Here is a 57,671-nt window from a genome sequence, read left to right on the forward strand (position 1 = left end):
AAACAAAGCCCCAACAATTATTTTGGGAAATATCAATTACGTCAAAAAAGTTGTTTACCCCCTTGAAACGTTATCCGTTATCAGCCTGCTTTCCGCTATTTTTCATAGCGTAATTAGCCTGTTTGTCCTGATGCTCGCTTTCTTTACTTTTAACGGCTATCTGCACTGGACAAGCGTCTTTCTACCCGCTGTGTTTATACCTTTGATAATTTTTTGTCTTGGCTTATCCTGGATCCTTTCTTCACTAGGTGTTTATATTCGTGATGTAGGGCAAACCACCATGATCATTACTACCATCATGATGTTTCTCTCTCCGGTATTTTTTCCTATCACGGCTATTCCTGAAAAGTTCCGTATCTGGATTATGCTTAATCCGCTCACTTTTATCATTGAGCAAGCACGTGAAGTTCTAATTTGGGGGCATATACCAAACTGGAAAGGATTATTAATCTATACCGGCTGTGCCTCTGTTATTGCCTGGCTCGGCTTTGCTTTCTTCCAGAAAACCAGAAAGGGATTCGCTGATGTCCTCTAATGAATTTGCTGTCCGCATTGAAGGACTGAGTAAGTGCTATCACATCTACGATCGTCCCAGGGATCGCCTGAAACAATTCGTCCTCCCGCACGCGCGCCGCTTCGCAGGGAAAAGTACCCAAAATTATTTTAAAGAGTTTTGGGCCTTGAGGAATGTTTCTTTTACCATTAACCGTGGTGAAACCGTAGGTATTATTGGCCGCAACGGCGCAGGAAAATCGACGCTGTTACAGATGATCTGTGGGACGCTTTCCCCTACGGCGGGGAGCGTAGAAATCAACGGCCGCGTCGCCGCTCTGCTGGAACTGGGCGCAGGATTTAATCCGGAATTTACCGGACGCGAAAATGTCTACCTCAACGCCAGCGTATTAGGCATGAGTAGAAGCGAAACTGACGCTAAGCTTGACGAAATTTTAAGCTTTGCCGATATAGGCAACTTTATCGATCAGCCTGTAAAAACTTACTCCAGCGGCATGTACGTGCGACTTGCTTTTGCCGTGCAGGCCTGTGTGGATCCAGAAATATTGATTGTCGATGAAGCATTGGCGGTAGGCGATATCGGATTCCAATACAAATGCTTCAAACGCATGGAAGCCTTAAAGAAAAAGGGCACAACTATCCTGATGGTGACGCATTCGACTGGCAGTATCCTGGAATATGCCGATCGCTGCATCGTGATGAAAAACGGCGAATTGGTCGCTGACACCACGGATGTTCTGGCTGCCGTGCTTGCCTATGAAAAAGGCATGATCCTTTCGCAAGCCGAAGCGGTAGAAAATGTTAAGCCTCAAAACGAAACTCTTGCTGCCACGGCTTTCAGTGTCCCAGATCTACAGCGGATTCAGCAGACAGGTATTCATCGTGAAGTCGATGAAAAACGCTTCGGTAGCGCTCGCGCTATTATAGAAAAAATGGCCGTCATCAAGTCTGACGGTACGCCTCTGGAAGAGAAGCCAATGGTGAAAGCCGGTGAGGCGCTCACTTTTAACTTCACCCTGTTGGTTGCGGAGGAAATTAAAGAAGCCGTGCTGGGTATTTCTTTGTCCAGAGCGCAGGGGGGAGACGTTTGGGGCGATAATAATATTGCCGCCGGGCAACCTTTTCATCTTAAACCGGGTAAATATTATATTGATTACAAGGTAACTCTGCCTCTCAATGCGGGTGATTATTTAATCCATTGTGGGCTGGCTTCTTTGGATAATGGACAGCGTGAAGAGCTGGATCAGCGTCGCCCGATGCACAAAATAAAATATTGGGCGCCGCGTGAGCAGGGTGGTGTGCTTTACGCCCCGGTCAAGGTTTCCTTTAAAGAGAGTGCCGACAAATGATTGTCGCCTATTTCCCTTCTTTTCCATTCAGGGGGCAGTCTGCCCCTTATTTATGGATATTTTATAAGCTATTGACGACCTATGGCGATCGACTGCATTTTCTGACTGACGATCTTTATCGTAGAGATATCGATATCTGGCGTCAGTATGAACGCTGGGAATTGCTGGACGATTCGCAAACTCGTCAGGGCTATCGGCTGCCTACTCCGGCAGAACTGGCCGCTATGAGCTTCACCCCTTTTAACAGCGACTTTTTTGTCCGAAAGTTGGCCGAGCATAACGGTAATCCGACGCGTGCGTTTTATGATTACCTCACTACAGAAGATGCTACGCTTGAAAAAGATTTCCATGATACGATTTTGTCAATCGGAAAGGTCGAAGTTGTACTAAACTGGTGTAATTGTCCTTCTTTATCCCTGGCTTGTAAAAAGTTGAATATACCAGTAATGAATATGGAGTTAGGGCCGTTAAGACACCCGGAATACATCTCTACGGGCTACCTTGATTTTAGCGGCGTCAATGGCAACACTGAAGCAGCGACTCGCTATGCGGCCGTGGCGAAAGAATGCCGGTTAGACCTGACGCTTGAAGATTTAAGAGATTTTTTTGCCTCTTCGCCGTTGCCCCCGCTGACAAAAGAATACAAATCAGGCATAGTGCTACAGGTCGAAAATGACTCTAATCTTATTGCTTATGCTAATGGTTTCAATAATCAGGTATTGCTCGATTACGCACGCTTAAACTACGACAGCGATTTTATCGTGCGTAGCCATCCGGGCAGCGCTTTCAGATTAAATGACGAACTTTTTAATGTAGACAAATCAGCTACCAGCATTGATTTTATTGCTCGTTGTAAAAAAATAGTGACTATCAATTCCAGTGTAGGTCTTGAAGCGTTGTTAATGGGCGTGCCGGTTGCTGCTTTTGGCGATTCATCTTTTCGATTTATTTTAGAGGCAGAAGATGAAAAGGAACGTATTAACCGCCTTGGGTTTTACCTGTTTGCTTATCTGGTACCCTATTCCCTTATCTTTGATTTAGACTATATACGTTTCAGGCTCGCTAAGCCCGATGAAAAGGCGATTATAAAAAAACATCTTCAATTTTATGAAAGTGCAGGAAATACAAAATGAATGATAACGATAAGGGATCACTGGCATCCGATATCGAAAACGGCGTTAAGGACCGTAAGATAAAGGAATTAACCTCCAGCATCGCTGCGTTGCAGAATACTATAGCCATGCTGGAAGCTAATCGTGTTGAAACCCAGGCTGGCCATATTGCTTCAGCTAATGACCATTCAACGCTGGAAGCGGAAAATCAGACGCTGAAAGAGCAGGTAGCCGCTCTAATAACCCAGTTGGATGAGGTGCAGGCTAGCCACCGCAAAGCGCTGGCACGCAACGAAATTGATCTGTCGAAAACGGTTGACGTCATTGTCCCTGTCTATGCTGGCCTGGAAGAAACCCAGGAGTGTATTGAATCCACGTTGGCTTCAATTCCGGACTGGGCGCAGCTGGTCGTTATTAACGATTGCTCACCGGAGCCGGAGCTGACGGAGTGGTTACGCGCGCGTAGCAGCAATGATGAGTTTATCCTGCTGGAAAACGAAACCAATCTGGGCTTTGTGGCTACAGTCAACCGCGGAATGCAGCTTCACCTGCGTAATGACGTGCTGTTACTCAACAGCGACGTTGAAGTAGCGAACGACTGGCTTGAAAGGATTAAAGATGCCGCTTATAGCAAAGAGCGCGTAGGCAGCATTACGCCGTTTTCAAATAATGCCACTATTTGCAGCTTCCCTAACTTCTGTGAAGATAACGAACTGTTGCTCGGGCTGGACGTTAAGGCATTGGACGACCATTTCTCCAGTTATGGCACCCAGGACAACCTGGTTGAGATCCCAACAGGGATCGGTTTCTGCATGTATATTCGTCGTGACTGTTTAAATCAGGTAGGCTATTTCGATGTCGAAACCTTTGGTCGCGGCTATGGTGAAGAAAATGACTGGTGTCAGCGAGCGGATAAGCTGGGGTGGAAGAATTATCATCAGCTGAACGTATTTGCCTACCATAAAGGCGGCGTCAGTTTTGCTGGCGAGCAAAGCCCACGTAAGATCAAAGCTATGGAGCTTTTGTCCGAACTGCACCCGAATTATACTGCTGACGTTATGTCCTTTATCGCTGCCGATCCGGCTAAAAAAGCTCGTCAACAGATGATGGCGCGTATTATCGCTACCACGCCGGTCCCTAAAGTGCTGCTGGTCAGCCATAAAATGGGCGGCGGCGTAGTTACCCATCTAAATGAGCTTATTGCGCATTACAAGAATAAAGTGCATTTTTTACTGCTGTCGCCAGGTGAAAAAGAGAATACCTATGCACTGGCGCTAACGGCAGAAGGTGCGGCCAACAAAGACCGGATTATTTTCGATCTGGATCAGGGCACAGATAAATTAATAGATTTGCTGACCTTCGTAGGTGTAGGTAATATTCACTATCACCATATTATGGGATTCAGCAAAGAGATCCTGGCGCTGCATGAAAAGCTGAAATGCAGTTATGATATAACGGTACATGACTACTTTTTAATTAACGGCAACCCCACGTTAACCGACCGAAACGGACGCTTCTGCGGCGATGATTTAACCACTATGGATCAGCTCTGCATTGAGCACTATCCAGTGCCAATGTATATGCCGCTAGAAGACTACCGCAAGCATGTCGCCGTCTGGCTACAGGGCGCACAGCGCGTGATTTTTCCATCAATTGATACGCAGGCGCGCTATGCCAACGTATACGATGCGAAAAATTACAATGCGGTCAGCGCGTGGCATATCGACCATCATGTTAAACAGCTTGATGTGCCGGTTAAAGCGCCGCAGCCTTCGCGCAATCTGAATGTCCTCATTATTGGTGCTATCAGCAAAGAGAAGGGCGCTGTTCTTCTGGAAGAAACCGCCGTCGCCCTGAATGGACATCCGGTGAAATTTACCCTGATGGGATATGCTTTCCGTCCGTTACACAGTGCAATTAATACGCTGGGCGGCTATTCAGATGCCGATATCGAAAAAATCATTGAGGAAGTGAAGCCTGACGTGGTCTGGTATCCTGCTCAATGGCCAGAAACCTATAGCTATACGCTTAGCATCGCCCTGGAGAATAGTTTGCCTGTGATCGTGCCTAACATTGGCGCATTCCCGGAGCGGGTTAACGAGCGTCAATATAGCAGAGTCATCCAGTGGGATATGGCGATCCCGGCGCTGAAGGAATTCTTCCTCTCGCTGGCGGCCGATCCGGCACTGCTGAATAATGGTGAAAATAAGCACAATATACTTGATGATAAAGGCATCAAGCTAAATAAAGGATTTTATCAGGCGGAATACCTCAATCCTGAATGGCAGCGCAAAGGGAAACTCGGCATTATCGATTACAAAACGTTGATCAATCATGTTGAGGTTACCAGGGTAATTAGCGATCAGCTCTCGCAAAAAGAGGTCTATCTGGCGAAACTGTGGAAGCTCATTCAGCTTCCTGGCGTTAAAGTTGTTGCGCGGCTAATCCCTTATCGTTTGCAGCGTTATGTGAAACGGCGATTATCAAATCGTGCTATTCACGAGATTGTTAAATAGTGCCTGGGCCCCCGCATCGCGGGGGCTTTTTATTTCAGAGTGTAAATAATGCTGTCGCGGTTACTATTAATGACTGTTTTTTATTCATTGACATGCTTTATATATGGTTATTACTTAAGCATTAATCTGAAAAGAGTAATAGCTGTGATAGCTTTGAATGTTAATTTTGCTATGTACAATAGAATGGATAATCTCTAAGGTAGAGAGACAGTTCAAGCACTAAAACGAGGGCGATGCAAGCCATTGTTTTTACATGACAGGAGTATGTAATGTCCAAGCAACAGATCGGCGTTGTAGGTATGGCGGTAATGGGTCGTAACCTGGCTCTTAACATCGAAAGCCGCGGCTATACCGTATCCATCTTTAACCGCTCTCGCGAAAAGACTGACGAAGTCATCGCCGAGAACGAAGGCAAAAAGCTGGCGCCTTACTACACCATCGAAGAGTTTGTTGAATCCCTTGAGAAACCTCGCCGTATTCTGCTGATGGTGCAGGCAGGCGAAGCGACTGACAAAACTATCGCTTCTCTCACACCACACCTCGATAAAGGCGATATCCTGATCGACGGCGGCAACACTTTCTATAAAGACACCATTCGCCGTAACCGCGAACTGTCTGAGCAGGGCTTCAACTTTATCGGTACCGGCGTTTCCGGTGGTGAAGAGGGCGCACTGAAAGGCCCATCCATCATGCCTGGCGGCCAGAAAGAAGCTTACGAGCTGGTTGCACCTATTCTGGATAAAATTGCCGCGCGCGCCGAAGGCGAAGCCTGTGTTGCCTACATCGGCCCGGACGGCGCTGGTCACTATGTCAAAATGGTGCACAACGGTATCGAATACGGCGACATGCAGCTGATTGCAGAAGCCTACTCGCTGCTGAAAAACGCCCTGAACCTGAGCAACGAAGATCTGGCTAAGACCTTCAGCGAATGGAACGAAGGCGAGCTGAGCAGCTACCTGATCGACATCACCAAAGACATCTTCACCAAGAAAGACGAAGAGGGTAACTACCTGGTTGATGTGATTCTGGATGAAGCGGCCAACAAAGGCACCGGTAAATGGACCAGCCAGAGCTCTCTGGATCTGGGCGAGCCGCTGTCGCTGATCACCGAATCCGTATTCGCACGCTACCTCTCCTCACTGAAAACTCAGCGCGTTGCCGCTTCCAAAGTTCTGAGCGGCCCGACCGTGCAGACCGTTTCCGGCGATAAAGCAGAGTTCGTTGAGAAAGTGCGCCGCGCGCTTTACCTGGGCAAAATCGTTTCCTACGCACAGGGCTTCTCTCAGCTGAAAGCGGCTTCCACCGAAAACAACTGGGATCTGAACTACGGCGAGATTGCTAAAATCTTCCGCGCTGGCTGCATCATCCGCGCACAGTTCCTGCAGAAAATTACCGATGCCTATGCGGATAACGCCGACATTGCTAACCTGCTGCTGGCACCGTACTTCAAGAACATCGCGGACGAATACCAGCAGGCGCTGCGTGACGTTGTGGCCTATGCCGTACAGAACGGTATCCCAACGCCAACCTTCTCCGCCGCTATCGCTTACTACGACAGCTACCGTTCAGCGGTGCTGCCAGCGAACCTGATCCAGGCGCAGCGTGACTACTTCGGCGCGCATACCTACAAGCGTACCGATAAAGAAGGTGTGTTCCACACCGAGTGGCTGGATTAAGTTTCTCCGCAGGCTGAAACAGCATAAAGTAAAACCCCACGCTCTGCGGTGGGGTTTTTTTTTGCCCGTTGCCGCTATGCTTTTAAAATATCAGCCGGGAGCGACGGCGCGATACGCTGATAATCCTGCGCGTTCAGCACCACTGATTTCTCCAGCAGTCCGGCGTTAAACGCAATCTCGCTGTTACGCTCGCACAGCGTAGGATCGACGACGACTTTCAGCTCATCATGAAAGCTGAAGGGCGGGATCGCACCAAACACGCAGCCGGTCAGCCGGTCAACTTCCGCCGGGCTGGCCAGCGAGGCGCGCAGGCCACCGACCGCTTTTGCCACCTTGCTTAAATCGGCCTGCTGGTCGGCAGGTAATACCGCCAGAACATATTGCTTAACGCTGTTGCCTTTGACATGGCACACCAGCGCCTTGGCACCCTGACCAACCGCAGTTCCGCGGATGGCCGCGACCTCTTCACATTTGCCGGTCGGCTCATGCGTCATGATCTTATAACGTGCCTGCTGGCCGTCCAGCAGAGTGATTAACTTGTCAAACGTGCTCATCTTGCTCCCTTAATAAAAAAGGCCGGTTTCCCGACCTTGCTATTTGTTGCTATACCCCGGCTTGGTTACTTATGCCGCTGGCGCAGGTTTTCGATTACCGCACTCAGATTAAGATCCTGATCCTGAAGCAGCACCAGCAGGTGATACACCAGGTCGGAAGCCTCGTTAGTCAGCTCATTGCGATCGTTAACGGTGGCCGCCAGCGCGGTTTCCACGCCTTCTTCACCGACCTTCTGTGCGATGCGCTTGGTGCCGCTGGCGTACAGGCTGGCAGTATAGGAACTGGCCGGATCGGCGTGCTTGCGTTCGGCCAGCAGCTGTTCCAGCTGATACAGGAAAGCCCAGTCGGCGGCGGCAGGCGAGAAGCAGCTGCTGGTGCCGCGATGGCAGGTTGGGCCAACCGGGTTGACCAGCAGCAGCAGCGTATCGTTATCGCAGTCAGGCGTGATGCTGACGACGTTAAGAAAATGCGCCGAGGTTTCGCCCTTGGTCCACAAACGCTGTTTGGTACGCGACCAGAAGGTCACTTTACCGGTCTCCAGCGTTTTCGTCAGCGCTTCCTGATTCATATAGCCGTGCATCAATACTTCGCCGGAGACGGCGTGCTGCACGATAGCCGGCATCATGCCGTCGGTTTTTGCCCAGTCAAGTTGGGCAAGCTGTTGTTCTGTTAACACGCGCGGATCTCCACACCCTGGTCGAGCAGAAAAGCCTTCAGCTCGCCGATATTAATAATTTGCTTATGGAAAACGCTGGCTGCCAGCGCACCATCGACGTTGGCGTCGCGGAAAGCCTCAAGGAAATGCTCCATGGTGCCCGCGCCGCCGGAAGCAATTAATGGCACCTTGCAGACCTCGCGGACTTTTTGCAGCTGGGTCAGATCGTAGCCGTTACGCACGCCGTCCTGATTCATCATATTCAGCACGATTTCGCCCGCGCCGCGCTGCTGTACTTCCTGTACCCAGTCCAGCGTTTCCCAGGTTGTGACCTGGGTACGCGCTTCGTCGCCGGTATACTGATTCACGTGGTATTTGCCGCTTTCGCTGTCGTACCAGGTATCGATACCGACCACGATGCACTGCACGCCAAAGCGATCGGCCAGCCGCGTGATCAGCTCAGGATCGGCCAGCGCCGGTGAGTTAATCGAGATTTTGTCGGCACCGAAAGAGAGGATCTGCGCCGCGTCTTCCGCTGATTTAATACCGCCCGCCACGCAAAAAGGAATATCGATCACTTCCGCTACGCGAGCTACCCAGCTTTTATCCACCACGCGACCGGCCGAAGAGGCGGTAATATCGTAAAATACCAGCTCGTCCGCGCCTTCCTGCGCGTAGCGCTGCGCCAGCGGCACAATATCGCCGATGATCTCATGATTGCGGAACTGCACGCCTTTGACGACCTGGCCGTCGCGCACGTCCAGGCAGGGAATTATCCGTTTTGCCAGCATGTTATCGCCTCCGATACGTTGAATTTACCTTCCAGCAGAGCACGGCCGACAATCACGCCCGCAGCGCCGCAGCCGCGCAGGGCACGAATATCCTCCAGCGAGCCAATGCCGCCGGAAGATTGAAAGGCGATTTGCGGATAGCGGGCCGAGACTTCACGATACAGCGCCACGTTAGAGCCGCCGAGCGTGCCGTCGCGGGAGATATCGGTGCAAAGCACATGTTTCAGGCCATAAGGCCGGAACTGTTCGATAACTTCTTCCAGCGTCACGCCAGCCGCTTCCTGCCAGCCGCTGATCGCCACTTCCTTGCGGTTAGCCGCGTCGATACGCACATCCAGCGCCAGCACGATCGCCTCCGCGCCGTACTGCTTAAACCAGCGCTGCACTTCTTCAGGGTTTTTTACCGCCGTAGAGCCAACCACCACGCGCGTGGCGCCCGCCTCCAGCAGCGCCTCCACATCTTCCCGCGTGCGGATGCCGCCGCCAACCTGCACCGGCACGCCGACGCCCGCCAGCAGGGTTTTCAGCAGCGGGATCTGCCGCGCCGCCGGATCTTTCGCGCCGGTCAGGTCGACCAGATGCAGCACCTGCGCGCCCTGGGCCTCGTATTCCTGCAGGCGCGGCAGGGGATCGCTGCCGTAGTCGCGCTGCTGACCGTAATCGCCCTGATGCAGCCGCACCACTTTTCCTTCAATTAAATCCAATGCGGGAATAATCACTTACATCTCCAGGAAGTTTTTCAGCAGCTGCGCGCCAGCCGCGCCGGAACGTTCCGGATGGAACTGGACGCCGAAGAAGTTATCTTTCTGTACTGCGGCGGTAAAAGGCTCGCCGTAGTTGCACTGCGCGATGGTGCAGGCATTCACCGGCATAGCGTAGCTGTGCACAAAATAGAAGTACGCGCCGTCGGGAATGCCGCGAAACAGATGGTTGCCCGCCTGAGCGGTAATCTGGTTCCAGCCCATATGCGGCAGCGGCAGCCCGCAGTCGTTCATCTGCTCAACCGCTTGATCGATAATCCCCAGCGTGGTGACGCCGTTGCTCTCCTCGCTGTGCGAGCCAAGCAGCTGCATCCCCAGGCAGATCCCCAGCACCGGCTGGGTACAGGCTTTAATCAGCTCGATCAGCTCGCGCTCGCGCAGCTGATCCATCGCCGCCTGCGCCGTACCGACGCCCGGCAGCAGCAGCTTGTCGGCCTGTAGCACGACGTCGGCCTCACGGCTGACCACTGGCTCATAGCCCAGGCGCTGGATCGCCCATTTAACGGAGGAAAGGTTGGCGCAGCCGGTATCCAGGATCACCACGTTCATTACAGCACTCCTTTCGAGCTGGGCAGGGTATTGCCTTCCACGCGGATCGCCTGGCGCAGCGTGCGGCCAAAGGCTTTAAACAGGCTCTCCACGCGGTGGTGATCGTTCTTGCCTTTGGTTTTCAGGTGCAGCGTGCTGGCCATGGTATAGGAAAGCGAGCGGAAGAAGTGTTCCACCATCTCGGTGCTGAGATCGCCCACGCGCTGATAGCTGAACTCGGCTTTATATTCCAGGTGCGGACGGCCGGAGATATCGAGCGCGCAGCGCGCCAGGCACTCGTCCATCGGCAGCACAAAGCCGAAGCGGCCGATGCCGCGCTTGTCGCCCAGCGCTTTCAGCAGCGCCTCGCCCAGCGCCAGGCCGGTGTCTTCCACCGTGTGGTGATCGTCGATATAGAGATCGCCTTTCACCTCAATATTCATGCGGAAGCCGCCGTGGGTGGCGATCTGATCCAGCATATGGTCAAAGAAGCCCACGCCGGTATTGAACTGGCTGTTGCCTTCGCGATCCAGCCAGACCTCTACTTTAATCTGTGTCTCTTTGGTGTTGCGGTTCACCAGCGCGTGACGATCGCGTTTGGTCAGCTGCTGCCCAATACCCTGCCAGTTAAGGCCTTCCTTAGAGTAGTGCAGCCCCTGAATGCCCATATTACTTGCCAGCTGCAGGTCGGTGGTGCGATCGCCGATAACATAGCTGTTAGCGGTATCCAGCACGCCTTCCGCCAGCCATGCCGTGACCAGTTTGGTTTTCGGTTTACGGCAGTCGCAGCCGTCTTCCGGCAGATGCGGACAGATCAGCACGTCATCAAAGCGGATGCCCTGCGAGCTTAAAACCTGCATCATCAGCTGGTGCGGGCCGTCAAAATCCGCCTGCGGGAAGCTGGCGGTACCCAGCCCGTCCTGATTGGTGATCATCACCAGTCGATAACCGGCATTTTGCAGCGCCAGCAGGGCAGGGATCACGTCCGGCTCAAAGGCCAGCTTCTCCATACGGTCAACCTGATAATCTTCCGGCGGTTCGGCGATAATCGTTCCGTCGCGATCGATAAAAAGAACTTTCTGGCTCATGCTTGCTCCATGGATGCGGACGCGCCGGATAACTTTTGCAGCGCGGAGATAACGCGGTCACACTCTTCAGCCGTGCCGACGGAGATGCGCAGGCAGCCCGCCAGTCCCGGCTGTTTGTTCTGGTCACGCAGAATAATGCCCTGATCCCACAAGGTTTTAAAGACCAGCGCGGAGTCAGTGAAGCGGGCCAGCACGTAGTTGGTCTCGCTGGGGAATACTTTTTCCACGCAGCGGCAGTCGCGCAGATCGCTAATCAGCTTGTCACGCGTCGCCAGCAGCTCGCCAACGTGCTCCTTCATCAGGGCGACACCCTGTTCGCTCAGCGCCTGGGCAGCGATATCGGCTACCGGCGTGGAAAGCGGGTAAGGCGCGATAACTTTTAATAGCAGCGCAATAACTTCGGCGTTGGCCAGCGTAAAGCCGCAGCGCAGTCCGGCCAGCGCAAACGCCTTGGAGAGCGTACGCAGGATCACCAGGTGCGGATATTCCTTCAGCCAGCCGGTCAGCGTCGCCGTCGGGCAGAACTCTATATAGGCTTCGTCTGCTATCACCAGCGCCTTGCCGCGCGTCATCTCCAGCAGCTGGCGGATGGCCTCCGGCTTCACCAGGTTGCCGGTAGGATTGTTCGGGCTGCACACGTAGACCAGCTTCACGCCGTCAAGTTTTTCAGCAATGGCGGACAGGTTAAGCTGCCAGCCCTCCTGCGCGGGCACGGTGCGGTATTCCACGCCCAGCGTTTCGGCGCTGACGCTGTACATGCCGTAGGTCGGCGGGCAGAACAGCACGGCGTCTTTGCCCGGCTCGCAAAATGCGCGCATCAGCAGCTCGATGCCTTCGTCCGCGCCACGGCTGACCAGCACCTGCTCCGGCGACAAACCCGCATAGGCCGCATAGCGCTCAATTACGGCTTTCGGCTGGCACTCGGGATAGCGGTTCAGCGTCTGCTGGCGGAGGTCGAACGGCACCGCCAGCGGATACTCATTGGCGTTGAGCCAGACATCGCCGCTGCCGCCAAGACGACGAGCGGACTGATAGGGCGTCAGCTGGCGCACGTTGGCGCGGGCGAGATCTTCAATCTTGCTCATTGCTTCTCCTTCAGCGCGGCAACGCGCAGCGTCACGGCGTTTTTGTGGGCGGTCAGCTGCTCGGCGGCGGCCAGGGTTTCAATGGTCGGCGCCAGATTTAAAAAGCCCTGCGGCGTCAGCTCCTGCACCGTCATCCGCTTCTGGAAATCGGCCAGACCCAGGCTCGAACAGGTCGCCGTAAAGCCATAGGTCGGCAGCACGTGATTGGTGCCGGAGGCGTAATCGCCGGCGGATTCCGGCGACCAGTCGCCCAGAAACACGGAACCGGCGCTGGTGATGTCTGCAACCAGATCGCGCGCCTGGCGCGTCTGGATAATCAGGTGTTCCGGCCCGTAGCGGTTGCTGATTTCAACGCACTGCGCCAAATCTTTCGCCACGATCAGGCGGCTGGCGGCCAGCGCCTGACGAGCCGTTTCGGCGCGCGGCAGGCTGGCCAGCTGCTTTTCTACCGCGTCGGCGACCGCTTCGGCCATCTGGCGATCGGGCGTCAGCAGGATCACCTGCGAATCGGGGCCGTGCTCCGCCTGAGAAAGCAGATCGGAGGCGACAAAATCCGGCGTGGCTGCACCATCCGCAATCACCAGCACCTCGGAAGGGCCGGCAGGCATGTCGATCGCCGCGCCGTCAAGACGCTGGCTGACCTGACGTTTCGCTTCGGTCACCCAGGCGTTGCCCGGCCCGAAAATTTTATCGACCTTCGGCACGGATGCGGTGCCCAGCGCCATGGCGGCGATAGCCTGCGCGCCGCCGACCTGAAACACCTCCTGCACGCCACACAGCTTAGCGGCATATAAAATCTCATCGGCGATCGGCGGCGGCGAGCAGAGCACCACGCGCTTGCAGCCGGCAATGCGGGCGGGAGTCGCCAGCATCAGCACGGTAGAGAAGAGCGGGGCGGAGCCGCCGGGAATATACAGGCCGACGGACGCCACGGGGCGGGTGATCTGCTGACAGCGCACGCCGGGCTGGGTTTCGATATCCACCTCCGGCAGCTGTTGCGCCTGGTGAAATTTATCGATATTGGCCACCGCCACCGCCATCGCCTGTTTGACCTCATCGCCAAGCCGCGCCGACGCCGCATCTATCTCTTCGTGGGTAACGCGCAGCGCGCCCACTTCAGTCTTGTCAAAAGCGGCGCTGTAGTAGCGCAACGCCTCATCGCCTTCCGCTTTTACCTTTTCCAGGATAGCGCGCACGCTGGCGGTAATGTTTTCAGAAGCGGAGATAGCCGGACGAGTCAGCAGCACCTGCTGTTCTTCGGCGCTGCACGCCTGCCAGTCAATCGGGGTCATCATCGCTTACTCCATCATCTTCTCAATAGGCAGCACAAGGATGGAGCTGGCGCCCAGCGCTTTCAGTTTCTCCATCGTTTCCCAGAACAGCGTTTCGCTGCTCACCATGTGCATGGCGACGCGGCTCTTGTCGCCCGCCAGCGGCAGAACGGTTGGACGCTCCGCGCCCGGCAGCAGAGCGATGATATCTTCCAGACGCTCGCTCGGCGCGTGCAGCATGATGTACTTGGATTCACGTGCCTGGATGACACCCTGAATGCGGGTCATCAGCTTGTCGATTAGCTCCTGCTTGGCGGCGGGCATTTCGCCGTCGCGCTGGATCAGACAGGCTTTAGAGCGGTAAATAACTTCGACTTCGCGCAGGCCGTTGGCTTCCAGCGTCGCGCCGGTGGAAACCAGGTCGCAAATGGCGTCGGCCAGGCCGGCGCGAGGTGCCACTTCGACGGAGCCGTTCAGCAGGCAGGATTTAAAAGCGACGCCCTGTTTGTCGAGATACTTTTTCAGCAGGTGAGGATAAGAGGTGGCGATACGGGCATTTTGCAAACACTGCGGGCCGGTATATTCATCATCAACCGACATCGCCAGCGACAGGCGGCAGCCGCCGAAATCAAGACGGCGCAGCAGGGCATAACGAGGATCCTCGCCCTGCGCGCGGCGGGTCAGCAGCTCTTCTTCCAGCACGTTTTCGCCGATAATGCCCAGGTCCACGACGCCATCCATCACCAGCCCCGGAATATCGTCATCACGCACGCGCAGGATGTCGATCGGCATGTTCTCGGCAAAGGCGATCAGACGCTGCTGCTGCAGGTTGATTTTGATGCCGCAGCGGGCCAGCAGCTCGCGTGATTCATCGCTTAAACGGCCTGATTTCTGCATAGCTATGCGTAAACGTTTGTTATCTAACATCGGTGCTTATCCTCTTTTCCTGTCTGCTCGATTTAACCGGCCAGCGTTGTTCATCCTTTCAGGCCCGGGCCTGCGCCCATAAAAAAAGCCCCCGGAAGGCGATCTTCCGGGGGCTTTTTTTGCGTTCTGCACCGCTGGAAGATCTGAATGTCTCCCAGCACACATCGCCTGAAAGACTAGTCAGGATGATGGTGATGATGGTGGTTGAACTGAACGCGTGTCATAGTCTTCTCAAATAGGGGTGAATGATTATTCATTTCGTGACCAATAACCTAACTCAGGACAAATGTCGGGCGCAACACTTTTTTATCATTGATGACAGATAAAAAGGCTTAACCGATTGTTGTTGACGAAAGGCTGGCGTAGTTTTAGGGCATGGTTGAGAAAGCAGGGAACAAAGATGAAAAAAGTGGCGATTGTAGGACTGGGCTGGCTGGGTATGCCGCTGGGGCTGGCGATGACGGCGCGAGGCTGGCAGGTCACCGGCAGCAAAACCACGGCTGATGGCGTGGAGGCGGCGCGCATGTGCGGGCTGGAAAGCGTGCTGCTGACGCTGACGCCGGAACTGGAGTGCGATCCCGACGATCTTGACGCGCTGCTGGACGTGGAGGCGTTGGTCATCACCTTACCTGCCAGCCGCACGGCGGAGGGCGGCGAAAATTATCTGCTGGCGGTTCAGCAAATCGTGGACAGCGCGCTGGCGGCAAACGTGCCGCGCATTGTTTTTACCAGTTCCACCTCTGTTTACGGCAGTGGAAACGGCGAGATGAATGAAGACAGCCCGCTTGAGCCGGTTACGGTAGCGGGTAAGACGCTGAAAGAGCTGGAAACCTGGCTACATAATCTGCCGGGCACCTCGGTAGATATTCTGCGGCTGTCCGGCCTGGTGGGGCCGCAGCGGCATCCGGGCCGCTTCCTGGCGGGTAAAACCGATTTAGGCGACGGTTCACACGGCGTTAATCTGGTGCACCTGGAAGATGTGGTTGCCGCTATTATCCTGCTGCTGGAAAACGGCGAAGGTGGAAGAACTTATAACCTGAGCGCGCCGCATCATCCTGCCCGCAAAGATTTTTATCCGGCGGTTGCCCGTCAGCTGGGGCTGACGCCGCCGACATTTCTTGCAGAAGCAAACGCCGCCACGGGCAAGATTATCAACGGCGAGCGTATCTGCAAGGAGCTGGGTTTCAGCTACCGCTATCCCGATCCATTGAAAATGCCGTTACGGTAAATCACGCATAATGATAACCAGTTTGGAATACCTGTTTCTGATGAAGGATATCAGAAGTAATGTTGACAGGCTGTTATATTGCGTCCTGGATTAAGGTTACCAGAGACATTTTCATTAAAGGGAATGTCTCGGTATGGAAACTCTGATAAAATTGTATCTAAAAGGGCGAAATCATGGATAAGCCCTAATCCACCCACACCGTTTTCTCCCCTGGATTGATTTAATTAAAAATAATGGTTACAAAAAGCTCATTCTTGTTGCAATATATTTAAACTTTTTTTGCGGGTTGAATCAGAAATGATTAAAAGCAGAATGAACAACATAGTTGTAGTCGGCGGCGGTTTTTTTGGTTTGTATCTGGCCGAGCAACTTGCGTTAAAAGGTAATGATGTCACAATTTTTGAGAAGTCTCCCCTGCTGATGTCACGGGCTTCCTATGTTAATCAGGCGCGCGTCCACAACGGTTACCACTATCCGCGAAGTATTCTTACAGCATTGCGCTCGCGTGTTTCCTTTCCTCGTTTTGTCAGCGAATTTCAGGATTGTATTGAAAGTGATTTTCAAAAATACTACCTCATTTCAGGCCACTTGGGTAAAGTCACGGCCGATCAGTTCAAACGTTTTTGCGGCCGGATAGGTGCCGATTGTGAAGAAGCACCTGCGAAAGTGAAGCAATTAGTCAACCCTGCAATGATTGACGCTGTATTCACGACTACAGAGTTTGCGTTCGATTCACATAAGCTACGTACGATCATGCTAGAGCGTTTACAGGTGGCTAATGTCAAAATCATGCTTAACACTGATGTTACACAGGTGATGCCGGCAGGTAATGGTCTGTCCGTTCAGGTAAACTCAGCGGGGTCCGTCGATGAAGTTTTCGCTGATCATGTATTCAATTGCACTTACTCACGTATCAATTATTTATTAGAATCATCGGGTATTGAGCTCATTCCTTTGAAACATGAGATGACGGAGATGTGCCTTGTGGAAGTACCTGATCATCTTAAAAAAATAGGCATAACGGTGATGTGCGGCCCCTTTTTCTCGGTAATGCCGTTTCCTTCAACAGCCTGGCACTCGTTTAGCCACGTGCGCTACACACCGCATTATCAGTGGTCAGATGCGCTTGGGGAAGATTACCAGGACTCACAGAAACGATATGACGAAGATGAACGTCACAGTGCCTGGCGTTATATGATTGCTGATGCGCAACGCTACATTCCGTCATTGAGTGAATGCCAATATCAAAAGTCCATATGGGAAGTGAAAACTATTTTACCGCGCAGTGATTCTGATGATTCAAGACCCATATTGTTTAAGCCGAATCATGGATTACGGGGATTACATTGTATCATGGGTGGCAAAATAGATAACATATACGACGCTCTTCAGGAAGTAGAGCGCGTCATTGAACTGAGTTGATATTATGAAAAGCGAATCTTTCGTTTCCGTTGTTGTCGTGGTTCAGTCGCGGCTCCAGGAAATAAATGAACAACTGTTCAGGTTGCATATGCTCCTCGATAAAAACTATACAGATTACGAAATGGTTATTATCGCGTCAGGGGTATCTTCAACGAACGCACAGGATGAAGACAATCTTTTGCGAGTTATTCCGAGTATGAGAATTATTCATCTTTCAGCTGCTGTAGATGTAGATGTGGCGCTGGCGGCTGGCCTTGAAAATGCTATTGGTGATTTTGTTGTTCTCTGGAACCCCTGTTCCGATCCGGTTGAAGTCATTCCTCAACTTGTTACGCAATGTCGACAAGGGCATGATGTGGTCATTGGCGTTACCAATAGCACAAAATCCTTTTCTTATCGCCTGTTACGCAAACTAATTAATGGGGCTCTGCGTGCTATTGAATATGAACTTCCGACTAACTCTACTGGGCTACGCTGCCTGAGTCGTAGGGCTGTTAATGCTGTAACGCGCATTGGACGTTTCCATCATCAATTTTATTTACGTATACAAAAAACGGGATATCCGGCGGGCGCTTTTCCATATACACCCATAATGGAAGCGGAAGGACTGGGAATGCTAAAGTCAGTAAGACGTCTGTTACGCTTGATGGTATTCAATTCACCCAGGCCTTTACGTTGGATGTCCGCAGTAGGTTTTTGCGGCAGCCTGGCAGCATTTGTTTTTGCTGGCTATAGCGTTCTGATCCATTTGATTAACGGTCATGTAGTTGAAGGATGGACTACAATTGTACTTTTTATGTCCCTTCTTTTCACATTGCAGTTTATCATGATGGCCTTTTTTGGCGAATATTTGGGAAGGTTACTGGATGAAAGTAGCGTACAGTCTGAATATGCTGTTGTTTATGAAAGAAATAGCGAAGTTATGTTAAATACTGACAGGGTGAATGTACTTAGCGAATCACTTTCATCAGGTAATAATTCGGTGCAAACCGGGCGTAATAAATAGTTCAAGGTGATATATGGATGCTTTAATTGGATATTCGGGTTTCGTTGGCTCAACGCTTTTAAAACAAAGGAGTTTTTCTTTCCTCTATCGCTCAATAAATATTGATGAAATTTGTGGCAAGGAGTTTGATGTCGTAGTATGTGCAGGGGCACCAGCGCAAAAATGGCTGGCTAATCAACATCCACAGGATGATTTAGACAAAATAAACTCTTTAATCGATAAGCTAAGTAAAATCAAATGCCGAAAATTCATCCTGATTAGTACAGTGGATGTCTTTAAAAAGCCGATAGGTGTTGATGAAAACAGTAAGGTTCAGGAAGAGGGGTTGCACCCTTATGGCTTACATCGACGCTATCTGGAAAAATTTGTTGAGTCACATTTCGAAGGGGCTTTAATTGTTCGCTTACCAGGTTTGGTTGGGCCGGGGTTACGTAAAAATATTATTTATGATTTCCATAACAACAATAATATCACACAAATTGAAAGTCGGGGCGTTTTTCAATTCTATCCCATGATTAATCTCTGGTACGATATCGATATAGCTGTTAAAAACAATCTTAAATTGTTGCATTTGAGCGCTGAGCCTGTTTCTGTTGCTGAGGTGGCTAAAGAGGCATTCAATCTCGATTTTAAAAATCATATTACTGAAAGCCCTGGCCACTATGATATGAAAAGCCTTCACTCGGCACTGTTTTCAGGCGGCAGCGCGTATCAATACAGTAAGCGTGAAACTCTGATGGCAATACGAGCTTATGCTCAGTCCGAATTAAAAAGAAATGGCGTTGACTCATGAAAATATCCATATCAAATATCGCCTGGGATAAAGAAGAAGATGCCGCAGTTGCTTCACTGCTGAATAAGTATGGCGTCAACGCTATTGATATTGCGCCAGGGAAATATTTCCCAGATATTCTTACCACCAGTCATGAGCAGATTGAATTGGTAAAAAGCTGGTGGTCACAGCGCGGTATTACTATCACAGGAATGCAATCTTTGTTGTTTGGCACACAAGGATTTAATATTTTCGACGATGAAGACACTCGTCAGAAAATGCTTGCCCATCTTACAGCCATTTGCCGTATAGCTGCAGGAACAGGCGCAACAAAGCTGGTTTTTGGCTCCCCTAAGAACAGGGACAGGAAACAGCTATCCGATGCTCAGGTAGAGAAGATAGCGGTAAGTTTTTTTCGCGAACTCGGTAATATTGCTCAATATTTTGGCGTGGTAATTTGCCTTGAGCCTAACCCTACACATTATGGTGCCAATTTCATGACTACGGCTTTAGAAACAGCATGCGTTGTGAAAGCAGTTAACCATGCTCACATTCGTATGCAGCTTGATACAGGCGCAATATCTTTAAATAAAGAAAAAATATCTACGTTGTTAAAGGAATACCAAGCCTTGATTGGTCATATTCATATCAGTGAGCCTAATCTTGTCCCGCCAACCGCAAAGAATGGAATGCATGAAATTTTAAGCAGCCAGCTCAAAAAAAACCTTCCAGAAATGTACGTGACCATTGAGATGTTGACTGACAAAAAAAATCGCCTGAATACTATTGAGCAAACTTTGAAGTTTATTTCCGCGCAATATGGTGAAATGCAATGAAATGGTTAGTCCTGCTCTTAGGAATTGCAGCAAACAGTTCAGCGAGTGTTTTGATCAAAATGGCGATGATGCCGCCAAGAAAGTTTCCATCTTTAAGCGAGCCGTTATCGGCTTTATATAACTGGCCATTTTGGCTGGGATTAATACTTTACGGGCTGGCTTTTGTTCTTTATGCCGCAGCGTTAGCTTTTTTACCACTGAATGTTGCTCACCCAATTTTGACATCCGGAGCAGTAGCTTGCGTTGCTTTACTTTCTTTCATTATATTTCGTGAACCTTTCTACTGGACAACCGCTCTTGGTATCGCCCTGGTGATGGCTGGCGTCGTCCTGATTACAGCTAAAGTTAAATAGGAATTTTAAAGGCTATGTCAAATCTTCAAGCTCGCACAGAATGGCAAGTTCCTGCTTATAAAATATCATTGTGGGAAGGTAAAAATCATCCCTGGTGTGTGGTTATACCTGTTATTAATGAAGGTGAGCGTATTACTAGTCTATTAAGTCGAATGGCTGAAATAAACGTGAGTTCTTACGCTGACATCATTATTATTGACGGTGGCAGCCAGGATGGCTCCTTAGCTTTGGATAAATTAAAAAAATACCGGGTTAGTGGTCTGTTAGTTAAGACAGGGAATGGTAAATTGAGTGCTCAATTACGCTGCGCTTATTCTTTTTGTCTGGATCAAGGTTATAAGGGTATTGTTACTATAGATGGTAATGATAAAGACGATCCTGAAGCTATTCCACGCTTTATTTCTGCTTTGGAAAAGGGGGTAGATTTCGTTCAAGCTTCTCGTTTTATTAGCGGCGGCGTGGCGGAGAATACGCCTAAATCTCGACATTTTGCTATTCGCTTAATCCATGCCCCTTTACTAAGCCTGTCTTCAGGCTTCAGATGGACTGACACAACTCAGGGATTCCGTGCATACAGTAGCAAAATGTTGGCCGATCCGCGTATAGCACCGTTTCGTGATGTTTTTATGAGTTATGAACTTCTTGCCTATCTGTCTTATCGTGCTCCTAAGTTAGGTTATAAGTGTACTGAAATGGCAACTGTCAGGAGATATCCGAAGGGTGAGGTGCCCACTAAAATTAGCAGCTTTCGCGGCAATTATGCGGTTTTGAAAACGCTGTTTGATGCATGCCTGGGTAAATTTAATCCAAAGGACTGAGCTGTGTTGATAAAAAGTACTATGAGCTCAATAAAAACCACTAACGCAAAGCTTTTTGCGGTTGTTTTTTGTCTCCTTTTCGCATATCTACATTCTAACCCTATGAATGGGAATTCTATTCGCGGTGTTGAACAGTGGATTAATATGACAAATTCCATGTTTTATGGGAATAAGGATTTCTTATTTAGCTATGGGCCACTTTATTGGCTGACCGGAGGCACTGTCACGCAATATAGTGAACTAACCTATTGGCTCTCGCTAACATTTATGAGCCTCGTAGCAGCAACGTTTTGGTTTCTCCTTATCAAGTTGACTAAAAGCATTCACGCATGGTGTGCTTTTATTATTGTTTTTTTTCTATATCTTAATAATCTGATGTTCCCTTCTGTTTTTTTGTTATGGCCTTTTTTATTGGTCGTGCTTTTTGAAAATCATAAGGGTGTAAAACGTCAGGGCATGGCTTTACCATACTCTCTGAAAATAATAATATTTTTAGGGCTGGTAACAGGTGCTTTCTTTTACGTGCGATTTCTTTATGGAATGGTGGCTGCAGCGACTTTTGGTAGTTATTTTTTGTATAAATCTATTCAATATAAAAAACCAGGGGTGATTTTTTACTTTGTTATCGCTTTGTTTTTAGCTTACATAGCGGTAGGTTTAGCTATATTTCATGATTTAGTTAGCATGAAAGATTATATCACTATCAATTCGCAATTGAATTTTGGTAATGCGGTTGATATGACGTATGATAATGTCCTGCCAATTGGGATTTATATTGCATTTATTATTATTTTTTTTGCAATGAATTTGTTTTTAATTTCACATTATCCTGCGTTGATTCTAACATTTAATGGTTTAATGATTATATTTATCAAACTAGGCTTTGGAAGGGCTGATCATTATCTTAATTATTTTATTATACCAATTTCAGTTATCGCTATGATAACTTGCTTTAATAGCAGAAAAAGATGGTTTGGAGTGTTTGTGACAGTCTTGGGTTCCTTGGTTTTTATCTCATTTGTTCCTGTGGTTGCAGGGTTTTCTATAGCTAAACCTTTTTATAAACATGAGGATTTCAGTAAAAGCCCTGAACAAAGAATTGCTGAAAAATATAAAAACTATCTGCTTCCTGAAAGTATTCTTGCTATTATCGGTAAGGCCAGTGTTGATGTTTATCCTTATAATAATGAATTTGTTTTTGCAAACCATCTTAACTATAAAAATCGACCGCTCTTTCAAAATTATATGACGTTGACGCCAATACTGGATAAAATGAATCAACATTATTTTGAAAGTAATAATCGGCCAGAGTTTGTTATATGGCATGCGGGGCAAAACTGTTTTAATGAAACATGCAATAGTTTTGAAGGATTTGACGGGAAATATGCATTAAATGAAGATCCTTTAACCACGAACGCTATCATGTTAAATTATCATGTTGTGCAGCACTTTATAGACAAGAATAATAAACCTGTGATGTTACTACAGGCGAATAAAGGCCTTGTCCATTATCAACCAAACATTTCCTTCTCAGGTAATGAAAAATTTGATCGCTGGATTGATGTTCCTAATTCTGTTCACGGAATAGTAAAAATAATCCCACGTTTTAAATTAACAAATTATGCTAAAATGAAAAACCTGATGTTTCGTGGTGATGTTCTTTATGTGCATTACTTACTCTATTCTGGAGAGGAAAAAAAGTTCAGGTTGAATATTCTCAACGCTGGCAGTGGGGTTTTGGCTTCACCATTATTAAACTCTTTCCCCTATGTAGGGGATAAAGTAAAAAAAATTAAGTTTACTGCCACTTCATCAAATTACTTCTATCCTGAGTTTAAATATAGTTGGGAGAATCTTTCTTTAGAGAATATGGATATTCATTCTTCTTATCCTGGTGAGATTATTTCTTCACCGGATTACGAAGGTGAGAGGACATCAGCCAGCTGTGAAGGGTATCTCGAAAGTGTTAAATTTTCTGCGCAAAACAATCAGCGTCAGGTTTCTATTGTAGGGTGGAGTAAAGTTCCTTTAGCTGAAGACACTGCCCCCGACGACATTTTTGTGCATAATGTTGACGAGAAGGGTAAAGAATATTTTGTCAGAACACGGATCGTGGCGCGTGAAGATGTAGCCAGCCACTTTAAAAACAATAAGTTACGCCTTACAGGCTTTGAGGTTCAATATGAGCTTCCTGAAGTTACAGGGGAAAACGCTTTAGGTCTGGCTGTGTTGCAAGGACATAAATTTTATACTTGTAAGAATCTGAGCTATCGCTATCGATAAAAGATTATACTCTTGAGAGTAGCGTCATTTTACCGCCCCGAGAATGTTATGAATCACTTTCAGCGGGCGGTTTCTATTAAGTACGCTGGAAAATAAGCAAATCAATCCGGGAATAATTAAAAGTTTAAGGGTAAATTTTCTATCCTGTTCGATCTTTTGCTTGATACGAACTTTCACTTAAACCCCCAATCGGTCCCTCAACGCATACCAGGCGGCGCCCAGCGCCGTCAGAGGCGTGCGCAGACGGCGACCGCCCGGGAAAGGCAGATGCGGCAGGCGGGCGAACGCATCGAAGCGTTTTGGCTCGCCCTGCAACGCTTCACAAACCAGTTTGCCTGCCAGATGCGTCCAGGTCACGCCGTGCCCGCTGTCGCCCTGCATATAGTAAACGCCGTTTTCCAGCCTGCCGATCTGCGGCATACGGGACAGCGTCAGCAAAAAGTTCCCGCTCCAGGCATAATCAAATTTTATTCCTTCCAGCTGTGGAAAGGTCTTTAGCAGTCTGGGCCGGATCAGCTCGTGGATGTTGCCCGGCTCGCGCGCGCCATAGCTCACGCCGCCGCCATACAGCAGGCGGTTGTCGGCCGTCAGGCGATAGTAATCCAACAGATAGTTACGGTCTTCTACACAGTAGTTGTCCGGCAGCAGCGCCAGCGCCTTATCGCGTGAGAGCGGTTCCGTGACGACGATCTGCGAGCTACAGGGCAGGCTCTTGCTCGCCAGTCTGGGTTCCAGCTGCGGCGCCAGATAGGCATTACCGGCAAAAATAACGTATTTAGCCAATACGCTACCCTGAGCCGTCCTGACGCGATGCGGCGTGCCGTAGGTCACGGCGGTCGCCTCTGACTCTTCATAAATCCTGCCGCCGTGACGGCGAATCGCCTCCGCTTCGCCCAGCGCAAGATTCAGAGGATGCAGATGACCGCCGCTGCGATCCAGCAGGCCGCCGACATAGCGTTCGCTGGCGATTTTACGCCGGATGCCCAGCTCGTCCAGCAGCTCCAGCTGATGATTACCATAGTGCTGCCAGCGTTGGTGCTGCTGCTTTAAGTGGCTGAACTGACGGCTGTTCAGCGCGGCAAAAACGCCGCCGGGCCGGTAGTCACAGCTAATGGCGTAGCGATCGATACGGTCGCGGATCGCCGCAGCGCCTTCAAACATCATGCTGCCCAGCAGCCGTGCGCTTTCTTTGCCGTAGCGGCGCTCAATAACGTCAATATCACGGCTGTAGGAGTTAACCACCTGCCCGCCGTTGCGGCCGCTGGCGCCAAAGCCAACCCTGGCCGCTTCCAGCACCACTACGTCATAACCCGCTTCGGTAAGGTAGAGCGCCGAGGAAAGGCCGGTAAAACCGCCGCCGATGATGCAGACGTCGCAGAGAATATCATCCGCGAGCCGTGGCCAACGGTCATGAGGATTGGCCGTAGCGGCGTAATAGCTCTGCACATGTTCCATAGCTTTCTCCAACAAAAAGCGCGATGCGGTGTCAACTGGCGATCAAAAGGTGGTTGGGGTATGCGCGCTGACGATCCGGCAGGGCTGCGCAGAGGTGTTATTAAAGCTGTGGGGATGGCCGGTATCGATAACGTAGCTTTGGCCAGCCCGAAGCTGATAGCGCTGGCCGTCGACGGTTAAGGTGATTTCGCCTTCCAGCAGCGTACCGATTTCTTCGCCCTGATGACGAATTTTTTCGGTTGTCGCGCCGGGTTCATAGGTTTCTAACATCATCGCCAGCGTCCGCTCGGGGCTGCCGTTATGGATCAACCGCAGCGATACCCCCTGGCTGCCAATATCAATCAGCTCATTTGCCTCTATTACCACCTTCGGCCTGGCAGGCTGGACCGGCTCGGAAAAGAATTCGGAAAGGGAGAGGCCATAAACTTTTAACAGCTTCTGTAATGTACCGACGGCGGGACTGACCTTGTCCTGCTCGATAGTGCTGATGGCGCTGTGCGTCAGGCCGGAAAGCTCGGCCACGCGCCGCTGCGACAGGCCCTGCTGCTGGCGGATTTCAGCCAGGCGGCGGCCGGGGGCCAGAGAAATATCGCTCATCGACGGGTTTCCTTTTGCTGCCGAAAAAACGCACGTAAAGGCGTTAATAAATAGTCTTCCTTAAGGTCAAAGCCAGCATACCCGGTTGGGTTTTGCCATGCCGGGCAGGCATCGGGAAGCGCCGTCGTCAGGGCCTGTTTGCTGAGGCTTGCCTGATACATTATTACGTCAATCAAGGGGTTGTTCGAAATAATGCCCATCCCAACTCTCCGTCCGGTTTTAGTGAGCGCGGAAAGGCAGGACGGATCCGTGCCTTATCCAGCCAATCTGGCACTCTGCAAGGCAATATGCAAAAGATTTTGCCTGGAAAATAAACTCTGTCATAACATTTGCCGCGCTGAATAGTTGACGCTATGTTAAGAAGGCGGCGCTTATTTTGAGCGGCGCGCAAACATCAGACTGAGCGAAGGCGGGTGGCATCATGACCAATATCGTCGAAGTGGAAGATTTTACGCGGCATGGCGAGCGAACCAGCGCGTTCCAGCTTGAAGTAGAAACTTATCTGGAACGCTATCCTGAAACACAGCATGTTGATGTTCTGCTTAATGATTTAAACGGTGTTTTTCGCGGCAAACGCCTCCCGATCGGCAGTTTGCTCAGGCTGGAAAAAGGCTGTTATTTTCCCGCTTCCGTCTATGCCATGGATATTCTCGGCAACACGGTGGAAGAGGCCGGACTTGGCCAGGCGCTGGGTGAACCGGATAATATCTGCTTTCCCGTCGAAGGCACGCTGACTCCCTCCGCAACCGATCCGCAGCGCCTGGCGCAGCTTTTGCTGACCATGCGTAATCAAGATGGTACTCCCTTTGACGTTGAACCCCGGAATGTCCTGAATCACCTTTGGCAGCAGTTGCGCAATCGGGGGTTATTTCCGGTGGTAGCGGTAGAGCTGGAGTTCTATCTCGTCGATAAAAAACGCGATGCGGAAGGCGCCATTCAGCCGCCGTGCTCGCCGGGCAGCGACGATCGTAACCGGCAAAGCCAGGTTTATTCGGTTGATAATCTCGACTGTTTTGCCGCCGTGCTCAATGATATCGACAGGCTGGCCAGACTGCAGGGTATTCCGGCCGACGGCGCGCTGGCGGAAGCCTCGCCAGGCCAGTTTGAAATCAATCTGCGCCATACCCGCAACGTGCTCAGCGCCTGCGATCATGCCGTGCAGCTGAAGCGGCTAATCCGTCAGGTGGCAGAAAATCACGGGATGAACGCTACCTTTATGGCAAAACCCTACGAGGCCTGGGCCGGTAGCGGAATGCACGTTCATATCAGCCTGCTGGACGCCGCCGATCATAACGCCTTTATCACCGATGACGGCAGCGATTCGCCCCTGCTGAAGCGAGCGCTGGCCGGGATGATCGATCTGATGCCCGCCTCCATGGCGCTGCTGGCGCCTAACGTTAATGCCTATCGTCGCTTTTTACCGGAAGCCTTTGTGCCTCTACAGGCATCCTGGGGGCACAACAACCGTACGGTAGCGTTGCGTATTCCCTGTGGCGAAGCGGAAAACCATCGCGTGGAGTACCGCGTGGCAGGCGCGGATGCCAATCCTTATCTGGTGGTCGCCGCGGTGCTGGCGGGCATTCTGCACGGCATCGATAATCAGCTGCCGCTGCCGTCGGCCATTACCGGCAACGGCCATGAAGCCGACGGCAGACCGTTGCCGATCAGGCAAAGCGATGCGCTGGACGAATTTGCCCAAAGCTCTCCGCTGCAAAAGCTGCTGGGCGAGCGCTTTGGGTTTGTCTGGCACAGCTGCAAACATCATGAACTGATGCATTTTGAACGGCTGATCACCGCCACAGAAATCGACTGGATGTTGAAAAATGCCTGACGTTTCCTGTAAAGAAATGGCGCAGAAAGGCTTTAAAAACTTGTATTCTGTCTTACAGCCTGGCAAAATATACGGACTGTAAATGAATAACCGACGCTTAACGCGCCGGTTATTTTTTTTGCACAAAAAAACGAAGCCAAAGAGGCCGGCTCAGCCGGACTGATACACACTGACAGTGTTTTTGAGGAAATAAAGATGGGGCAACACTTCATTACGCCGGCCGCAGCCGGTAAACATCTGCGCGACGACTACGGCGCAGCGGCAGCCGTCACCTTCACGCCTGCCTGCTTTACCTTCCCAAATCAGAACAACGCTCGCATAAAGCGAAGTTTCCCTGTGGTTCAACCCAGAAAGGTTGATGCTATGGGGAGGCTGAATCATGTCGCATAATTCCCAGACCGCCGCGCCGCGCGCGCACCTGAAAAAAACGCTGACTCTGATGCCTGTAGTGATGATGGGCCTGGCTTATATGCAGCCAATGACCCTGTTCGATACGTTCGGCATCGTTTCCGGCCTCACAGACGGTCACGTAGCAACCGCCTACGCCTTCGCGTTAATCGCGATCCTGTTTACTGCGCTGAGCTACGGCAAGCTGGTTCGCCGCTTCCCGTCTGCCGGCTCGGCCTATACCTATGCCCAAAAAGCCATCAGCCCGCACGTCGGCTTTATGGTGGGCTGGTCCTCGCTGCTGGATTACCTGATCATGCCGATGATCAATATCCTGCTGGCGAAAATCTATTTTGAAGCGCTGGTGCCGGGTGTCCCATCATGGATATTCGTGGTGCTGCTGGTTGGTTTTATGACCCTTTCTAACCTCAAGGGCATTAAAACCGTCGCCAATTTCAACAGCATTATCGTGGTGCTGCAAATGGCGGTCATGGTGGCGATTACCGGTATGGTAATTTACGGCGTGTCCCATGGCGAAGGGGCCGGCACCCTGACCAGCAGCAAGCCGTTCTGGTCTGAGCAGGCGCACGTGGTGCCTATGATCACCGGCGCGACCATTCTGTGCTTCTCGTTCCTGGGCTTTGACGGCATCAGTTCGCTGTCGGAAGAAACCAAGGATGCGGGTCGAGTGATCCCGAAAGCGATCTTTTTGACCGCCCTGATTGGCGGCGTGATCTTTATCGTGGTTTCTTACTTCCTGCAGCTTTATTTCCCGGATATCTCGCGCTTTAAAGATCCGGACGCGTCGCAGCCGGAAATCATGCTCTACGTGGCGGGTAAAACCTTCCAGTTCGGCATTCTGATTTTCTCCTGCATCACCGTGCTGGCTTCCGGCATGGCGGCGCACGCGGGCGTTTCCCGCCTGATGTATGTGATGGGGCGTGACGGCGTGTTCCCGGAGCGCTTCTTCGGCTATATTCATCCGAAGCTGCATACGCCAGCGCTGAACGTATTGTTGGTAGGCGCTATCGCGCTTTCCGCCATTACCTTCGACCTGGTGACGGCGACGGCGCTGATCAACTTCGGCGCGCTGGTGGCCTTCACCTTTGTTAACCTTTCGGTGATCTCGCAGTTCTGGATCCGTGAAGGGCGCAACAAGACGCTGAAGGACAACATCAACTTCCTGCTGCTGCCGCTGTGCGGCGCGCTGACGGTGGGCGCGCTGTGGATCAATCTGGAAGAAAGCTCGATGATCCTCGGCCTGGTCTGGGGCGCAATTGGCCTGGTCTATCTGGCCGTGGTGACGCAGCGCTTCCGCAAACCGGTGCCGCAATACACCGAAGAGCCGATGTAACCCAGCCCGCATTTAGCGTGGTGATGGGCTAAAAAGAAGGGCGCGGTTCTGTGAACCGCGCCCTTTTTAATTGCCGCTGCCCGTAGCCGAAAAATCAGGAAACCAGTTCGCGAGCGTAATCAAACAGCGCTTTCAGCTGCGTCATCTTCGCCTTATCGCCGTCGTACTGATTAAACAGCATCTCCAGCTCCTGCACATAGTTCTGCACGCGTTCCGGGCTGAGCGCCTCACGGCGATGCTGCAACCAGCGCTTTTGCTCGGCCTCATCCAGCGTGCCGGGGAAGTTGCGCGCCCGAAAGCGGAACAGCAGCTTCTCAATACGCTTATCGTTAAAGGTCAGATCCAGCGCGGGCAGGTTTTCCGGCGTCGTTTGCCGGATAATATTCATGGCGCTGCGATCGGCGTCGCTGAAAAAGCCGTCGTAGAGCTGGGCGTCCACATCGTCAGAAGCCACAAACGGCTCCGCTTCCGCATAGAGCGCCACCACTTTTTCACGCGCCTCCGGGTGCTGACGCAGCAGCGCCAGATTATCCAGGCAGCGCTGACGATCGATCCCCAGACGCTCCGCATCTTCCGGGCGTAACGTATTGGCCGGTGCGACGACCGGACATTTATTGATATGCATCAGCTTGATCGGGACGGGTGCGGCATCGCCCAAATCTTCCCGGCGCGTGTAGAGTCTCTCACGCAGCGCATCGGCATCCAGCGACAGGAGCGGAGAAATATCCTGGGCCAGATCGCAGGTAATCAGCGCGTTTTTATTGGTGGGATGCCAGGCGAGCGGGGCGATCCAGCTGGTATTGCCGCGCTGGGCGCCAAACATGCCGGAGATGTGCATCAGCGGCTTCATCTGCGGAATATCGATAAGCGTCATAATTTTCTGCTTGTTGCGATGGCTGAACAGAAAATCATACAGGCGCGGCTGCTTCTCTTTTACCAGCTTTGCCATAGCGATGGTCGCGTAAACATCGGACATCGCATCGTGCGCGTTTTCGTGCGCCACGCCGTTGGCTTTGGTCAGATGTTCCAGGCGAAAGCTGGGAAAGCCGTCGTCATTTTCCGGCCACTCGATACCTTCCGGCCTCAGCGCGTAGCAGGCGCGCATCACGTCCAGCAAATCCCAGCGGCTGTTGCCGTTCTGCCAGCTCCAGCCGTAAGGATCGTAAAAGTTGCGGTAGAGCAGATTACGCGTGACCTCGTCGTCAAAACGGATATTGTTATAGCCGACGATGCAGGTATTGGGCTCGCTAAACAGCTGGTGAATACGCTGGGTGAAAGCGGCCTCGTTCATGCCTTTGGCTTTCGCCAGCTGCGGCGTAATGCCGGTGATCATCACGGCTTCCGGCTGCGGCAGATAGTCGTCTGCAGGCTGGCAGTAGAACACTTCCGGTTCGCCAATAATGTTAAAATCCATATCGGTGCGGATGCCGGCAAACTGCGCAGGGCGGTCCAGCGATGGGCTTTTCCCGAAAGTTTCATAGTCGTGGAAAAGGAACGTAGGTTGATTGCTTTCGTTTTTCACTTTTACGTTTTGTCCCCTTTATTGAGGTAATTTAATTATATAAATATAAGATTCGACGTTAAAATGCCAGCATTGACCGTAGCGTAACCACTTAATTCAGTAAGGAAGTTTATCCATGCTTAATGATTACGCAGACCAAAGGTGCTATGTTTTTGACGCTGCTGAACCTTGTTCGCATAGGGTAACCTATCTTTCACCATGTCTGAAGCGGCAGGTAAAAAGACATATAACATGGGGATCTTACCCAGGCATCCTTGGTAGCAGCGATACGAATATTGAGTAGGGAATGAATGCTATATCTGCTACAAAATGCAGTTATGTAAATGTCAGAACATAAGACATAAGACATAAGACATAAGACATAAGACATAAGACATAAGACATAAGACATAAGACATAAGACATAAGACATAAGACATAAGACATAAGACATAAGACATAAGACATTTGCATAAGTTCACGCTGATTTTTTGGTATATCACATATTAGTGGAATAGAGTGAGTCATAATTCCGTATCAAATAAAATTGCTACTAAATGAGCTAAATTTAAAAGTATAAATCTGAGTTTCACTGAATAAGATACCAAGAGTAACAGTGACATGCTGAGGAGAGTTAAATAGTAATCAAATAAATAAACTATTTAAGCATACATATTTTGAAACGTGAATTCATTTGGATTTGAATGTACAAAGCCAAGATGAAGTGAGTGTTACTCTTTTTTAATTAATATATATATACTCCATTCTGGTCAGGATGAAAATGAGCCGCTCGACGTCATCTCGTGCGGCGTGCCTTATTTATTTTCTGCTTTTTGATAAAAGAAAGTGTCTCACATAAGCACAAAGTGCTACCAGCGAGCAGATTTCATAAGCGAATAAAATGCGTTGCGCTGACGCATAAACCGTTGGGGAAAAGCTCATCATCATTACTGTAGCACAGCCTGCCAGTAAACTTACCACTGAAACTATAGCTGTCTTATTGTCATCAATAAATTTATAAGAAAGCAATATTAAAGAAAACACTGAAGCTAAAGTAAAGAAAAATGAAGTGTATATTTTATAACCGAACCATGAGGTGGCATTAAAATAGTGTTGGTTGTAAATAAACTCTGACATGGATAAATTAGCACGACACAACAAAAACCCACATAACTTAATTATTAAAAATGCGATTCCTACAAGATCTGTTGATGATAGGTTCTTTTGACGTATAGCGATCGCTGTTGTCAGTAAGAGTAGTATATTTACAATGATATTTTCAGGATCGTTTAAATGGTGGTTTAAACGGTCTAAACCAAGCATTAATTTATCAATAATATTGAAACTCGAAAATTCGGGGAGAGAGTTTTTTATTTCAAAAGCATATCGTTGTGCGTTGCCTGGTGCTGTTAACAATATACCAGTAAGAATTAAGCATAATGATATAAAAACAACATCATATTTTTTTCTGTTTTGCTTGGTAAAATAAATGCATATTGCTGCAGTTATCATTAGAACAGCAACTTGCTCACTAAAACAACTTATGCTTAAAAGCATTAATGCAATGATTTTGCTTGAAAGATGAGAAGTAGCTGAATTTTTTAACACCACCAATGACCAGGCACCGCATGAAACAGGTAACAGGTAATTATAAAAACCCGTAATCCACCATGCTGCATCAGCATTAACACTTGGAGTAATCAGCATAAAAAACATTATGCCTGTAGGAATTGCAATATATGGGCGAACAATATCAAAAAAGAATAACTTCCAGGCAGAATAAGCTAATAGTAAAATTGAAAGAGGAATAGCTGCTTTCCAGAAAATTTTTATATTGATCGTCTTTATCAACAGCATTTCAATGGTAATTCTTCCACTCCAACCGAGATACCGCTCATATATAAGCGTGAGCAATTTTTTATTTTTTAGGATATTAGAAAACATTTCATCATCCCCTCCCGGCACCGGATGTAATGTCCGTGAAAGAGCGTATAAAAAAATCATGGTCAATAAGTAAAATAAAATTGGCAAGGCTGTTTTTCTACTTGCATTCATAAGTCACCACGTTATTTTTCCCATTAAGGGCTAGTTCAATAACAAATTTTTTCGTTGCGTTAATACCAGAATCGTTTTTTGCAGAGGCAATAAAGCCGGCATGGCTGAAAGCTGGGTTTCTCTTTTTCTCGACAATTTGGGGTGTCTTTATAGTCGTACTATGTAATTTATGAGCTTGACCTTTCTGATCGAGGATATAAATATTTTTTACAACATTAATGCCGCCATTAGGTAATCCGGCCCATCCTTGTATTAAAATAAAGCGGGACTGAATAGTACAATAGTCGATATGGTATGAGATATCGCCAGGTAGCGCCTCTGTTATGCCTGAGGTTGCTTTTTTATAATCATTAATAGAATAACGAGCCATATAAAGAAATAACATGCTCAAAATGATGGCGCTAAGAAATACCCACTCTGATAATTTAGTCTTCGTCATTTTCTTTTAAACTCAATTTCGCTTTTTTTATAAGGTATCTTGGGCGTCGTTTTACTTCCAGGTATATTCTTCCTATATATTCGCCAAGCACACCAATACCGATAAGCTGTATCCCACCTAAAAAGAGTATTGAAACGATGATAGAAGGATAACCAGGCACATTATTCCCCCATATCATTTTATTAAAGATCATCCAGCTGCCATAAAAAAAGGAGATTCCAGCTACAATCAGACCAATATATGTCCAAACTCTTAGTGGTAATGTTGAGAATGAGGTTATCCCCTCAAGCGCCAGGTTCCACAGCTTCCATCCATTAAACTTGGTTTCGCCAGCACTGCGTTCCGCTCTATTGTATTCAACTATCTCTACCTCTCCTCCAACCCAGCTCAAGATCCCTTTCATAAAAAGATTCCTCTCGGGAAGCTTGATAATGTTGTCGACAGTAGTTCGATTCATCAATCTGAAGTCGCCAACATTTTCAACAATTTTTGAGTGGCTAATAGCGTTATGTAATTTATAAAACCAGCCTGCGGTTTTTTTCTTGAAAGCAGTGTCACTGCTTCTGTCAATACGCTTTGCCAACACTACGTCGGCTCCGGCCCGCCACTTTTCCACCATTAGTGGGATAACTTCAATAGGATCCTGTAGATCCACATCCATAGGGATTATCGCATCGCCGCTCGAAAATTCGAGTCCGGCAAAAAGAGCTGCTTCTTTACCAAAATTCCGGGTAAAGCTTATCAATTTGACATTGAGGTCGGCTATTGCTAATGCTTGTATAATATCGTCAGTATTATCTTCACTCCCATCATTGACGAAGATTATCTCTAAATCGTAATTTTTTAAGATTTTATGCTCTCTTACCGTTTTATAAAAAATTGGTATGGTAGCCTCCTCATTATAAACGGGTATAACAAGTGAGATCTTCATATTTTTCTCCTGAATATTACGAAATTGCTAAAAAGAAAGCCAAATACCATGCTCAGGGCTGAGAAAAAAATCAGCGTTAACAGAGGCGCTAAGTGAATCTTGTCAGCGGTATAACCAACCGTTAATGCCATAAACCCCATAAACATGGTAAATAATATATATTGAGCCAGGCCTGCTGAGGCTTTGAAGGTCCATTTTGCATTAGCAAAAAAGCTGAAGCTAACTGCTACAATAAAGGCAATCAGGTTGGACAACATTTGGTCAAGATTGAGTAAATAATGGCCTGTAGCAAAAGTGATCCAGTGTATCAACGTATTTATAACCCCAATTGAAACATACCTTGTAAGGAGGGCTAACATTATAAATCCTTATTTTACAGTGGCTTATGCGCGTTGACGACAGCTGAATGTTAATTTTATAATAAAACGATGCAAAAAACGAGAGGGGAAATATTACAGGCAGCATCGAAATTTTTCTGAACAAAAAAAGACAAATTTTAGCTTCCAGCAAGCGGTCAGTAAATAATTTTTTATTTTTGAGGGGTTAGTCGCATAATCCAGCTATGCTTCATGATTTTTTTATATAATTTCAATGCCGGAATTTCGAGGAATTTTGAAGATAAGTAACCTGCCACTATAGCTAACAAAATAGCGAGTATTTGCGATAAATAAATATTCATATTCAGGAATTTAGAAATAAGTTGTTGAATAAGGAATCCCCATAAATATACACCGTAGGAAATATCGTATTTAATATGTAGATTTTTAACGAGGTTTAATGATGAGAACCACAATGCTATAGTACAAAAGAAAAAGGGAAGGAAAAGTTTTGATATAGAAGGGTAATGTCTTTCTGTAATCAAATGAAGTAGTAAAAAAAACATCGGAATCAGGAGGGATACGCGAATTAAATGTTTATGTATAGCGTAAATTCCGCCCAAAGCAAAGCAGGAAAAAACTACCACAATATAAAAAAAATTATATAGTGGGATGTGGTTTTTAATAATTTCTATTGTGGGAGCAAAGATAACAAATAAACATAAGGAGGTGCTAATGATTTTATTGTTAGTTACTCGCATGAGAAGTAATAATGGTAGAATAAGATAACATATTACTTCATAACGAATCGTCCATAAAGAACCATTGACGCTACCAGGGTAAGAATTATGCTCAAATACCCCAGGTAGGGAAAATTGCGTATCCATTAATAGATTTTTTGTAATATATCGATGCCATTGAGGTGAAGAGAAATACTCACTGATTGTTAAAGATGTTACAAAAGGGCCAATAATTAATGCGGTTATAATCAATAAAAAAGCGAGGGCAGGAATAACTCTAAATATTCGGGCAAGTATAAAGTCGACAATGTTTTTTTTAGTTAACAAGCTGTTAGTGACTAGCATTCCACTGATAAAGAAAAAAATATAAACAGCTATGCTGCCACCTGTCTCCTTGCCGGTAAACGAGGAGACAGGTTCTGTTAACTTTGCAATATTATTGATAGCATAAGCATGGCTCCATATAACCATTAATGCTGCACCAATACGTATTAAGTCGAGATTATTATTACCACGCTGCAACAGGTTGGCCACAGTTTTCAACGGCATTGAGATGTCATCCAGTATATATTTATTATAATACTATAAAATTTTACCGACAAAATTTCAATGTCAGATGGGTTTGTTTTGCAATTTAAAAAGGGGTAATTTTGCCTTGGCCGACCTTTTAGCACAGCCGGGGTCTTAATAAGCGCGCCTGCACGCCAACGTTAAAACATCCTTATCTTTGGCTTAACCCCCTCAGGCTGGAGGTCAGATTAAAAAAACTCCTTAATCTTAAATCTTAATATTTTCTTGCACTTTTTTAATACGTTACGACGGCGGATCCCGTACAACAGGCTGTTTTTTTCCAGTCTATTGAGGATTTACCGTTGAAGAAGCGTCAGCTTGCAAGTATCAGCCTGGTTCTGGCCGTGGTCGCCGTAGCCCATGCTGAAGATAACCCCTTAGCTTTTCCCCTGACCGCGCCCGCTATCGACGCCGCTTCCTGGGTGCTGATGGACGCCACGACCGGTCAGGTGCTGACGCAGGGCAATGCCGACGAACGCCGCAACCCGGCCAGCCTGACCAAGCTGATGACGGGCTACGTGGTGGATCGTGCTATCGACAGCAAGCACATCAGCCGCGACGACATGGTCACCGTGGGTAAAGATGCCTGGGCCGCCGGTAATCCCGTGTTTAAAGGGTCTTCGCTGATGTTTCTTAAGCCCGGCGAGAAAGTCTCGGTACGCGATCTGAGCCGCGGCGTCATTATCGATTCCGGCAACGACGCCTGTGTGGCGCTGGCGGATTATGTGGCGGGCAGCCAGGCCGCTTTTGTCGAGCAGATGAATCAGTATGTGGTTAAGCTTGGCCTTAAAAACACCCATTTTGAAACGGTTCACGGCCTGGATGCGCCGGGACAGTACACCACGGCTGGCGATCTGGCTAAGCTGTCGCGCGCCATTATCTCCGGCGAGCCGGATTTTTATCAGATGTACAGCGAGAAATCGCTGACGTGGAACGGCATTACCCAGCAGAATCGTAACGGTTTGTTATGGGATAAAACGCTGCACGTCGACGGCCTGAAGACCGGCCACACCGAAAGCGCGGGTTTCAATATCATTGCTTCCAGCGTGGACGGCCAGCGCCGACTGATCGCCGTGATCATGGGCGGCAAAAGCCCTAAAGGGCGCGAAGAGCAGGCGCGCAAGCTGCTGATCTGGGGACAGAACAATTTTGATACCGTGCAGCTGTTCCATGCTGGTAAAGAGATCGGCCATGAGAATGTCTGGTACGGCAATCCGCATCAGGTAGCCGTAGGCAGCGATAAGGATGTTTATCTCTCCTTGCCTCGTGAAGACGTCAAAAAAATCAAGGCCAGGTACGTCATTGACCGCAAGGATCTTGAGGCGCCGCTGAAGCTGCATGAGCAGGTCGGGACTATCCAGCTGGTGGATGGCGACAAAGAGCTGGCCTCTTACCCGTTGGTGACGCTGAAACCGGTGGAAAAAGCGGGCGTGATCACTCGCATTACTGACTACATCAAACGCAAGCTGTAACCCCTGATGGCGATCCGCAACGGGTCGCCATTTTGCCTGTTTGTTGAGCTGCTGTTGCACCACTGTTATCGTGAGACGGCAATACGCAAAAAAGCGGGCGAAGCCCCGCAGGGCAGGGTATGATGCCGGAAAATAGCCCGCCCCTGGAGAAAGTTTTGCGTCCCGACAAGCCGCTATCGGCCTTTGAATTCACCCTCTATCGTAACTATCGCACGGTGCACGGCATTCGCATCGCGCTGGCGTTCGTGCTGACGTTTCTGCTGATCCGCCTGTTCTCTATCCCGGAAGGCAGCTGGCCGCTGATTACGCTGGTGGTGGTGATGGGGCCGATTTCCTCCTGGGGTAACGTCTTTCCGCGTGCGATCCAGCGCATCGGCGGTACGATATTCGGCTCGGTTTCGGGGCTGATTGCGCTCTGGCTGGAGCTGTGGTCGCTGCCGGTAATGCTGGCCTGGTGCACGCTGGTGATGTTTTTATGCGGTTTTCTGACGCTGGGCAAGCACCCTTATATGGCGCTGCTGATCGGCATTACGCTGGCGGTGATCTGCGGCGGCGCGCCGGGCGATATGACCATGGCGCTGTGGCGAGGCGGCGACGTGATCCTGGGGTCGGTGCTGGCGCTGTTTTTTACCAGCATTTATCCGCAAAAGGCCTATACCCACTGGCGCATCAAGCTTTCCGATTCCCTGCTGGAAACCGCTAAAATTTACCATGCCGGCTGTTCACCTAACCTGGTGGACAAGCCCCGGCTGACGCGCCCCCTGCAGCGGCTGCTGACCGGCGTGGTGAAAATGCGGTCGCTGATCGATCCCGCCAGCAAGGAAACGCGTATTCCGCGTTCGGTTTTTGAAGGTATTCAGACGCTGAACCGCAATATGGTCTGCACGCTGGAGCTGCAGCTGAACGCCTGGTGGTCCTCTCGCGAAAGCCACCTGATAATGCTGAACGCGCCTACGCTGAGGCGCACCCAGCAGATGACGGAAAATACGCTGCGCGCGCTGTCAAAGGCGATAGTGGCGGGCAGCACGGACCAAATCTCCGCCAACAGCGCGGAGCTGGCGGAAATCACCCGCGAGCTGCGGCAGCTGATCAAAGCCTCCAACAGCGACGAGCTGGTGGAAACGCCGATCCACGGCTACGTCTGGCTGAGTCTGGAGATGGCCGCGCAGCTGGAAAGGCTGTCGGATCTGATGCGTCTGGTGCTGCGTAAATAAACGATTAATAACAACTTACTGCGAAAAGCGCCGGTTCGCGCTAAGATAACGCCAGTCCGACTCTACAACTAATCGCCTCGACAGCGGTTCGCCGCTACGCTGAGCGCAATGATAATAATGCCTGCCTTGCAGGCCTGAACAGAAGGTGTTTCCATGGAAAATGCAAAGCAATCCTTTCAGGACGTACTGGAGTTTGTGCGGATGTTCCGTCGTAAGAACAAGCTGCAGCGTGAAATCCACGATATTGAAAAGAAAATCCGCGACAACCAGAAACGCGTGCTGCTGCTGGATAACCTGAGTGAATATATCAAGCCCGGCATGAGCGTCGAAGCCATTCAGGAAATTATCAGCAGCATGCGCAGCGATTACGAAGATCGCGTTGACGATTACATCATCAAAAACGCCGATCTTTCCAAAGAGCGTCGTGAGCTTTCCAAAAGGCTCAAGGCGCTGGGCGAGCCTAAAGCGCAGTAGCCAGGGCTGGAGAACCAAAAAAGGCGATCGACGATCGCCTTTTTCGATCGTACAGGGCACGGCGCTATCCGCAGGGGAAAATCACTTTTCTCCGGAAAAGACTTTGCATATCAGAGCGCCTTTTACCATCATCAGTAGAGTCTTCTCCATTTCTGGCAGGCAGCACTTTGCAAATATTCCGTATTTCTCCGTTAGAGGCCATCAGGCGTACGCCCTGGTATCCCAAAAGACGTTCTTATCGGGTTCTGTTCTGGCGAGAAATCACGCCGCTGGCGGTACCGATCTTTTTTGAGAACCTTTGCGTGCTGTTGATGGGCGTGCTGAGCACTTTCCTGGTGAGCTGGCTGGGCAAGGAGGCGATGGCGGGCGTCGGGCTGGCCGACAGTTTTAATATGGTCATCATCGCTTTTTTCGCCGCTATCGATCTGGGTACCACGGTGGTGGTCGCCTTCAGCCTGGGCAAGCTTAACCGTGAACGGGCCCAGGCGGCCGCCCGCCAGTCGCTGGTGCTGATGACTATTTTCGCCGTGCTGCTGGCAATAGGCATTGAGTTTTACGGCGAGTGGATCATCAATCTTATCGCCGGTAACGCAGAACCGCGGGTAAAAGAGATGGCGCTGATCTATCTCAATATCACCGCATGGAGCTATCCGGCCGCCGCGATTGCGCTGATTGGCTGCGGCGCGCTGCGTGGCGCGGGCAATACCAAGATCCCCATGCTGATTAACGGCGGCATGAATATCCTGAATATTATTTTCAGTACGGTGCTGATCTACGGCTGTTTCTCCTGGAAAGGGATGGGCTTTGTCGGTGCCGGACTGGGGCTGACTATCGCCCGCTATATCGGCGCGGCGGCGGTAATTTATGTGCTGGCTATCGGCTTCAATCCGCGCCTGAAAATCACGCTGAAAAGCTATTTCACCCGGCTCAACACCAATATCCTGATGGAGGTGCTGAGCATCGGCGTGCCCGCCAGTATTGAATCGGTGCTGTTCAACGGCGGCAAGCTGCTGACGCAGGTTTTTGTCGCGGGAATGGGCACCGACGTGATCGCCGGTAACTTTATCGCCTTTTCCATTGCCTCGATGATCAACCTGCCGGGCAACTCCCTTGGCTCCGCCTCAACCATTATTGTCGGCACCCGCCTGGGCAAAGGACAGCTGAAGCAGCCGGAAATGCAGCTGCGGCATATTTTTTGGCTTTCAACCATCGGGCTGTGCGCGCTGGCGGCGTTGACGGTGCCTTTTGCGGGCATTCTGGCTTCGTTTTATACCCGCGACGAGGAGGTTATCCACGTGGTCAAAATCCTGATCTGGCTGAACGCGCTGTTTATGCCGTTCTGGGCCGCATCCTGGGTTTTACCGGCGGGGCTGAAGGGCGCGCGCGACGCCAGGTTTACCATGTGGGTTTCGCTGTTGGGCATGTGGGGATGCCGCATTGTGGCGGGCTACGGACTGGGCGTGGTACTCGGCTTTGGCGTGGTGGGGATCTGGCTGGGCATGTTTCTGGACTGGATTGTCCGTGGTATCTTCTTCTACCGCCGCATGACCAGCGGACGCTGGCTGTGGAAATATGCGCCCCGGCAGGAGCCGGCCGCTCAGGATTTGGCGCTGTCAAAAAAATAACCGGAAATCACCATGCAATCGCCTACTTCCGCCGGGTCGGAATCGCTGTTTCACCATCGCTCTTTTGTCGCTTTCTGGCTGGCCCGCACCAGCTCCAGTTTCGGTTTTCAGATGCTCTCTATCGCGGTCGGCTGGCAGATTTATGCGCTTACCGGCCGCGCCTTCGATTTAGGCTTAATCGGGCTGGCGCAGTTTCTGCCGGCGGTGGTGCTGGCCTTGCCGGCAGGGCACGTTGCCGATCAGTTTGACCGTCGTCGCGTCGTATTACTGGGGCAGTTTACCGAACTGCTGGCGATTGCCGCGCTGGCGGTGCTGACGCTGATGCACCTGACCAACGAGCTGGTGATCCTGGCGCTGATTTTCGTGCTTTCCATCGCCAAAACGTTAGAGGCGCCGTCGCTGCAGTCCATGCTGCCCGCGCTGGTGCCGCCCTCAATACTGGCGCGGGCGACGGCCGCCAACGCCGCATCGATGCAAACGGCTTCCATGCTTGGCCCGGCGCTCGGCGGCTTTTTATACGTTGCCGGGCCGCAGGCGGTCTATATCACCACTGGCGTACTCTATCTTATCTCCGTCGTGATGGTCAGCCGCCTGCGCTACGACCATGCGCCGCCGCCGCGCACGCCCGCCACCTTCGCCAGCGTCTTTGCCGGGGTGAAATTTATCCGTAACCGGCCGGACGTGCTAGGCGTCATTTCGCTGGATCTGTTTGCGGTACTGCTGGGCGGGGCGACGGCGCTGCTGCCCATTTTCGCCAAAGATATTCTGCATACCGGGCCGTGGGGGCTGGGCCTGCTGCGCGGGGCGCCAGCGGTTGGCGGCCTGCTGGTCGGCTTCTGGCTCAGCCGTCGTTCGCTGGAGCGCAACGTCGGTAAAATCATGTTTGCCTCCGTAGCCGGTTTCGGCGTGGCGACGCTGGTGTTTGCGCTCTCTGAAGAGCTGTGGCTGTCGCTGCTGGCGCTGTTTGCGCTGGGCGGGTTCGATATGGTCAGTATGGTGATCCGCGGCTCGCTGGTGCAGCTGGATACGCCGGATGAGATGCGCGGACGCGTCAGCGCGGTTAACTCTATTTTTATTAATACCTCTAATCAGCTTGGTGAATTTGAGTCGGGGATGCTGGCAGCCTGGCTGGGCGCGGCGCCGGCGGCGGCAGTCGGCGGTATTGGCACGCTGATCGTGGTCGGCCTGTGGATGGCCTGGTTCCCGAGCCTTCGCAAGCGCCAGCGGCTGCACGATCCCGTTTCTTCTTCCTGATCCCACCCTTAATAAGCGCCGTTAATGATTAACGGCGCCGTTACCGCTTTTCTCCCCCTCGTTTTTTTCGCCAGGCTGGCCGCGCCGATAGGTTATCGACAGCCTGTTTTTTCCGTGGTCGCTTCCTTTTTTCCTTATCTTTTCTGCGGGTTAAGACCAGGCGGTACGTCTCGACGGTCTGAAAAACGTGATGATTTCTTATTGCAAATGAAAACCATTATCAATAAAATCGACGCCTTGCAGTTCCTGTTTTCATGGCACTAATGATGGAAGATGATGATATGACAGGCGGTTGGGATAGCGACGCGCAGGCGAGCTGGCAGCACAAGCTGAGCCTGGGGTCGCCAGCGGTCGTGACGGAAGGTGACATCTGCACCGTCACCTTTTACTGGCGGGATCCCGCCGGAACGGAACAGACTTCGCCGGTGCGCCGGGTATGGATTTATATCACCGGCGTCACCGATCATCACCAGCAGCGCGCGCCGCAAAGCCTGCAACGCATCAGCGGCACGGCTATCTGGCAGTGGCAGGTTCGGCTAAATGCGGGCTGGCGAGGCAGCTACTGCTTTATCCCTTCCGTAAACGAAAATGATTTTCCCCCCGAGGCGCTGCAAAGTCCGCCGGACCGCGCGGCGCTGCGCGAAGGCTGGCGCAGGCTGCTGCCGCAGGCGATAGCCGATCCGCTTAATCCCCATACCAGCTGGCGAGGCGGACGCGGCCATCCCGTCTCCGCGCTGCATCTGCCGCAGGCGCCTGTGCAGCCGGGTTGGACAGAGCGCGTTGAGTTCGCTGCGCCGTGCTGCCTGACGTGGGAAAGCAAAAGGCTGGGCAATCAGCGGCGGGTATGGCTTTTCACCACTGGCGAAAGCCAGCCGGAACAGCGCCCGCTGGCCGTGCTGCTGGATGGCCAGTTCTGGGCGGAGCAGATGCCGGTCTGGTCTGCACTGCAGGCGCAAACCGATCGCGGTCAGCTGCCACAGGCGGTTTATCTGCTGATTGATGCCATCGACACGCAGCATCGCGGCGAGGAGTTGACCTGCAATCCCGACTTCTGGCTGGCGGTCCAGGAAGAGCTGCTGCCGCTGCTTGCGCAGCACGCGCGCTGGCGCGACGATCCGGTGACCACCGTGGTGGCCGGACAGAGCTTCGGCGGTCTTTCCGCCCTCTATGCCGCGCTGCACTGGCCGCAGCGTTTCGGCTGCGCGCTCAGCCAGTCCGGCTCTTTCTGGTGGCCGCATCGCCAGCGCACCGGCGAGGACGGCTGGCTGACAGAGCAGCTGATGCAGGGCCGGCTCAGCGTTGCGCCGCTGCGCATTTATCTGGAAGCGGGCCTGCGCGAACCTGTCGTTTTGCAGGCTAACCAGCGCATTTATCCGCTGCTGCAACGGGCCTGCCCGACGCTGCACTATCGCCTTGTTGACGGCGGCCACGACGCTCTGTGCTGGCGAGGCGGCCTGATTAACGGGCTGACCACGCTGTGGCAGTCTGTCCCTGCTAAATCCGGAGTTTCCGATGGAACAGAGTAATCCTTTCGATCGCCCTGAGGGGCCGTTTTTCGTGCTGCAAAATCATCTGGGCTACAGTCTGTGGCCAGCCCACTGCGCCCGGCCCGCTGGCTGGCAGCCGGCGTATGGCCCGGCGACGCAGCACGAATGCAACGACTGGCTGGCGCGCTGGCAAACGCTGACCCCGGCCCATTTTGCGGCGGGAGTCACAGCGTGAAAAGTGAAATGAGCGAGGCGCTGATGCATAAAGTGCAGCAGCAAATGATGCCGCTGGTAGCGGCGCAGTCCGGTATCTGGATGGCGGAACAGCTTTCGTCACAGGTAAATGCCTGGAGCGTGGCGCACTATGTGGAGCTGAAGGGCGCTTTGAATGAGCCGCTGCTGCGCCAGGCCGTGGTGCGCGGGATGCAGGAGGCGGACACGCTGCGGATGCGCTTTACCGAAAGGGACGGCGTGCCGATGCAGTGGGTCGATGCCGACGCTGACTTTACCCTGCCGGAGTGCGTCGATCTGCGCCACGAGGCCGCTCCCGCAGCGGCGGCGCTGGCGCGTATGCAGCAGGATCTGGATCAGGATTTGCGCATCAGCAGCGGCAGTCCGATCTACCGTCATATTCTTTTTCGCCTGAGCGAAAGCCGCTGGTACTGGTATCAGCGTTTTCATCATCTGGTGGTGGACGGCTTCAGCTTTACCGCCATCACTCGTCGCATTGCGGAGATTTATACTGCGCTTTGCACCGGCAGCGAGCCGAAGCCTTCGCCTTTCGTCCCTTTCAGCGACGTGGTGGAGGAGTACGATCGCTATAGCGCCTCCGCGACCCGCCAGCGCGATGCCGCCTTCTGGAAAGAGCAGGCGAGCCAGCTGCCGATGCCCGCCAGCCTGTCGCCGCTGCCGCTGAACGGACAAAGCGCCACCACGCATCTTATTCGTCAGCATTTGCAGCTGAGCCGCGAAGATTTCCGCGAGCTGCGGGCGCAAAGCCAGCTCAGCGCGTCGGAACTGGCGCTGGCGCTGGTTGCGGTGTGGCTGGGCCGCCTCAGCGCGCGGGCGGAATACAGCGCGGGCTTTATCTTTATGCGCCGCCTGGGATCGGCCGCGCTGAGCGCCACCGGGCCGGTGCTCAACGTGCTGCCGATGGCGATACGGCTCGATCCTCAGGCCACGTTGCCACAGCTGGCGGAGGCGCTGCAGCAGCAGTTAAAAAAAGCGCGTCGCCATCAGCGCTACGACGCGGAGCAAATCCAAAGGGATATCGGCCAGCTGAGCGAGCCGCTGTTCGGCCCGGTCATTAACCTGAAAATGTTTGACTACCGGCTGGATTTTGCCGGTATCGAAGGCGTGACCCACCAGCTGGCTTCCGGCCCGGTACGCGATCTGGAAATCGCGCTCTACCCGGACGAAGAGGGCAACGTCTCGCTGGAAATCCTGGCGAACGCGGAGCGCTATCAGGCGGAAACGCTGCGTGAGCATCTTGCCCGCCTGCCGCTGCTGCTTAGCCAGTTCGCGGGCCATCCGACGCTGTCCTGCGCGCAGGCGACGCTGCTGCACCCGCGTGAGGAAAAGCGGCTGCGGCAGATTAACGATACGGCGATCGAGGTGCCGCAAACCACGCTGAGCAGCCTGATTATGGCGCAGGCGCAGCGCACCCCGGACGCGGACGCGCTGGCGGATGACCAGCATAGTTTTACCTACCGCGAGATGCGTCAGCAGGTAACGGCGCTGGCTCAGGCGCTACAAAAGCGAGGCGTGCAGGCGGGAGACATCGTGGCCGTGGCGCTGCCGCGCTCGGTGTTTTTGTCGCTTGCCCTACAGGCCATTGTGGAGCTGGGCGCCGCCTGGCTGCCGCTGGATACCGGCTATCCGACCGATCGGCTGAGCATGATGCTGGAAGATGCTAACCCGCGTCTGTTAATCACCACCGAAGAACAGCTGGGCCGCTTTGCGCAGCTCGAAAATCTGCAAAGCTTCTGCTACCACCAGCCGCTGCCGACAGTGGATCTTGCGCCTGCTCAGGCTCTGTCACGCCCGCACCATACCGCCTATGTGATTTATACCTCCGGCTCAACCGGACGGCCAAAAGGCGTCATGGTCGGCCAGCAGGCGATCGTAAACCGCCTGCTGTGGATGCAGGACCACTATCGATTGACTACCGACGATGTAGTGCTGCAAAAGACACCGTGCAGTTTTGATGTCTCGGTCTGGGAATTTTTCTGGCCGTTTCTGACTGGCGCGCAGCTGGTGATGGCGCCGCCGGAAGCGCATCGCGATCCGCAGGCGCTCCAGGTGCTGTTCAGCCGTTACGGTGTCACAACTACGCACTTCGTTCCTTCCATGCTGGCGGCGTTTGTCACCGCGTTAACCGATGACGAGGCCGTGGCCCACTGTGCTTCTTTACGGCGGGTATTCTGTAGCGGCGAGGCGCTGCCGACCGATCTCTGTCGCCAGTGGCAGGACAAAACGGCCGTGCCGCTGCACAATCTTTATGGCCCGACCGAAGCGGCGGTGGATGTGAGCTGGCATCCGGCCTACGGCGAAGCGTTGGCCAACGTAACGGGCGCAAGCGTGCCGATTGGCTATCCGGTCTGGAACACCGGGCTGCGCATCCTGGATGGCAATATGCAGCCGGTGCCGCCGGGCATTGCGGGCGATCTCTATCTGACCGGCGTGCAGCTGGCGCAGGGCTATCTGGCGCGAGCCGATTTGACCGCCAGCCGTTTTATTGCCGATCCGGAAGGCGAGGGCGCAAGAATGTACCGCACCGGCGACGTGGCGCGCTGGCTGGAGAACGGCGCGGTGGAATATCTGGGCCGCAGCGACGATCAGCTTAAGATCCGTGGACAGAGGATCGAGCTGGGCGAGATCGATCAGGCGCTGCTGTCGCTGGATAACGTGGCGCAGGCGGTTACCCATGCCTGCGTGCTCGGCAACGCCAGCGCGGGCGGCGGCGATCAACGGCAGCTGGTGGGCTACGTGGTGGCCGCGTCCGGCGAACTGGATACGGCCGCGCTACGCGAGCAGCTTAGCGATCGCCTGCCCGCGCACATGGTGCCGGTGGTGCTGGTGCAGCTGGCGGCTTTCCCGCTAAGCGCCAACGGCAAGCTGGATCGCAAGGCGCTGCCGCTGCCACAGCTGGCCCACGCCGCAGGTCGCGCGCCGGCAGAGGGTGTGGAAACCGTGGTGGCCGAAGCCTTTGCCCGCCTGCTGGACTGCGAGATCCGCTCGGTTAATGATGACTTCTTTGCCCTCGGCGGCCATTCGCTGCTGGCGATGCGGCTGGCGGTCGATCTGCGTCGCCGTCTCGACAGACCGGTGACGCCGGGGCTGATTATGGTGGCGTCCACCGTCGGCGCGCTGGCGGAAAAGCTGACGCGGCAGAGCGAAGAAGAGGCGAGCCGCGCGGGCATGGAAACCATCCTGCCGCTGCGGCGTTCGCACGGCCCCACGCTGTTTTGCTTCCATCCGGCCTCCGGCTTCGCCTGGCAATTCAGCATTCTGCAACGCTATCTGGACGCGCGCTGGTCGCTGATCGGCATTCAGTCGCCGCGCCCGCACGGGCCAATGCGGCAGGCGGAAAATCTTGATGAGCTTTGCGAGCGGCATCTGGCCACGCTGCGCGAGCAGCAGCCGCACGGCCCTTACTATCTGCTGGGCTATTCGCTGGGCGGCACGCTGGCGCACGCTATCGCGGCGCGCCTGCAGGCGCAGGGCGAAAAAGTCGCCTTCCTGGGGCTGCTGGATACCTGGCCGCCGGAAACGCAAAACTGGTCACAGAATAACCAGCTGGATGCCGAAGTGCTGGCGGAAATCGACCGCGAGCGTGAAGCCTTTATGGCCGCCCAGGCGTCGCTGCGCGAGTCGCTGGCGGCCTCGGCCAGCCAGGCGCTGTTTGGCGCTATCGAAGGCAACTACGGCGATGCGGTCAGGCTGCTGGCGACCGCGAAAAGCCGCCGCTTCGTCGGGGAAGCCACGCTGTTCGTCGCGCAGAAAACGCTGAAGCCGGGGCAGGATGCGCACACCGCGTGGGCGCCATGGCTCGACGCGCTGCAAACCTTCCCGGTGGAATGCGCGCATGTGGATATTATTTCGGCAGAGGCGTTTACCCATATCGGCCCACGCCTTAACCAACTGCTGGATCGGGCAACACAATGAAAAAACAGACCTTTATGCTCAGCCTCAGCCTGCTGAAGACGCACCCTGATTTTCGGGCGGTGTTTATCGCCCGCTTTATCTCTATCCTGGCGCTGGGCCTGCTTGGCGTCGGCGTGCCGGTGCAGATCCAGCAGCTGACCGGTTCTGCCTGGCAGGTAAGCCTGGCGGTCACGCTGACCGGCGCGGCCCTGTTTACCGGTTTGATGCTGGGCGGCGTGCTGGCGGATCGCCATGAGCGTCGGCGGCTGATCCTGTTCGCGCGATCGACCTGCGGGCTGGGCTTTATCGGCCTGTGCGTCAATGCCGCCATGCCGTCCCCGTCGCTGACCGCCATCTACCTGCTGGGCATCTGGGACGGCTTTTTCGGCGCCATCGGCGTGACGGCGCTGCTTGCCGCCACGCCCGCGCTGGTGGGCCGTGAAAACCTGATGCAGGCCGGGGCGATCACCATGCTCACGGTCAGGCTGGGTGCGGTGATCTCGCCGATGGTGGGCGGCGTGCTGCTCGCGGCGGGCGGCGTATTCTGGAACTTCGCGCTGGCGGCGGCGGGCACCTTTATTACGCTGATCCCGCTGCTGCGTCTGCCGTCGTTGCCGCCGCCGCCGCAGTCGCACGCCAGGCCGCTACGGTCGCTGGCGGAAGGCTTTACCTTTCTGCTCGGCCATCGTCTGATCGGCGGCGTGGCGCTGGTGGGCGCGCTGTTGACCATGGCGACGGCGGTACGCGTGCTTTATCCGGCGCTGGCTATTCGCTGGGAGCTGAGCGCGCAGCAGATCGGCTTTCTCTATGCTGCCGTACCGCTCGGCGCGGCCGCAGGCGCGCTGACCAGCGGCAATCTGGCACAGCATCCGCGTCCGGGCAAGGTGATGCTTTTCACCGCCGTCGCCGCTTTCGTCGCGGTAGGGCTGTGCGGCCTGATGCCTTACTGGGAGGCGGGCGCGCTCTGTCTGATGCTGTTCGGCTACCTGAGCGCCCTGAGCGCGCTGCTGCAATACACGCTGATCCAGACGCTGACGCCGGACGCGATGCTGGGCCGTATCAACGGCCTGTGGACGGCGCAAAACGTGATGGGTGACTCGCTGGGCGCGCTGCTGCTGGGCGCGATGACCACGGTGATGCTGCCCGCCACCGCCGCCAGCAGCAGCGGCCTGGGGCTGGCCATCGTCAGCCTGGTGCTGGCCGCCGCCTTCGGTTCGCTCCGACGCTATCGCCAGCCCGCGCCCGCTTCGCCGGGAGAAAGCGTAACTGAATAACATCGGGTTTTAGTCCTTCCTTGCCTGCCCTGGCGGCAGGTAATGCTGCCAAATGATGCTAATAACGGCGCAAACGTTGCGCCCGGTCGCGGCGTGGTGTTTTGCACTGTTTTAAACTGCGAAACGTTGCTTGACATCACAAAGAATTTACTTAAAGTTACGCGGTAATAATGCAAATGATAATCATTATTATACTTTTTATCGTTGTGGCTGGAGGCCGTTATGGAGACGCTTTGCGCTGATGCAGTTAAACCATCAGTTTCTCTCTCATCTGAGAGCTTTTTCTTCGCATCGCCGTGGAAAAGCTTTATCACCACTGGTCGCTTTGCCGAAATTACCTGTCCCGCCGCCGACGGCGACAACCTGCAGGGCGCTTTCCAGCAGCAGGTACGCAGCGCCTTTGCCGCGGCCAGGGCCAAAGGGATTACGCGCCCGGTGATGGTTGGCGCCATCCCCTTTGATACGCGCCAGCCTTCCGCGCTATTTATTCCTGAGCGTCATGAGGCATTCTCCCGCCAGCAGCAGCCAGAGTCGGCGCAGCAGGCGAGCTCTGCCGTAGAGCCGGTAATTACCGCGCGCCAGAACATTCCTGAACAGGCTGAATTTATGGAGATGGTGGCGAAAGCAGCGGAAGCGACCGCCCAGCCTGGCCTGGATAAAGTGGTGCTCTCGCGTCTGATCGATATCACTACCGCCGAGCCGGTGCAGGCTACGGCGTTAATGGATCGCCTGATTGCGCTCAACCCTGGCAGCTATCACTTCCATGTTCCGCTGGCCGACGGCAGCACGCTGCTGGGCGCCAGCCCGGAGCTGCTGCTGCGTAAGTCGGGCGAAACCTACACTTCGCTGCCGCTGGCGGGCTCGGCCAGACGCGATCGCAGCGACAAAGCGCGCGATCTTGCGGTAGGCGAAAAGCTGATGTACTCGCAAAAAGATCGCTACGAGCACCGCCTGGTGACCAGCGCCATGTACGACGTGCTGAAACCGCGCAGCCGCTCTCTGGCGGTGCCGGACAAGCCGGAGCTGATCACCACTTCGACGCTGTGGCACCTTGCTACCGCGATTGAAGGCAAAGCCGCAGCGGCTGAGGAAACGGCGCTGTCGCTCGCCTGCCTGCTGCATCCTACGCCCGCGCTGAGCGGTTATCCGCACGCTGCCGCTTGCGAGTGGATTGAAAAGCTGGAGCCGTTTAACCGCGAGCTGTTCGGCGGCATCGTCGGCTGGTGCGATGACGAAGGCAACGGCGAATGGGTGGTGACCATTCGCTGCGGCACGCTGGCCGGAAAAAACATTCGCCTGTTCGCCGGCGCGGGCATCGTTCCGGCCTCTTCGCCGGAATCGGAATGGCGCGAAACCGGCGTCAAGCTCAGCACCATGCTGCACGTATTTGGACTGCAATAAGGCTATTTTATGACGATTTCCTATTCCCGCTGGCCCGACGATTTTGCGGCCCGCTACCGTGAAAAAGGCTACTGGCTGGATCTGCCGCTAACGGATATTTTAACTCGCCATGCCGACAGCACGGAAACGGCGCTGATCGACGGCGACCGCGCATACAGCTACCGGCAGCTGGAGAGCGCCAGCACCCGTCTGGCGGCGGCCTTACAGCGTCGCGGCCTGAAGTGCGGCGATACCGCGCTGGTGCAGCTGGGCAACGTGGCTGAATTCTATATCGTGCTGTTTGCACTGCTTAAGCTCGGCGTAGCGCCGGTCAACGCGCTGTTCAGCCATCAGCGCCAGGAGCTGGACGCCTACGCCAGCCAGATTGAGCCTGCTTTGCTGATCGCCGATCGTCAGCACGCGCTGTTCGCCACCGACGACTATCTGCAACCGCTGCGCCAGCGCTATCCGTCGCTGCGTGAGGTGGTGCTGCGCAACGCTCGTGAGGACGATACCTCGCTTGCGGCCTTAATTGACGAGGCGCAAGGCGAGTTTGTCGCTGCGCCTTCCGCCGCTGACGAAGTCGCGTTTTTCCAGCTTTCCGGCGGCAGTACCGGCACGCCCAAGCTGATCCCGCGTACCCATAACGACTACTACTACAGCATCCGCCGCAGCGTGGAAGTCTGTTGCTTTAACGAAAAAACCCGCTATCTCTGCGCTTTGCCCGCCGCGCACAACTATCCGCTCAGTTCGCCGGGCGCCTTCGGCGTGTTTTATGGCGGCGGCCTGGTGGTGCTGGCAGGCGATCCGAGCGCCAACCTTTGTTTCCCGCTGATTGAAAAACACCAGATTACGGCGACGGCGCTGGTGCCGCCAGCGGTCAGCCTCTGGCTACAGGCGATTCAGGAGTGGGGCAGCAATCGGGCGCTTGGCTCGCTCCAGCTGTTGCAGGTGGGCGGCGCGCGCTTAAGCGAAGCGCTGGCGGCACGCATTCCGGCAGAAATCGGCTGCCGGCTGCAACAGGTCTTCGGCATGGCGGAAGGGCTGGTCAACTATACGCAGCTGACCGACGACGAGTGGCACATCTTCTCGACGCAGGGCACGCCGATGAGCCCGGACGATGAGGTCTGGGTAGCGGACGAGCAGGGCAATCCGCTGCCGCAGGGCGAAACCGGACGGCTGATGACGCGCGGCCCGTACACCTTCCGCGGCTATTACCGCAGCCCGGAGCACAACGCGCAGGCCTTTGACGCCAACGGCTTCTATTGTTCCGGCGACCTGGTCTCCATTACGCCGGACGGCTATATCTGCGTGCAGGGCCGCGAAAAAGATCAGATCAATCGCGGCGGTGAGAAAATTGCCGCTGAAGAGATCGAAAACCTGCTGTTACGCCACGAGGCCATTCTGCACGTTGCGCTGGTTTCGATGGAGGACAGCCTGCTGGGCGAAAAAAGCTGCGCCTTTATCGTGGGCAAACGTCCCGTGCGCGCCGTAGAGATCCGCCGCTATCTGCGCGAGCTTGGCGTGGCGGACTACAAGCTGCCCGATCGTATTGAAACCGTTGACGAACTGCCGCTGACGCCCGTCGGTAAAGTGGATAAAAAACGCCTGCGTCAACAGCTGGCCGCCAGCCAGACCAACTGAATTCCGGAGAAAAAATGACTATCCCTGCACTAAAAGCCTATGCGCTGCCTGCCGCCGCCGACCTGCCAGAAAACAAGGTCAAATGGACGTTTGAACCCGCCAGGGGCGCGCTGCTGATCCACGATATGCAGAACTATTTTATTAATTTCTGGGGCGAAGACTGCCCGATGATCAAACAGGTCATCAGCAATATCGCCGCGCTGCGTGAATACTGCCGCCAGAACGGCATTCCGGTTTACTACACGGCGCAGCCTAATCATCAAAGCGATAAAGACCGCGCGCTGCTGAACGATATGTGGGGGCCGGGGCTGAATAAACATCCGGAGCAGCAGAAAGTCGTAGCCGAACTGGCGCCGGAAGAGGGTGACGAAGTGCTGGTGAAATGGCGCTACAGCGCCTTCCATCGCTCGCCGCTGGAGCAGCACCTGAAAGAGACCGGCCGCGACCAGCTGATTATCTGCGGCGTGTACGCGCATATCGGCTGCCTGACCACCGCTATCGATGCCTTTATGCGGGATATCCAGCCCTTTATGGTGGCGGATGCGCTGGCTGACTTCAGCCGCGACGAGCACCTGATGGCGCTGAAATACACCGCCGGTCGCGCCGGGAAAGTGGTGCTGACGGAAGATCTGCTGCCGGTGCCGCTGAGCATGGCGCAGCTGCGCGCGCTGGTGCAACCGATGCTGGATGAGGACGAAACGCCGGAAGAGGATGAGAACCTGATCGATTACGGCCTGGATTCGGTGCGCATGATGGCGCTGGCGGCGCGCTGGCGTAAAGTTTACGGCGATATCGATTTTGTGATGCTGGCGAAAGAGCCGACGCTGGCGGCCTGGTGGCGTCTGCTGTCGCGGGAGCGCGCATGAGCCTCGATTTTACCAATAAACATATCTGGGTAACCGGTGCCGGTAAAGGCATTGGCTATGCCACCGCGCTGGCCTTTCACGAGGCGGGCGCGACGGTAGTCGGGCTGGATCTCGCTTTCCCGCAGGCCGATTACCCGTTTCAGACCGTGGAGCTGAACGTGGCCGACGCGCAGCAGGTAAAAGCGGTATGCCAACGGCTGCGGCCGGAAACGCCGCGACTGGACGTGCTGGTCAACGGTGCGGGCATTCTGCGGATGGGCGCGACGGATGAGCTGGACGTGGCGGACTGGGAAGCGGTGATGGCCGTCAACGTCGGCGGCGCGTTTAACCTGTTCCAGCAGACCATGCCGTGGTTCCGCGAGCAGCGCGGCGGCGCTATCGTCACCGTGGCGTCGGACGCTGCGCACTGTCCGCGCATCGGCATGTCGGCCTACGGCGCGTCGAAAGCGGCGCTGCGCAGCCTCAGCCTGACGGTTGGCCTGGAGCTGGCCTCTTTCGGCGTGCGCTGCAACTTGGTGTCGCCAGGCTCGACCGATACCGATATGCAGCGCACGCTGTGGAAAAGCCCGGATGCCGAACAGCAGCGCATTCGCGGCTTCGCGGAGCAGTTTAAAGTCGGTATTCCGCTGGGCAAAATCGCCCGGCCAGAGGAGGTCGCCAGCACCATCCTGTTCCTTGCGTCCGATCAAGCCAGCCATATCACGATGCAGGATATTGTGATCGACGGTGGCAGCACGCTGGGGGCGTAATGACAAAATCTATCTGGAAGCGCCAGCTGAGTCTGGATGAGCTTAACCGCATGGGCGACGGATCGATGGTCGCCCATCTGGGCATGACCTTTACGCTGCTGGAAGAGGCCAGGCTGGAGGCGACCATGCCGGTCGATGCCCGTACGCAGCAGCCTTTTGGCCTGCTGCACGGCGGCGCGTCGGTCGCGCTGGCGGAAACGTTAGGATCGATGGCCGGCTTTTTGACCAGCCAGGAAGGGCAGTGCGTGGTCGGCACGGAGATTAATGCCAGCCACCATCGCGCCGTGACCGGCGGCCTGGTGCGCGGCGTGTGTCAGCCGCTGCATCTGGGCAGAAGCCAGCAGGTCTGGGAAATCGCTATCTATGACGATAGGGACAGGCGCTGCTGTACCGCAAGATTGACCACGGCGCTGCTGGGCTAATTTTCGGCCCGCCGCCGCAAGACAGCGCGTCGGGCCGCTTTACCTCTGATCATTCAGTTACATGGAGAGAATATGAACGCTACCTTCAGCCGTGGAAAAGGCTACCTGTTAACGCTGGCGCTGTTTGCCGCCGCGATCCCCGCCCACAGTGAAACCGCTGAACCGCTGCGCCAGCCCGTTGCCAAAGGCGCTTATGAAATGGCTTACAGCCCGTCGCAGCAGGCGCTGTATGTGGCCACTTCCGGCAGCCGCCAGCTGGATAAGGGCGGCGTGGTTTACCGCCTCGATCCGCAGACCCTGGCCATTACTCAGGCGATCCACAACGACCTCAAGCCCTTTGGTACGGCAATCAACAATAAAACCGACACGCTTTTTGTCGGCAACACGCTGGACAGCACGGTCACTGCGATCGATGTAAAAAGCGGTCAGGTAAAAGGACGTCTGGTGCTGGATGCGCGTCCGCGCAGCGAAAATTTCCGTCCGCTGGCGCCGCGTGAGCTGGCGGTAGATGAAAATACCAATACGGTTTATATCGGCGGCGTGGGCGAAGAGAGCCGCATCTGGGTGGTGGATGGCGATAAGCTGACGCTGCGCCATACGCTGGAGGGCTTAGGCAAGCACGCTACCGGCCTGACGCTGGACACCGCCGCGCACCGCCTTTACGCCACCGGCGGCGATAACGAACTCTTCACTTTCGACACCGCCAGCAATAGGCTGCTTGGCAAAGTGAAGCTGGCAGAGGGCGAGCACTTCTTTCTGAATATCAGCCTGGATCCGGCCACGCATCGCGCCTTTATCACCGACTCTAAGCAGCCTGAGCTGCTGGTGGTGAACACCGAAGACGGCAAGGTCATACAGAAGGTCGCCGTGCCAAAATCGCTGGCGGTGCTGTTTAATCCGCAGCGCAATGAAATTTATGTGACCCACCGTGAGGCGGGCGAAGTCAGCATTATTGACGGCAAAACCTATAAAGTTGTCAAAACCCTTAAGGCGCCGACCCATCCAAACAGCCTTGCGCTGTCGCCGGATGGTCAGACGTTGTATATCTCCGTTAAGCAGGCTTCTTCCCGCAAACAGGAAGTCGCCGCGCCTGACGAGGTGATGCGCGTCGCGCTGTAATCCGTTGCCCCGATCGCTGACGTCGGGGCTTTATCTTTACGTTTCCGTTCAAAAAGCGACCTTGTCAGTAATGATGGTTATGTTATATTGCTCATAACTACCATCACCAAGGATAAAGCTATGAGCGCCATTCCGGGTTCTTCAGGTATCGCGACGCTGGTAGGCACTCCGAAAGAGATCCAGGCCCGTTTAAATAAGTCTCAGGCCGATCGCGTATTGGCCATGACCTTTGTTCATCAACAACCGGGCGTGGTCGAGACGTTAACGGAAAACATTATGAACATGACCGTTTCTTTGCTTGAGGTGCTGCGGGAGCGTCAGGAGCAGTCATCGCTGGAGCGGCTGGCGGAAATCATGCTGCCGTCGGCGCCGGTCTCGCCAACGTTGCTGAAAGAAGCCGCTATGCTGATCCAGGCCCGTAAGGCCGTACTGGAAAGCGGAGACTGGCTGACGGCGGCAGAAGTGGCCGGGCTGGCCGGGTTCAGCGCGCGCAACCCCAGCGCGCAGCCGCATAAGTGGAAAAAACAGCAGCAGATTTTTACCATTCAGCATCACGGTATTGATTACTATCCTGCCTGGGCTCTGGCGGCGGACACCGGGTTCCGGCCCTGTAAGGCGCTGGCGGAAATCATAAAAATCTTCACCGATAGCAAGGACGGTTGGGGAATGGCCTACTGGTTTCGGGCCGACAACAGCGCCCTGGGCGGCAGGCGTCCGCAGGATTTGCTGCTCAGCAGCCCGGAACAGGTAATAGAAGCAGCGAAAGATGAGGTAGAAGGCGTTGAACATGGCTAGCTCTGCCGATGCTTTACTGCTTCCCGCTCCCACGGCAGAGCTTGCTGTTACCCTGACGCTCCTTAACGCCGGTGAAAAGCTACACCGTATCCATCTGGATAAATATCAAGCGACGCAGTTTAATCCGGGCCTTAAAGGCAATGCGCGATTCAGCCCCATTAAAGATGAGGAAGATCGCGCTATTCCCACGCTGTATGCCGGTACGACGTTTTCCTGCGCGCTGATGGAAACGCTGTTTCACGACGTTCCGCATACCGCCGGGTTCAAAAGCATGGACAAGGCAAAGTTTACCGGCCAGCAGCACTCGGTTATTGAGGTAACGGAAGCGCTGAGGCTGGTGGATTTACGCAGCCTGGCTTTACACAAGCTCGGCCTGAAGCGTAGCCAGCTAATCGATACCGAAAAAGATTGCTATCCGGCCACCCGAAAATGGGCCGAAGCTATTTATTGCCAGTGTCCGCAGGCGCAGGGATTGCTCTGGATATCCAGACAGGATGACGCGGCGCGCGCCATCGTGCTTTTTGGCGATCGCCTCGGCGTAAAAACGCTACGGCCCACGGGCGTTTCCCGTTCTCTGCTACAGGATCACGGCACCTGGTTTAAAGTGCTGGAGCTGGCAGAACGCATAGCGCTGACCATTGTGCCCGCACGGCATTAATCGGCTTCTTTCCTGTCTGCCATCCTGCTTTTGCTTTAAAATCGTCGCTGGTACAAATCTTGTCATCAATTGCCGTTAAAACTTGCCGTTTTAAAAAGGATGAATGCAATGAAAGAAAGATTTCCGCAAGGCTTTATGTGGGGCGGCGCGACCGCCGCGAATCAGGTAGAAGGCGCCTACAACGAGGATGGCAAAGGGCTTTCCATCGTGGACGCCATTCCCGGCGGCAAGTCCCGCCTGGCTATCGTTTCCTCGCCTGATTTTGATTTCACCCTCGACCCTTCCCGCTACACCTATCCCAACCATAAAGGCATCGATCACTATCACCGCTTCCGCGAGGATATCGCGCTGTTTAAGGAGATGGGCTTTAAGTGCTATCGCTTCTCCATTGCCTGGACCCGCATCTATCCAAACGGCGTTGAGCAGCAGCCCAACGAAGCGGGCCTGCGTCATTATGATGAGGTGATTGCTACCTGTCTTGCGCACGGCATCGAGCCGGTTATCACCCTTTCCCATTATGAAATGCCGCTGCATCTCGCCACCGAATTCGGCGGCTGGAAAAATCGTGAAATCATTGAGCATTTTGAACGCTTTGCCCGGACGGTGCTGGAACGCTACGGCCAGAAAGTAAAGTACTGGATGACCTTTAACGAGATCAACAGCGCGGTACATTTCCCGATGATGAGCCAGAGCCTGACGGTAAAAACCGGCGCGCTGGATCCGCAGGCGAAGTTCCAGGCGTGGCATAACCAGTTTGTCGCCAGCAGCATGGCGGTGAAAATCGCGCACGAAACCAATCCCGCCATTCAGATTGGCTGCATGATTATCTACGCTACCGCCTATGCCTTTGACTGTAACCCGCTTAATCAGCTGGCCACGCTGAAAGAGATGCAGTCGTTTAACTTCTACTGCGCCGACGTGCAGGCAAAGGGCGACTACCCTTATTACGCCAAAAGCCTGTGGAAATCGCTGGGCGTGACGCTGGATATCCAGCCGGGCGACATGGCGTTAATCAAAGCGCATACCGTGGATTACATCGGCTTCAGCTACTACATGTCCACCACCATCAATAAAACCGCGGAAGCGGAATCCGCTCAGGGCAATCTGCTGGGCGGCGCGCGTAACCCGTTCCTGGAGGCCAGCGACTGGGGCTGGGAAATCGATCCTGTCGGCCTGCGCATCGGGCTGAATCAGCTCTACGATCGCTACCAGAAGCCGCTGTTTATTGTCGAAAACGGCCTGGGCGCCATTGATAAGCCGGATGAAAACTTCCGGGTGGAAGACGACTACCGCATCAACTATCTGCGCCAGCATATTGAAGCGATGGCGGAAGCGATTGACGACGGCGTCGAGCTGATGGGCTACACGCC

Annotated in this window: 53 protein-coding genes and 1 other annotated feature (2 of these 54 cut by a window edge); of the genes, 34 read left to right on the forward strand and 19 right to left on the reverse strand. The window is 53.1% G+C overall.

Features of this window, described 5'->3' with window-relative positions:
* The 5 genes from AB6T85_RS11655 to gnd form a co-directional block, all read left to right on the forward strand.
* A protein-coding gene (locus AB6T85_RS11655) for an ABC transporter permease (protein WP_253460098.1) crosses the window boundary here: on the forward strand, positions 1–535 show its 3' portion. Its footprint begins 299 nt before the window's first position; only the last 535 of its 834 coding nucleotides appear in the window; its start codon lies beyond the left edge, outside the window; its stop codon occupies positions 533–535.
* On the forward strand, positions 525–1,862 hold the full coding sequence (locus tag AB6T85_RS11660; protein WP_253460101.1) for an ABC transporter ATP-binding protein: 1,338 nt from the start codon (positions 525–527) through the stop codon (positions 1,860–1,862). Before AB6T85_RS11655 ends, AB6T85_RS11660 begins: the two co-directional genes overlap by 11 nt.
* Positions 1,859–2,995, forward strand: a complete 1,137-nt coding sequence (locus tag AB6T85_RS11665) for a GT99 family glycosyltransferase N-terminal domain-containing protein (protein WP_253460104.1) — start codon at positions 1,859–1,861, stop codon at positions 2,993–2,995. The genes AB6T85_RS11660 and AB6T85_RS11665 overlap by 4 nt, the downstream gene beginning before the upstream one ends.
* Complete coding sequence (locus AB6T85_RS11670; RefSeq protein ID WP_253460107.1) at positions 2,992–5,490, forward strand: glycosyltransferase; 2,499 nt, start codon at positions 2,992–2,994, stop codon at positions 5,488–5,490. The genes AB6T85_RS11665 and AB6T85_RS11670 overlap by 4 nt, the downstream gene beginning before the upstream one ends.
* Positions 5,491–5,759: 269 nt before the next feature.
* On the forward strand, positions 5,760–7,166 hold the full coding sequence (gene gnd, locus AB6T85_RS11675; RefSeq protein ID WP_253460110.1) for an NADP-dependent phosphogluconate dehydrogenase: 1,407 nt from the start codon (positions 5,760–5,762) through the stop codon (positions 7,164–7,166).
* A gap of 74 nt (positions 7,167–7,240) precedes the next feature.
* Here gnd and AB6T85_RS11680 read toward each other — a convergent pair whose 3' ends face one another.
* From AB6T85_RS11680 to hisL, 10 genes are all read right to left on the reverse strand, one after another.
* Positions 7,241–7,720 (reverse strand): YbaK/prolyl-tRNA synthetase associated domain-containing protein, encoded by a 480-nt coding sequence (locus tag AB6T85_RS11680; RefSeq protein WP_369895635.1) that lies wholly within the window; start codon positions 7,718–7,720, stop codon positions 7,241–7,243.
* Positions 7,721–7,785: 65 nt separating this feature from the next.
* Positions 7,786–8,397, reverse strand: coding sequence for a bifunctional phosphoribosyl-AMP cyclohydrolase/phosphoribosyl-ATP diphosphatase HisIE (gene hisIE, locus AB6T85_RS11685; RefSeq protein ID WP_253460115.1), 612 nt, complete (start codon positions 8,395–8,397; stop codon positions 7,786–7,788).
* Positions 8,391–9,167, reverse strand: coding sequence for an imidazole glycerol phosphate synthase subunit HisF (hisF, locus tag AB6T85_RS11690; RefSeq protein WP_301251098.1), 777 nt, complete (start codon positions 9,165–9,167; stop codon positions 8,391–8,393). The genes hisIE and hisF overlap by 7 nt, the downstream gene beginning before the upstream one ends.
* Positions 9,149–9,886: a 1-(5-phosphoribosyl)-5-[(5-phosphoribosylamino)methylideneamino]imidazole-4-carboxamide isomerase gene (gene hisA, locus AB6T85_RS11695; protein WP_253460121.1), complete on the reverse strand. Its 738-nt coding sequence runs from the start codon at positions 9,884–9,886 to the stop codon at positions 9,149–9,151. Before hisA ends, hisF begins: the two co-directional genes overlap by 19 nt.
* Positions 9,887–10,477, reverse strand: a complete 591-nt coding sequence (gene hisH / locus AB6T85_RS11700) for an imidazole glycerol phosphate synthase subunit HisH (RefSeq protein WP_253460124.1) — start codon at positions 10,475–10,477, stop codon at positions 9,887–9,889.
* On the reverse strand, positions 10,477–11,544 hold the full coding sequence (hisB, locus tag AB6T85_RS11705; protein ID WP_125288106.1) for a bifunctional histidinol-phosphatase/imidazoleglycerol-phosphate dehydratase HisB: 1,068 nt from the start codon (positions 11,542–11,544) through the stop codon (positions 10,477–10,479). The genes hisH and hisB overlap by 1 nt, the downstream gene beginning before the upstream one ends.
* Positions 11,541–12,629 (reverse strand): histidinol-phosphate transaminase, encoded by a 1,089-nt coding sequence (gene hisC, locus AB6T85_RS11710; protein ID WP_301251096.1) that lies wholly within the window; start codon positions 12,627–12,629, stop codon positions 11,541–11,543. The genes hisB and hisC overlap by 4 nt, the downstream gene beginning before the upstream one ends.
* Positions 12,626–13,921: a histidinol dehydrogenase gene (gene hisD / locus AB6T85_RS11715; protein ID WP_369895720.1), complete on the reverse strand. Its 1,296-nt coding sequence runs from the start codon at positions 13,919–13,921 to the stop codon at positions 12,626–12,628. The genes hisC and hisD overlap by 4 nt, the downstream gene beginning before the upstream one ends.
* A 6-nt stretch (positions 13,922–13,927) precedes the next feature.
* Complete coding sequence (hisG, locus tag AB6T85_RS11720) at positions 13,928–14,827, reverse strand: ATP phosphoribosyltransferase (RefSeq protein ID WP_125288103.1); 900 nt, start codon at positions 14,825–14,827, stop codon at positions 13,928–13,930.
* Between the two features lie 79 nt (positions 14,828–14,906).
* Positions 14,907–15,028, reverse strand: a sequence feature (His leader region).
* Positions 15,004–15,051, reverse strand: coding sequence for a his operon leader peptide (gene hisL / locus AB6T85_RS11725; protein WP_100396937.1), 48 nt, complete (start codon positions 15,049–15,051; stop codon positions 15,004–15,006). Its footprint overlaps the feature before it by 25 nt.
* A 176-nt stretch (positions 15,052–15,227) precedes the next feature.
* On the opposite strand from hisL, the gene AB6T85_RS11730 reads away from it, so the two are divergent.
* From AB6T85_RS11730 to AB6T85_RS11765, 8 genes are all read left to right on the forward strand, one after another.
* Positions 15,228–16,055, forward strand: coding sequence for an SDR family oxidoreductase (locus tag AB6T85_RS11730; protein ID WP_369895637.1), 828 nt, complete (start codon positions 15,228–15,230; stop codon positions 16,053–16,055).
* A 312-nt stretch (positions 16,056–16,367) separates the two neighbouring features.
* Entirely contained in the window at positions 16,368–17,477 is a 1,110-nt protein-coding gene (locus tag AB6T85_RS11735; RefSeq protein ID WP_369895638.1) for an NAD(P)/FAD-dependent oxidoreductase, read from the forward strand.
* 4 nt (positions 17,478–17,481) lie between these two features.
* The gene (locus AB6T85_RS11740) at positions 17,482–18,483 is read left to right on the forward strand and encodes a glycosyl transferase family 2 (RefSeq protein WP_301251090.1); all 1,002 of its coding nucleotides are present in this window, start codon (positions 17,482–17,484) and stop codon (positions 18,481–18,483) included.
* A gap of 13 nt (positions 18,484–18,496) precedes the next feature.
* Positions 18,497–19,276 (forward strand): Rossmann-fold NAD(P)-binding domain-containing protein, encoded by a 780-nt coding sequence (locus AB6T85_RS11745; RefSeq protein WP_369895640.1) that lies wholly within the window; start codon positions 18,497–18,499, stop codon positions 19,274–19,276.
* Positions 19,273–20,091, forward strand: a complete 819-nt coding sequence (locus AB6T85_RS11750; protein WP_301251088.1) for a sugar phosphate isomerase/epimerase family protein — start codon at positions 19,273–19,275, stop codon at positions 20,089–20,091. The genes AB6T85_RS11745 and AB6T85_RS11750 overlap by 4 nt, the downstream gene beginning before the upstream one ends.
* Positions 20,088–20,444, forward strand: coding sequence for a DMT family transporter (locus AB6T85_RS11755; protein ID WP_369895641.1), 357 nt, complete (start codon positions 20,088–20,090; stop codon positions 20,442–20,444). Before AB6T85_RS11750 ends, AB6T85_RS11755 begins: the two co-directional genes overlap by 4 nt.
* A 14-nt stretch (positions 20,445–20,458) precedes the next feature.
* Complete coding sequence (locus AB6T85_RS11760) at positions 20,459–21,262, forward strand: glycosyltransferase family 2 protein (protein WP_369895643.1); 804 nt, start codon at positions 20,459–20,461, stop codon at positions 21,260–21,262.
* Positions 21,263–21,265: 3 nt separating this feature from the next.
* Positions 21,266–23,545 (forward strand): hypothetical protein, encoded by a 2,280-nt coding sequence (locus AB6T85_RS11765; RefSeq protein WP_369895644.1) that lies wholly within the window; start codon positions 21,266–21,268, stop codon positions 23,543–23,545.
* 177 nt (positions 23,546–23,722) lie between these two features.
* On the opposite strand, the gene AB6T85_RS11770 is transcribed toward AB6T85_RS11765, so the two are convergent.
* Genes AB6T85_RS11770 through AB6T85_RS11780 form a run of 3 tightly spaced genes read right to left on the reverse strand, consistent with a single transcriptional unit; the run spans position 23,723 to position 25,797 of the window.
* On the reverse strand, positions 23,723–25,000 hold the full coding sequence (locus AB6T85_RS11770) for an NAD(P)/FAD-dependent oxidoreductase (RefSeq protein WP_369895646.1): 1,278 nt from the start codon (positions 24,998–25,000) through the stop codon (positions 23,723–23,725).
* A 42-nt stretch (positions 25,001–25,042) separates the two neighbouring features.
* Positions 25,043–25,597: an HTH-type transcriptional regulator PuuR gene (gene puuR, locus AB6T85_RS11775; RefSeq protein WP_301251083.1), complete on the reverse strand. Its 555-nt coding sequence runs from the start codon at positions 25,595–25,597 to the stop codon at positions 25,043–25,045.
* Positions 25,594–25,797, reverse strand: a complete 204-nt coding sequence (locus AB6T85_RS11780) for a hypothetical protein (protein ID WP_253460152.1) — start codon at positions 25,795–25,797, stop codon at positions 25,594–25,596. The genes puuR and AB6T85_RS11780 overlap by 4 nt, the downstream gene beginning before the upstream one ends.
* A 218-nt stretch (positions 25,798–26,015) precedes the next feature.
* Between AB6T85_RS11780 and AB6T85_RS11785 the strand changes: the two genes are divergently transcribed.
* Together AB6T85_RS11785 and AB6T85_RS11790 are read left to right on the forward strand one after the other, a co-directional pair.
* Entirely contained in the window at positions 26,016–27,428 is a 1,413-nt protein-coding gene (locus AB6T85_RS11785) for a glutamine synthetase family protein (protein ID WP_253461276.1), read from the forward strand.
* 379 nt (positions 27,429–27,807) lie between these two features.
* Complete coding sequence (locus tag AB6T85_RS11790; RefSeq protein ID WP_253460155.1) at positions 27,808–29,169, forward strand: APC family permease; 1,362 nt, start codon at positions 27,808–27,810, stop codon at positions 29,167–29,169.
* 94 nt (positions 29,170–29,263) lie between these two features.
* Here the strand turns inward: AB6T85_RS11790 and sbcB are convergent, their stop codons facing one another.
* From sbcB to AB6T85_RS11820, 6 genes are all read right to left on the reverse strand, one after another.
* Positions 29,264–30,691: an exodeoxyribonuclease I gene (gene sbcB / locus AB6T85_RS11795; RefSeq protein ID WP_369895648.1), complete on the reverse strand. Its 1,428-nt coding sequence runs from the start codon at positions 30,689–30,691 to the stop codon at positions 29,264–29,266.
* A 798-nt stretch (positions 30,692–31,489) separates the two neighbouring features.
* On the reverse strand, positions 31,490–32,725 hold the full coding sequence (locus tag AB6T85_RS11800; protein ID WP_369895649.1) for a hypothetical protein: 1,236 nt from the start codon (positions 32,723–32,725) through the stop codon (positions 31,490–31,492).
* Positions 32,712–33,164, reverse strand: coding sequence for a hypothetical protein (locus AB6T85_RS11805; RefSeq protein ID WP_369895650.1), 453 nt, complete (start codon positions 33,162–33,164; stop codon positions 32,712–32,714). The genes AB6T85_RS11800 and AB6T85_RS11805 overlap by 14 nt, the downstream gene beginning before the upstream one ends.
* A complete protein-coding gene (locus AB6T85_RS11810; protein ID WP_301251078.1) occupies positions 33,151–34,095 on the reverse strand; it encodes a glycosyltransferase family 2 protein in 945 nt (314 codons plus the stop codon). The genes AB6T85_RS11805 and AB6T85_RS11810 overlap by 14 nt, the downstream gene beginning before the upstream one ends.
* A complete protein-coding gene (locus AB6T85_RS11815; RefSeq protein ID WP_301251077.1) occupies positions 34,092–34,454 on the reverse strand; it encodes a GtrA family protein in 363 nt (120 codons plus the stop codon). The genes AB6T85_RS11810 and AB6T85_RS11815 overlap by 4 nt, the downstream gene beginning before the upstream one ends.
* Before the next feature lie 170 nt (positions 34,455–34,624).
* Positions 34,625–35,701, reverse strand: coding sequence for an acyltransferase family protein (locus AB6T85_RS11820; protein ID WP_301251075.1), 1,077 nt, complete (start codon positions 35,699–35,701; stop codon positions 34,625–34,627).
* Between the two features lie 323 nt (positions 35,702–36,024).
* On the opposite strand from AB6T85_RS11820, the gene dacD reads away from it, so the two are divergent.
* The 19 genes from dacD to AB6T85_RS11915 form a co-directional block, all read left to right on the forward strand.
* Positions 36,025–37,194 carry a serine-type D-Ala-D-Ala carboxypeptidase DacD gene (gene dacD, locus AB6T85_RS11825; protein ID WP_301251073.1) on the forward strand — a complete coding sequence of 390 codons (1,170 nt, stop codon included), beginning with the start codon at positions 36,025–36,027 and terminating at the stop codon, positions 37,192–37,194.
* Between the two features lie 155 nt (positions 37,195–37,349).
* Entirely contained in the window at positions 37,350–38,408 is a 1,059-nt protein-coding gene (locus tag AB6T85_RS11830) for an FUSC family protein (RefSeq protein ID WP_301251164.1), read from the forward strand.
* A gap of 153 nt (positions 38,409–38,561) precedes the next feature.
* Complete coding sequence (locus tag AB6T85_RS11835; protein WP_253460215.1) at positions 38,562–38,882, forward strand: DUF496 family protein; 321 nt, start codon at positions 38,562–38,564, stop codon at positions 38,880–38,882.
* A gap of 167 nt (positions 38,883–39,049) precedes the next feature.
* Positions 39,050–40,507 carry an EmmdR/YeeO family multidrug/toxin efflux MATE transporter gene (locus AB6T85_RS11840; RefSeq protein ID WP_369895651.1) on the forward strand — a complete coding sequence of 486 codons (1,458 nt, stop codon included), beginning with the start codon at positions 39,050–39,052 and terminating at the stop codon, positions 40,505–40,507.
* Between the two features lie 12 nt (positions 40,508–40,519).
* Positions 40,520–41,761: an MFS transporter gene (locus AB6T85_RS11845; RefSeq protein WP_253460220.1), complete on the forward strand. Its 1,242-nt coding sequence runs from the start codon at positions 40,520–40,522 to the stop codon at positions 41,759–41,761.
* A gap of 24 nt (positions 41,762–41,785) precedes the next feature.
* Positions 41,786–42,025: a hypothetical protein gene (locus AB6T85_RS11850; RefSeq protein WP_369895653.1), complete on the forward strand. Its 240-nt coding sequence runs from the start codon at positions 41,786–41,788 to the stop codon at positions 42,023–42,025.
* On the forward strand, positions 42,025–43,287 hold the full coding sequence (gene fes, locus AB6T85_RS11855; RefSeq protein WP_369895654.1) for an enterochelin esterase: 1,263 nt from the start codon (positions 42,025–42,027) through the stop codon (positions 43,285–43,287). Before AB6T85_RS11850 ends, fes begins: the two co-directional genes overlap by 1 nt.
* Complete coding sequence (locus AB6T85_RS11860; protein WP_125288080.1) at positions 43,274–43,483, forward strand: MbtH family protein; 210 nt, start codon at positions 43,274–43,276, stop codon at positions 43,481–43,483. Before fes ends, AB6T85_RS11860 begins: the two co-directional genes overlap by 14 nt.
* A gap of 8 nt (positions 43,484–43,491) precedes the next feature.
* Positions 43,492–47,415, forward strand: coding sequence for an enterobactin synthase subunit F (locus AB6T85_RS11865; protein ID WP_369895722.1), 3,924 nt, complete (start codon positions 43,492–43,494; stop codon positions 47,413–47,415).
* Positions 47,412–48,668, forward strand: a complete 1,257-nt coding sequence (gene entS, locus AB6T85_RS11870) for an enterobactin transporter EntS (protein WP_253460226.1) — start codon at positions 47,412–47,414, stop codon at positions 48,666–48,668. Before AB6T85_RS11865 ends, entS begins: the two co-directional genes overlap by 4 nt.
* 222 nt (positions 48,669–48,890) lie before the next feature.
* On the forward strand, positions 48,891–50,069 hold the full coding sequence (locus tag AB6T85_RS11875; protein WP_369895655.1) for an isochorismate synthase: 1,179 nt from the start codon (positions 48,891–48,893) through the stop codon (positions 50,067–50,069).
* Positions 50,070–50,078: 9 nt separating this feature from the next.
* Positions 50,079–51,692 (forward strand): (2,3-dihydroxybenzoyl)adenylate synthase, encoded by a 1,614-nt coding sequence (locus tag AB6T85_RS11880; protein ID WP_301251064.1) that lies wholly within the window; start codon positions 50,079–50,081, stop codon positions 51,690–51,692.
* A 14-nt stretch (positions 51,693–51,706) separates the two neighbouring features.
* Entirely contained in the window at positions 51,707–52,558 is an 852-nt protein-coding gene (locus tag AB6T85_RS11885) for an isochorismatase (protein ID WP_253460234.1), read from the forward strand.
* Positions 52,555–53,307 (forward strand): 2,3-dihydro-2,3-dihydroxybenzoate dehydrogenase, encoded by a 753-nt coding sequence (gene dhbA, locus AB6T85_RS11890; RefSeq protein WP_253460237.1) that lies wholly within the window; start codon positions 52,555–52,557, stop codon positions 53,305–53,307. Before AB6T85_RS11885 ends, dhbA begins: the two co-directional genes overlap by 4 nt.
* Positions 53,307–53,729 (forward strand): hotdog fold thioesterase, encoded by a 423-nt coding sequence (locus AB6T85_RS11895; protein WP_253460240.1) that lies wholly within the window; start codon positions 53,307–53,309, stop codon positions 53,727–53,729. Before dhbA ends, AB6T85_RS11895 begins: the two co-directional genes overlap by 1 nt.
* Positions 53,730–53,801: 72 nt before the next feature.
* On the forward strand, positions 53,802–54,848 hold the full coding sequence (yncE, locus tag AB6T85_RS11900) for a 7-bladed beta-propeller protein YncE (protein WP_369895657.1): 1,047 nt from the start codon (positions 53,802–53,804) through the stop codon (positions 54,846–54,848).
* Positions 54,849–54,968: 120 nt separating this feature from the next.
* Positions 54,969–55,643, forward strand: coding sequence for an antitoxin Xre/MbcA/ParS toxin-binding domain-containing protein (locus AB6T85_RS11905; RefSeq protein ID WP_301730432.1), 675 nt, complete (start codon positions 54,969–54,971; stop codon positions 55,641–55,643).
* On the forward strand, positions 55,636–56,301 hold the full coding sequence (locus AB6T85_RS11910) for an RES family NAD+ phosphorylase (protein ID WP_301251062.1): 666 nt from the start codon (positions 55,636–55,638) through the stop codon (positions 56,299–56,301). Before AB6T85_RS11905 ends, AB6T85_RS11910 begins: the two co-directional genes overlap by 8 nt.
* 108 nt (positions 56,302–56,409) lie before the next feature.
* Positions 56,410–57,671, forward strand: the 5' portion of a protein-coding gene (locus tag AB6T85_RS11915; protein ID WP_369895658.1) for a glycoside hydrolase family 1 protein. It continues 172 nt past the right edge of the window; the window shows 1,262 of its 1,434 coding nt (coding positions 1–1,262); it begins with the start codon at positions 56,410–56,412; the stop codon falls past the right edge of the window.

This window comes from Erwinia aeris, from assembly GCF_041224955.1.
Classification (GTDB): domain Bacteria; phylum Pseudomonadota; class Gammaproteobacteria; order Enterobacterales; family Enterobacteriaceae; genus Erwinia; species Erwinia aeris.

Excerpts from the sequence above, each read along its gene's own strand:
- AB6T85_RS11660 (WP_253460101.1), top strand. The coding sequence starts at position 525 with ATGTCCTCTAATGAATTTGCTGTCCGCATTGAAGGACTGAGTAAGTGC.
- AB6T85_RS11665 (WP_253460104.1), top strand. The coding sequence starts at position 1,859 with ATGATTGTCGCCTATTTCCCTTCTTTTCCATTCAGGGGGCAGTCTGCC.
- AB6T85_RS11670 (WP_253460107.1), top strand. The coding sequence starts at position 2,992 with ATGAATGATAACGATAAGGGATCACTGGCATCCGATATCGAAAACGGC.
- gnd (WP_253460110.1), top strand. The coding sequence starts at position 5,760 with ATGTCCAAGCAACAGATCGGCGTTGTAGGTATGGCGGTAATGGGTCGT.
- AB6T85_RS11680 (WP_369895635.1), bottom strand. The coding sequence starts at position 7,720 with ATGAGCACGTTTGACAAGTTAATCACTCTGCTGGACGGCCAGCAGGCA.
- hisF (WP_301251098.1), bottom strand. The coding sequence starts at position 9,167 with ATGCTGGCAAAACGGATAATTCCCTGCCTGGACGTGCGCGACGGCCAG.
- hisH (WP_253460124.1), bottom strand. The coding sequence starts at position 10,477 with ATGAACGTGGTGATCCTGGATACCGGCTGCGCCAACCTTTCCTCCGTT.
- hisB (WP_125288106.1), bottom strand. The coding sequence starts at position 11,544 with ATGAGCCAGAAAGTTCTTTTTATCGATCGCGACGGAACGATTATCGCC.
- hisC (WP_301251096.1), bottom strand. The coding sequence starts at position 12,629 with ATGAGCAAGATTGAAGATCTCGCCCGCGCCAACGTGCGCCAGCTGACG.
- hisD (WP_369895720.1), bottom strand. The coding sequence starts at position 13,921 with ATGACCCCGATTGACTGGCAGGCGTGCAGCGCCGAAGAACAGCAGGTG.
- hisG (WP_125288103.1), bottom strand. The coding sequence starts at position 14,827 with ATGTTAGATAACAAACGTTTACGCATAGCTATGCAGAAATCAGGCCGT.
- AB6T85_RS11730 (WP_369895637.1), top strand. The coding sequence starts at position 15,228 with ATGAAAAAAGTGGCGATTGTAGGACTGGGCTGGCTGGGTATGCCGCTG.
- AB6T85_RS11735 (WP_369895638.1), top strand. The coding sequence starts at position 16,368 with ATGAACAACATAGTTGTAGTCGGCGGCGGTTTTTTTGGTTTGTATCTG.
- AB6T85_RS11740 (WP_301251090.1), top strand. The coding sequence starts at position 17,482 with ATGAAAAGCGAATCTTTCGTTTCCGTTGTTGTCGTGGTTCAGTCGCGG.
- AB6T85_RS11745 (WP_369895640.1), top strand. The coding sequence starts at position 18,497 with ATGGATGCTTTAATTGGATATTCGGGTTTCGTTGGCTCAACGCTTTTA.
- AB6T85_RS11750 (WP_301251088.1), top strand. The coding sequence starts at position 19,273 with ATGAAAATATCCATATCAAATATCGCCTGGGATAAAGAAGAAGATGCC.
- AB6T85_RS11755 (WP_369895641.1), top strand. The coding sequence starts at position 20,088 with ATGAAATGGTTAGTCCTGCTCTTAGGAATTGCAGCAAACAGTTCAGCG.
- AB6T85_RS11760 (WP_369895643.1), top strand. The coding sequence starts at position 20,459 with ATGTCAAATCTTCAAGCTCGCACAGAATGGCAAGTTCCTGCTTATAAA.
- AB6T85_RS11770 (WP_369895646.1), bottom strand. The coding sequence starts at position 25,000 with ATGGAACATGTGCAGAGCTATTACGCCGCTACGGCCAATCCTCATGAC.
- puuR (WP_301251083.1), bottom strand. The coding sequence starts at position 25,597 with ATGAGCGATATTTCTCTGGCCCCCGGCCGCCGCCTGGCTGAAATCCGC.
- AB6T85_RS11780 (WP_253460152.1), bottom strand. The coding sequence starts at position 25,797 with ATGGGCATTATTTCGAACAACCCCTTGATTGACGTAATAATGTATCAG.
- AB6T85_RS11790 (WP_253460155.1), top strand. The coding sequence starts at position 27,808 with ATGTCGCATAATTCCCAGACCGCCGCGCCGCGCGCGCACCTGAAAAAA.
- AB6T85_RS11800 (WP_369895649.1), bottom strand. The coding sequence starts at position 32,725 with ATGAATGCAAGTAGAAAAACAGCCTTGCCAATTTTATTTTACTTATTG.
- AB6T85_RS11805 (WP_369895650.1), bottom strand. The coding sequence starts at position 33,164 with ATGACGAAGACTAAATTATCAGAGTGGGTATTTCTTAGCGCCATCATT.
- AB6T85_RS11810 (WP_301251078.1), bottom strand. The coding sequence starts at position 34,095 with ATGAAGATCTCACTTGTTATACCCGTTTATAATGAGGAGGCTACCATA.
- AB6T85_RS11815 (WP_301251077.1), bottom strand. The coding sequence starts at position 34,454 with ATGTTAGCCCTCCTTACAAGGTATGTTTCAATTGGGGTTATAAATACG.
- AB6T85_RS11820 (WP_301251075.1), bottom strand. The coding sequence starts at position 35,701 with ATGCCGTTGAAAACTGTGGCCAACCTGTTGCAGCGTGGTAATAATAAT.
- AB6T85_RS11835 (WP_253460215.1), top strand. The coding sequence starts at position 38,562 with ATGGAAAATGCAAAGCAATCCTTTCAGGACGTACTGGAGTTTGTGCGG.
- AB6T85_RS11845 (WP_253460220.1), top strand. The coding sequence starts at position 40,520 with ATGCAATCGCCTACTTCCGCCGGGTCGGAATCGCTGTTTCACCATCGC.
- AB6T85_RS11850 (WP_369895653.1), top strand. The coding sequence starts at position 41,786 with ATGATTAACGGCGCCGTTACCGCTTTTCTCCCCCTCGTTTTTTTCGCC.
- fes (WP_369895654.1), top strand. The coding sequence starts at position 42,025 with ATGATGGAAGATGATGATATGACAGGCGGTTGGGATAGCGACGCGCAG.
- AB6T85_RS11860 (WP_125288080.1), top strand. The coding sequence starts at position 43,274 with ATGGAACAGAGTAATCCTTTCGATCGCCCTGAGGGGCCGTTTTTCGTG.
- AB6T85_RS11865 (WP_369895722.1), top strand. The coding sequence starts at position 43,492 with ATGAGCGAGGCGCTGATGCATAAAGTGCAGCAGCAAATGATGCCGCTG.
- entS (WP_253460226.1), top strand. The coding sequence starts at position 47,412 with ATGAAAAAACAGACCTTTATGCTCAGCCTCAGCCTGCTGAAGACGCAC.
- AB6T85_RS11875 (WP_369895655.1), top strand. The coding sequence starts at position 48,891 with ATGGAGACGCTTTGCGCTGATGCAGTTAAACCATCAGTTTCTCTCTCA.
- AB6T85_RS11880 (WP_301251064.1), top strand. The coding sequence starts at position 50,079 with ATGACGATTTCCTATTCCCGCTGGCCCGACGATTTTGCGGCCCGCTAC.
- AB6T85_RS11885 (WP_253460234.1), top strand. The coding sequence starts at position 51,707 with ATGACTATCCCTGCACTAAAAGCCTATGCGCTGCCTGCCGCCGCCGAC.
- dhbA (WP_253460237.1), top strand. The coding sequence starts at position 52,555 with ATGAGCCTCGATTTTACCAATAAACATATCTGGGTAACCGGTGCCGGT.
- AB6T85_RS11895 (WP_253460240.1), top strand. The coding sequence starts at position 53,307 with ATGACAAAATCTATCTGGAAGCGCCAGCTGAGTCTGGATGAGCTTAAC.
- yncE (WP_369895657.1), top strand. The coding sequence starts at position 53,802 with ATGAACGCTACCTTCAGCCGTGGAAAAGGCTACCTGTTAACGCTGGCG.
- AB6T85_RS11905 (WP_301730432.1), top strand. The coding sequence starts at position 54,969 with ATGAGCGCCATTCCGGGTTCTTCAGGTATCGCGACGCTGGTAGGCACT.
- AB6T85_RS11910 (WP_301251062.1), top strand. The coding sequence starts at position 55,636 with ATGGCTAGCTCTGCCGATGCTTTACTGCTTCCCGCTCCCACGGCAGAG.